45 protein-coding genes and 5 pseudogenes (1 of these 50 only partly in view) are annotated in these 49,807 nt (G+C 33.1%); 9 read left to right on the forward strand and 41 right to left on the reverse strand.

Features of this window, described 5'->3' with window-relative positions:
- On the reverse strand, positions 1-178 hold the 5' portion of the coding sequence (locus AC22L0_RS11990) for a YflT domain-containing protein (RefSeq protein ID WP_000549439.1). It extends 209 nt beyond the left edge of the window; only the first 178 of its 387 coding nucleotides appear in the window; its start codon is at positions 176-178; its stop codon lies off the left edge, out of view.
- Between the two features lie 335 nt (positions 179-513).
- Positions 514-2,052, reverse strand: a complete 1,539-nt coding sequence (locus tag AC22L0_RS11995; RefSeq protein ID WP_140160691.1) for an alpha/beta hydrolase — start codon at positions 2,050-2,052, stop codon at positions 514-516.
- A 573-nt stretch (positions 2,053-2,625) separates the two neighbouring features.
- On the opposite strand from AC22L0_RS11995, the gene AC22L0_RS12000 reads away from it, so the two are divergent.
- Positions 2,626-2,991 (forward strand): YxeA family protein, encoded by a 366-nt coding sequence (locus AC22L0_RS12000; protein ID WP_087965135.1) that lies wholly within the window; start codon positions 2,626-2,628, stop codon positions 2,989-2,991.
- Positions 2,992-3,078: 87 nt separating this feature from the next.
- On the opposite strand, the gene AC22L0_RS12005 is transcribed toward AC22L0_RS12000, so the two are convergent.
- The 5 genes from AC22L0_RS12005 to AC22L0_RS12025 form a co-directional block, all read right to left on the reverse strand.
- Positions 3,079-3,789: an alpha/beta hydrolase gene (locus AC22L0_RS12005; RefSeq protein WP_087965133.1), complete on the reverse strand. Its 711-nt coding sequence runs from the start codon at positions 3,787-3,789 to the stop codon at positions 3,079-3,081.
- Positions 3,790-3,892: 103 nt separating this feature from the next.
- The gene (locus AC22L0_RS12010) at positions 3,893-4,348 is read right to left on the reverse strand and encodes a TspO/MBR family protein (protein ID WP_065703722.1); all 456 of its coding nucleotides are present in this window, start codon (positions 4,346-4,348) and stop codon (positions 3,893-3,895) included.
- 97 nt (positions 4,349-4,445) lie between these two features.
- The gene (locus AC22L0_RS12015; protein ID WP_087965131.1) at positions 4,446-5,876 is read right to left on the reverse strand and encodes a cryptochrome/photolyase family protein; all 1,431 of its coding nucleotides are present in this window, start codon (positions 5,874-5,876) and stop codon (positions 4,446-4,448) included.
- Positions 5,877-5,948: 72 nt separating this feature from the next.
- On the reverse strand, positions 5,949-6,770 hold the full coding sequence (locus tag AC22L0_RS12020) for an SDR family oxidoreductase (protein WP_044793057.1): 822 nt from the start codon (positions 6,768-6,770) through the stop codon (positions 5,949-5,951).
- 5 nt (positions 6,771-6,775) lie between these two features.
- A complete protein-coding gene (locus tag AC22L0_RS12025) occupies positions 6,776-7,201 on the reverse strand; it encodes a MarR family winged helix-turn-helix transcriptional regulator (RefSeq protein ID WP_001061041.1) in 426 nt (141 codons plus the stop codon).
- A gap of 309 nt (positions 7,202-7,510) precedes the next feature.
- On the opposite strand from AC22L0_RS12025, the pseudogene AC22L0_RS12030 reads away from it, so the two are divergent.
- Positions 7,511-7,771, forward strand: a pseudogene (locus AC22L0_RS12030) (DUF3841 domain-containing protein); the annotation flags it as partial.
- Between the two features lie 65 nt (positions 7,772-7,836).
- Here the strand turns inward: AC22L0_RS12030 and AC22L0_RS12035 are convergent.
- The 11 genes from AC22L0_RS12035 to AC22L0_RS12085 form a co-directional block, all read right to left on the reverse strand.
- Positions 7,837-9,177, reverse strand: coding sequence for a sensor histidine kinase (locus AC22L0_RS12035; RefSeq protein ID WP_487272275.1), 1,341 nt, complete (start codon positions 9,175-9,177; stop codon positions 7,837-7,839).
- A gap of 116 nt (positions 9,178-9,293) precedes the next feature.
- Positions 9,294-9,980: a response regulator transcription factor gene (locus AC22L0_RS12040; RefSeq protein ID WP_001168370.1), complete on the reverse strand. Its 687-nt coding sequence runs from the start codon at positions 9,978-9,980 to the stop codon at positions 9,294-9,296.
- 533 nt (positions 9,981-10,513) lie between these two features.
- Entirely contained in the window at positions 10,514-11,095 is a 582-nt protein-coding gene (locus tag AC22L0_RS12045; protein ID WP_087965127.1) for a PadR family transcriptional regulator, read from the reverse strand.
- 76 nt (positions 11,096-11,171) lie between these two features.
- On the reverse strand, positions 11,172-12,695 hold the full coding sequence (locus tag AC22L0_RS12050; RefSeq protein WP_000225814.1) for an MDR family MFS transporter: 1,524 nt from the start codon (positions 12,693-12,695) through the stop codon (positions 11,172-11,174).
- A gap of 224 nt (positions 12,696-12,919) precedes the next feature.
- Entirely contained in the window at positions 12,920-14,137 is a 1,218-nt protein-coding gene (locus AC22L0_RS12055) for an NAD(P)/FAD-dependent oxidoreductase (RefSeq protein ID WP_000365648.1), read from the reverse strand.
- A gap of 174 nt (positions 14,138-14,311) precedes the next feature.
- Complete coding sequence (locus AC22L0_RS12060; RefSeq protein WP_048568434.1) at positions 14,312-15,337, reverse strand: alpha/beta hydrolase; 1,026 nt, start codon at positions 15,335-15,337, stop codon at positions 14,312-14,314.
- 257 nt (positions 15,338-15,594) lie between these two features.
- The gene (locus tag AC22L0_RS12065; RefSeq protein WP_001086248.1) at positions 15,595-16,116 is read right to left on the reverse strand and encodes a carbonic anhydrase; all 522 of its coding nucleotides are present in this window, start codon (positions 16,114-16,116) and stop codon (positions 15,595-15,597) included.
- A 63-nt stretch (positions 16,117-16,179) separates the two neighbouring features.
- Positions 16,180-18,786, reverse strand: coding sequence for a DUF2309 domain-containing protein (locus AC22L0_RS12070; protein ID WP_087965125.1), 2,607 nt, complete (start codon positions 18,784-18,786; stop codon positions 16,180-16,182).
- Positions 18,786-20,318, reverse strand: a complete 1,533-nt coding sequence (locus tag AC22L0_RS12075) for an NADH dehydrogenase subunit 5 (protein ID WP_087965123.1) — start codon at positions 20,316-20,318, stop codon at positions 18,786-18,788. Before AC22L0_RS12075 ends, AC22L0_RS12070 begins: the two co-directional genes overlap by 1 nt.
- 607 nt (positions 20,319-20,925) lie before the next feature.
- Positions 20,926-21,288: a Na-translocating system protein MpsC family protein gene (locus tag AC22L0_RS12080; protein WP_000842548.1), complete on the reverse strand. Its 363-nt coding sequence runs from the start codon at positions 21,286-21,288 to the stop codon at positions 20,926-20,928.
- A 425-nt stretch (positions 21,289-21,713) separates the two neighbouring features.
- Entirely contained in the window at positions 21,714-23,168 is a 1,455-nt protein-coding gene (locus AC22L0_RS12085; RefSeq protein WP_487272277.1) for a DHA2 family efflux MFS transporter permease subunit, read from the reverse strand.
- A gap of 173 nt (positions 23,169-23,341) precedes the next feature.
- On the opposite strand from AC22L0_RS12085, the gene AC22L0_RS12090 reads away from it, so the two are divergent.
- Positions 23,342-23,890, forward strand: a complete 549-nt coding sequence (locus AC22L0_RS12090; RefSeq protein WP_087965119.1) for a TetR/AcrR family transcriptional regulator — start codon at positions 23,342-23,344, stop codon at positions 23,888-23,890.
- A gap of 167 nt (positions 23,891-24,057) precedes the next feature.
- Here the strand turns inward: AC22L0_RS12090 and AC22L0_RS12095 are convergent, their stop codons facing one another.
- The 3 genes from AC22L0_RS12095 to AC22L0_RS12105 form a co-directional block, all read right to left on the reverse strand.
- Positions 24,058-25,296 (reverse strand): YhgE/Pip domain-containing protein, encoded by a 1,239-nt coding sequence (locus AC22L0_RS12095; RefSeq protein WP_249268304.1) that lies wholly within the window; start codon positions 25,294-25,296, stop codon positions 24,058-24,060.
- 17 nt (positions 25,297-25,313) lie between these two features.
- Positions 25,314-25,898: a TetR/AcrR family transcriptional regulator gene (locus AC22L0_RS12100; protein ID WP_001004645.1), complete on the reverse strand. Its 585-nt coding sequence runs from the start codon at positions 25,896-25,898 to the stop codon at positions 25,314-25,316.
- Between the two features lie 194 nt (positions 25,899-26,092).
- The gene (locus AC22L0_RS12105; RefSeq protein WP_087965117.1) at positions 26,093-26,935 is read right to left on the reverse strand and encodes a polysaccharide deacetylase family protein; all 843 of its coding nucleotides are present in this window, start codon (positions 26,933-26,935) and stop codon (positions 26,093-26,095) included.
- A gap of 395 nt (positions 26,936-27,330) precedes the next feature.
- On the opposite strand from AC22L0_RS12105, the gene satA reads away from it, so the two are divergent.
- A complete protein-coding gene (gene satA, locus AC22L0_RS12110; protein WP_001054993.1) occupies positions 27,331-27,888 on the forward strand; it encodes a streptothricin N-acetyltransferase SatA in 558 nt (185 codons plus the stop codon).
- Between the two features lie 79 nt (positions 27,889-27,967).
- On the opposite strand, the gene menA is transcribed toward satA, so the two are convergent.
- From menA to AC22L0_RS12160, 10 genes and pseudogenes are all read right to left on the reverse strand, one after another.
- A complete protein-coding gene (gene menA, locus AC22L0_RS12115) occupies positions 27,968-28,879 on the reverse strand; it encodes a 1,4-dihydroxy-2-naphthoate polyprenyltransferase (RefSeq protein ID WP_000536384.1) in 912 nt (303 codons plus the stop codon).
- 258 nt (positions 28,880-29,137) lie between these two features.
- Positions 29,138-29,737 (reverse strand): DJ-1/PfpI family protein, encoded by a 600-nt coding sequence (locus AC22L0_RS12120; protein ID WP_061654895.1) that lies wholly within the window; start codon positions 29,735-29,737, stop codon positions 29,138-29,140.
- Between the two features lie 56 nt (positions 29,738-29,793).
- On the reverse strand, positions 29,794-30,777 hold the full coding sequence (locus AC22L0_RS12125) for a phosphotransferase (protein ID WP_140160690.1): 984 nt from the start codon (positions 30,775-30,777) through the stop codon (positions 29,794-29,796).
- A 193-nt stretch (positions 30,778-30,970) separates the two neighbouring features.
- The gene (locus AC22L0_RS12130) at positions 30,971-31,627 is read right to left on the reverse strand and encodes a uridine kinase family protein (RefSeq protein WP_087965115.1); all 657 of its coding nucleotides are present in this window, start codon (positions 31,625-31,627) and stop codon (positions 30,971-30,973) included.
- 312 nt (positions 31,628-31,939) lie between these two features.
- Positions 31,940-32,344 carry an arsenate reductase (thioredoxin) gene (arsC, locus tag AC22L0_RS12135; RefSeq protein WP_000428354.1) on the reverse strand — a complete coding sequence of 135 codons (405 nt, stop codon included), beginning with the start codon at positions 32,342-32,344 and terminating at the stop codon, positions 31,940-31,942.
- A gap of 25 nt (positions 32,345-32,369) precedes the next feature.
- Entirely contained in the window at positions 32,370-33,410 is a 1,041-nt protein-coding gene (gene arsB / locus AC22L0_RS12140; RefSeq protein ID WP_087965113.1) for an ACR3 family arsenite efflux transporter, read from the reverse strand.
- 18 nt (positions 33,411-33,428) lie between these two features.
- Complete coding sequence (locus AC22L0_RS12145; RefSeq protein ID WP_050821974.1) at positions 33,429-33,866, reverse strand: ArsI/CadI family heavy metal resistance metalloenzyme; 438 nt, start codon at positions 33,864-33,866, stop codon at positions 33,429-33,431.
- Between the two features lie 60 nt (positions 33,867-33,926).
- On the reverse strand, positions 33,927-34,232 hold the full coding sequence (arsR, locus tag AC22L0_RS12150) for an arsenical resistance operon transcriptional regulator ArsR (RefSeq protein WP_048568424.1): 306 nt from the start codon (positions 34,230-34,232) through the stop codon (positions 33,927-33,929).
- A 696-nt stretch (positions 34,233-34,928) separates the two neighbouring features.
- Positions 34,929-35,339, reverse strand: a pseudogene (locus tag AC22L0_RS12155) (Nif3-like dinuclear metal center hexameric protein); the annotation flags it as partial.
- Between the two features lie 84 nt (positions 35,340-35,423).
- Positions 35,424-36,080, reverse strand: a complete 657-nt coding sequence (locus AC22L0_RS12160; RefSeq protein ID WP_087965111.1) for a CPBP family intramembrane glutamic endopeptidase — start codon at positions 36,078-36,080, stop codon at positions 35,424-35,426.
- A gap of 401 nt (positions 36,081-36,481) precedes the next feature.
- Here AC22L0_RS12160 and AC22L0_RS12165 point away from each other — a divergent pair, with 401 nt between their 5' ends.
- The gene (locus AC22L0_RS12165) at positions 36,482-37,912 is read left to right on the forward strand and encodes an IS4 family transposase (protein ID WP_087965109.1); all 1,431 of its coding nucleotides are present in this window, start codon (positions 36,482-36,484) and stop codon (positions 37,910-37,912) included.
- 204 nt (positions 37,913-38,116) lie between these two features.
- Here the strand turns inward: AC22L0_RS12165 and AC22L0_RS12170 are convergent, their stop codons facing one another.
- On the reverse strand, positions 38,117-38,626 hold the full coding sequence (locus AC22L0_RS12170) for a DinB family protein (protein WP_048568422.1): 510 nt from the start codon (positions 38,624-38,626) through the stop codon (positions 38,117-38,119).
- A gap of 585 nt (positions 38,627-39,211) precedes the next feature.
- Here AC22L0_RS12170 and AC22L0_RS12175 point away from each other — a divergent pair.
- The gene (locus AC22L0_RS12175) at positions 39,212-39,829 is read left to right on the forward strand and encodes a nucleotidyltransferase domain-containing protein (RefSeq protein WP_070756716.1); all 618 of its coding nucleotides are present in this window, start codon (positions 39,212-39,214) and stop codon (positions 39,827-39,829) included.
- A gap of 346 nt (positions 39,830-40,175) precedes the next feature.
- Here the strand turns inward: AC22L0_RS12175 and AC22L0_RS12180 are convergent, their stop codons facing one another.
- Entirely contained in the window at positions 40,176-41,267 is a 1,092-nt protein-coding gene (locus AC22L0_RS12180; protein ID WP_087965107.1) for a low temperature requirement protein A, read from the reverse strand.
- 73 nt (positions 41,268-41,340) lie between these two features.
- Here AC22L0_RS12180 and AC22L0_RS12185 point away from each other — a divergent pair.
- A pseudogene (locus AC22L0_RS12185) lies at positions 41,341-41,682 on the forward strand (isochorismatase family protein); the annotation flags it as partial.
- A 105-nt stretch (positions 41,683-41,787) separates the two neighbouring features.
- On the opposite strand, the gene AC22L0_RS12190 reads toward AC22L0_RS12185, so the two are convergent.
- The 5 genes and pseudogenes from AC22L0_RS12190 to AC22L0_RS12210 all read right to left on the reverse strand — a co-directional run bounded on the left by AC22L0_RS12190 (position 41,788) and on the right by AC22L0_RS12210 (position 47,274).
- Entirely contained in the window at positions 41,788-41,988 is a 201-nt protein-coding gene (locus AC22L0_RS12190; protein ID WP_065703698.1) for a hypothetical protein, read from the reverse strand.
- Between the two features lie 161 nt (positions 41,989-42,149).
- A pseudogene (locus AC22L0_RS12195) lies at positions 42,150-43,311 on the reverse strand (MFS transporter).
- 318 nt (positions 43,312-43,629) lie between these two features.
- On the reverse strand, positions 43,630-45,486 hold the full coding sequence (locus AC22L0_RS12200; RefSeq protein ID WP_087965105.1) for an alpha/beta fold hydrolase: 1,857 nt from the start codon (positions 45,484-45,486) through the stop codon (positions 43,630-43,632).
- Between the two features lie 59 nt (positions 45,487-45,545).
- Positions 45,546-46,112: a TetR/AcrR family transcriptional regulator gene (locus AC22L0_RS12205; protein WP_061654899.1), complete on the reverse strand. Its 567-nt coding sequence runs from the start codon at positions 46,110-46,112 to the stop codon at positions 45,546-45,548.
- 574 nt (positions 46,113-46,686) lie between these two features.
- Entirely contained in the window at positions 46,687-47,274 is a 588-nt protein-coding gene (locus AC22L0_RS12210) for a TetR/AcrR family transcriptional regulator (RefSeq protein WP_002062846.1), read from the reverse strand.
- A 220-nt stretch (positions 47,275-47,494) separates the two neighbouring features.
- Here AC22L0_RS12210 and AC22L0_RS12215 point away from each other — a divergent pair, with 220 nt between their 5' ends.
- Positions 47,495-48,685, forward strand: coding sequence for an MFS transporter (locus AC22L0_RS12215; RefSeq protein WP_087948652.1), 1,191 nt, complete (start codon positions 47,495-47,497; stop codon positions 48,683-48,685).
- A gap of 33 nt (positions 48,686-48,718) precedes the next feature.
- Positions 48,719-48,865, forward strand: a pseudogene (locus tag AC22L0_RS12220) (VOC family protein); the annotation flags it as partial.
- A 58-nt stretch (positions 48,866-48,923) separates the two neighbouring features.
- Here AC22L0_RS12220 and AC22L0_RS12225 read toward each other — a convergent pair.
- The 3 genes from AC22L0_RS12225 to AC22L0_RS12235 all read right to left on the reverse strand — a co-directional run.
- Complete coding sequence (locus AC22L0_RS12225; protein ID WP_103652772.1) at positions 48,924-49,151, reverse strand: GNAT family protein; 228 nt, start codon at positions 49,149-49,151, stop codon at positions 48,924-48,926.
- A 100-nt stretch (positions 49,152-49,251) separates the two neighbouring features.
- The gene (locus AC22L0_RS12230; RefSeq protein ID WP_087948651.1) at positions 49,252-49,458 is read right to left on the reverse strand and encodes a hypothetical protein; all 207 of its coding nucleotides are present in this window, start codon (positions 49,456-49,458) and stop codon (positions 49,252-49,254) included.
- A gap of 164 nt (positions 49,459-49,622) precedes the next feature.
- On the reverse strand, positions 49,623-49,807 hold a 185-nt coding region (locus AC22L0_RS12235; RefSeq protein WP_487272278.1), incomplete at its 5' end, for a hypothetical protein.

Below are 49,807 nucleotides of genomic sequence, written 5' to 3' on the forward strand. Positions count from 1 at the left end.
CTCCAATCGTATTTGTGTTTGTATCATCCGCAATCTTTTTTGTTATATGTTTTTCATGTGTTAAGACGTAAATGTCATCTTGGTGAATCCCTTTCAATTCTAGCTCTTTTACTTTCATAACTACTTCCTGTTCATTTTGATATTCATAAACCACCGGTTTTCTTTCATTCTTATGCATCGTATTTTTCCTCCCTTAGATTTTTTATTTTCTTATTTAGTTGTTATGTAATATGTAATACACCTATTTTAAAGATGTTAAACCTAAATTTTCAAAAAACTTCACATGATAGGTTATTAATGTTTTTGAATATCAAGGAAATGTCACGAGCACTTTGCTTTGATAACAGCGTTACAAATAACGCTTTATTTGGAAGACAAGTCCATTATTTTATAGAAATCATAGAAAAATAAAAAAGCACTCCTTTTCAAAGAGTGCTAAAAAAAACATATAACCTAATAAAAATATTTCTATTTTGATTACAGAAAGAAAGTCTTTATTAAAACATATGGTTGCTAATTTAATTGCGATCTGCCTTGCACCCAAGCAGCAATATCATTTATAACATACTCAGGAATATTAGCAGGACTATAATATTCATCCGGTTTACTTATTTCCCCATCGCCCTCTGTAAAGAAATGATTTAACTTTGGATATAGTCGATAATCAACGTTATTTCGTTCTTTTAATTGTTCTTTCCAAAGAGGAATTTCGATTTTTGATTGAACTTGATAGTCTCTTTCTCCTTGAATAATAAGAAGTGGTGTCTTTTGTTCTTTTGATATTTCTGCTGCTTTAATTTTCCGAATAGAATCCCAAAATACTGCTGATCCTAAGTAAAAATCTTTTGGAGGATTCTGACCAGAGAAATTTGGATCATTTAATAATTCAAATTGCGATTTGTAAAATTTATATTGCTCCTGGTTCATTGCTCCAATAGAAAAAAGATACTCAAATTGATCTAAAACAACGTCTTGAATCGTACGAGCTGGTCCACCCATTACAATTGCCCCAGCAATATTTTGATTTTGGTCTTTTTCAATCATTTTCGGAAGCATCATTCCACCTTGACTATGACCAAGAATATATATTTGACTCTTATTTATTAGAGGCTCATTTTTAAGAAATTGAGTTACAAGAAGAGCATCATCTGTTGTCTCTTTATCAACTGTATAGAAGGGACTGAATTGTGTTTTCAGCCCATGTTCATACGTTCGTTTATTATAGCGAAGGACAGCAATTCCCTTCGATGCAAGACCTTCAGCTAAATCGCGAAATGGTTTTAAAGCAAACGCTGTTTCATCCTGATCAGTTGCTCCTGATCCTTGAACAAGAATAACCGCTGGAAAAGGACCATTTCCTTTTGGAACCGACAATGTTCCTGGTAATGGAAATGCACCACTTCCAACTACTACTTCTTTATCAACAAATGATTCAGGCTTACTATATGATGGACGCTCAGCAACAGGACTAAACGACATGCTTAGTTGAAAATCGTCTATTTTTCCAGATGGATCTAGTTTAATTAGTAAAGGTACAGTCATTTTTTCAAAAACTAATTGAATCTCCACATTTGTATGAACAGGATTTGTCTCTTTTTGTGTAACCTCTCCAATTTCTATAAAAGAACCTGCTTGTAATTGAACTGGCAGTCCCTCCCAATAGCTCTTCAACCATTCTTCGGATATTATTTTCTGTAATGACCTTGAGGTTAAATCAAATGCAGATTTATAATCTTCACTATTCATATGGCGAATAAATGAAAGAGTAGTAGATATAACAGGATTTTCATCATCACTATTGTCTATTTTTTTTATATTTGTGTTTACTTCCTTTAATTTTGAAATAAATTGGTAGTTAAATGGATTATTATATGTATTAGGATATAAATTTGTTTTCAAAATTTCCGTATTCCGTGCCTTATACAAATTTGAAGAACTCTTAAAATTTTCAGGTGAAATTACTTCCTCCGCATATGAGACTGAGGGAATTGCTATTGTAAAAATTGCACTGATAAGTAATAACTTATTACTTATTCTTCTTTTCTTACCCATACCTATTGATTCTCCCTTCAAAATTTAAAATTTCTAATACAATATGCCAACTATAAGGAAAATAAAAATTACCAAAGAGATTAATAATCTATTTTACGATCCCCCTCTCAAGTTAAAAATCTATCATTAACAAACTTCAATAAAAAACGCCTTCCCCCTCTTTTTTTATTGTTGGATTTTCCAATGACCTAGAAGCACAGCACGAAATTACATGTAACCGACCCATGAGATTCTCTGTTTCAAAAGAAAAAAGCACCCCACTAGATGCTTTCTTTAATTGTTCTCACTATCATTTATTCAGGTAATTCTCTTATTACTATAAGATAAATTCATTCTATTTCCTAAACCTCACTTATTTCTTAATTCACTCATACCAATATAAAACCTAATAACCTACCATCAAAAAATAAAGAAAATAGGTTATTTGGCTATTCATTTCGTAAACTTAATGCTCAAATTAGTTTTTTTCACAAAGTTAAACTTTATTAAGAAAAACTTAAAGAATTTCCCTCTATATTCATAAGAACTTTTTTCTATACTCAAAAATGTAAATAGACAAAAGGAGAAACGATCATGAAGAAATTTGTAATTTGCATACTAGGAATAGGCCTCCCTATATACTTACTACCTTTCATATTACGCGGAGATTTAGACAGATTTAATCCGATTGCTGAAGAAAAAAATGTATATGCCGTTGCGAAAGGATATGGTGTTCCAGATTATCATCATAAAGGAAAAGCTATGTACTCACTAAAAGCTGTTGACGAATTAAGTAATGAAAAAGAATATACAGTTGGAACGAACACGCCTAATGATTTTATAAGAAAAACTTACTTAAAAATTCATGTGAAAGGAAAATATGTGTATTCTTACGATATTATTTCTAAAAAGGATATTCCTGAGAAAATAAGGGGACAATTGGAGATAGCAAATAAATAAAAGAGCCAATTCATACGATTTGGCTCTTTATTCTCTCTCCCATCTACCGTTTGGATAATTCTTTCGGTAGATTTATTAAATTCGTTATCATTGTTCCAATAACCATTGTTCAATTACTTTTACTGTTTCATCTCGTTGTGCTTTTGCCGTAATTAAACTCGCATTATCACCTTTTTGCTCACCATACATGCCAAAATGAGCATGGTTTCCCCCTTTTATCATGTGCATAGTTGTATTTTTCGACATTAACTTTTTATTGTTCTCTATTTTTTCTAGAGTTGCTAAAGCATCTACTTCTCCATAAATTGATAACATCGGAATCGATTTTGTAGAAAAGTCATCTGCAGGATACGAACCTAAGAAAATGATTCCGTGTACCTTGTCTTCATGCTGAGAGGCATACTTAGAAATCATAGCTCCGCCCATTGAATGCCCCGCAACATACCATTTTTGAACTTCAGGATACTTTTCAATTACACTATCTACCTCATTTATTCCAAATATCGCTAAGTTTAATGGTAACTTAGGCATTACTACAAAGTGCCCATCTTTTGCAAGAGCTTCTCCTAAGTAACTATAAGCCTCAGCTTCTACTTTAGCTCCTTGATAAAAAATAACCCCTACTTTCGCATCTTTCGCTCCAAAAACGATATTATCTTCATCTTTTTTATCATCTACTAACGACAAAGCCTCTTTCGTCGGTTTATAAGTAAACTGAGACCAAGTCAAAAAAGTAATACTTCCTATAATTAAAATAGCTAGTAAAGAGTACAGCATAATTTTTATCCATTTCTTCACAAAGATGACCTCCCTAAGATGTATATATTCCATATTTCGGATTATCATTAACACACATAAAAACTCGAGCATTTTTATTATGCTCAAGTTTTTAGTTCCGTCTTTAATTTATACTATAAATTGTCCAAGATAAATATGTAGCAAATGCAGACCATAAAAAATACGGAATTAGCAACCATGTCGATACCTTAGATAATTTGGAAGAAACCACTATGAGAAGTAACGTAGTAATAGCGACAAGTAAACAATCTACTGTTGCTAAAAACAAATTCTTTTGGCTAAATTGAAAATAGCTGAACGCTTGATTGAATATATAATTTAAAAGGAATAAAAACCAAAATGTTTTTGGCTTGAATCCATAGTTGTTGTAAATAATTGCAACTGATAATGCAATAAGTCCAAATAATACAGCCCATATCATTCCGATTGTCATACCAGGAGGTGTCCAAGACGGCTTTTCTAACGCATCATACCAAGTACGATCAATAGGGAATAAAACACTAGAAACATAAAACAAACCATATGTTAGTAAAAATACTATAATACTAGATTTTTTCATAAACATTCTCCTTTTTACTAGAAGATTATAGAAACTTTATATGATTAGTATGTCCTTATAATGGATAAAATTCTAAATACATATTGTTTAACCTATTTCATACAAATTCTTTCATATTTTTATATGCACAAAGGGCTCTCTCTCGTGCTGCCTTATGATCAACAATCGGATAAGGATATGTATTCCCAAGTTTTATATTGGATTTTTGTAAAATATGCTCAGGTGCTTCCCAAGGTTTATGTATATATTTGTTTGGGATATCTCTTAATTCTGGTACCCATCTTCTTATATACTCTCCATTTTTATCAAACTTTTCTCCTTGTGTGATAGGATTAAAAATACGAAAGTACGGTGATGCATCTGCTCCACTTCCAGCAACCCATTGCCATCCCATTGTATTATTTGCAATATCAGCATCTAGTAGTGTATCCATAAACCATTTTGCACCTTCTTGCCACGGAATTAACAAATGCTTTACAAGAAAAGAGGCTACAGCCATTCTTGCCCGATTATGCATAAAACCGGTTTGCCATAGTTCTCGCATTCCCGCATCAATAAACGGATAACCAGTTTCACCCTTCTGCCATACTCTTAATAACTCCTCTTCCTTATTCCACGGAAAATGTTCAAAGTTTTTATTAAGAGGTTTATATGCTGTAAACGGATAGTGATATAGCAAATAATAAGAAAACTCTCTCCAAATTAATTGGCGTATAAAACTAATCACTTGTTTTTCAAAAAAACTACATTGTCTTTCGGTACTTTTATTTATTAAGTAGTGATACATTAACTTCACTGATATTTGGCCAAATGAAAGATATGGCGCCAACATTGAATGAGCATTTTGATTTGGAAAATCTCTTCCTTCACTATAAGAGGCTAATTTACTAGAGAAAAATTTCTTAAATGTTTTGTATGCCCCTTCCTCTGTAGGCTCCCATATTGCTTCCATATGAGATGTCCACGGTATAGTCGGCAACAAGTGTAATTCTGAGACAGATAAGCTTGCTGGTAAAGAGCTTCCCCACTTTATACTCTGTACTCTGCTAATAGGTTTAGGTATTACCTGCTTTTGAAATGCATTGTAAAAAGGCGTAAACACCTTATATTCAGTGTTATCCTTCTTTTTTATAATCCACGGTTCTAATAATAAATGCGAATTAAATTCCTTACAAATAATACCTTTATCTTCTAATATCATTTTCATTTTTTGATTAGATTTTAACCTGTCTGGATCATAACAACTATTCCAATATACAGCCGTTATATCTAATTGTTTTATGAGAGAAAGTATTTCTTCCTGTATATTTCCTTTGCGGATTATTAAAGTAGAGCCCAATGCCTTAAGTTGCTTTTGGACATCTATTATAGCATGGTGTAACCACCACTTTGCCGCACTTCCTATTGAAAAAGTTTCATCTTGTACATATACCGGAAGAACCTCCCCGGACTGAACAGCCTCAAATAGAGCTGGGTTATCATATAAACGAAAATCTTTTTGAAACATAACGATAATTTTGTTTTGCATGGCTATCCCCTCTTACTCTTAAAACATAATAGATTCTTTATGTGAATAATCCTCTTTTTTACTTTTGCATTATTATATTAATAATTCTTTGTAATCGTAAACAAACGTTTCCATAGTTATTGGACTTCTATCTAGTAAATTCGATAAATCTGATGTGACTTTTTTAGCTAACCCTAATTTTGCAGTTGTATATATTCCAATCATAACCCAAATAAAGTCACTGTTAAGTCCCTTTTGAATCATTCTTTTTCTAAATTTAAATATACTTGGATTTGTATAAGTAATATCTTTATTTATTATTTTTGAAATAATAGCAGCAACTTCATAATATGTTAATGCCTCATTTCCCGTTAAAGAATAAGCTTTAAATTCATGTCCCTCTTCGGTTAATATTTTAGCTGCAACTTCTCCAATATCCCGTACATCTATAAAACTTGTTTCCCCTTTACCAGCAGGTACTTCAATTATTTTTTCATTTCTTAATTCATCACCATGTTGTGATAATAAATTTTGCATAAAAAAACTCGGTCTTAGGAATGTGTAAGGGATCCCAGAAGCCTTTATCATAGCTTCAATTTTAGCATGAGGTACTATCGGATTTTTTTCTACACCTAATAAAGATAAAAATACAATGTGTTTTATACCTATTTCTTTTGCGGCATCTACAACAGGCTGGAAATACTTTTTTGCATCAGCTAGATGTGGTGGTCTTATTAGAAAGATTTTAGTAACACCTGTTAAAGCCGCCTTTACAGATGAAGGATTTTCAAAATCAAAATACACTCCTTCAGTTTCTCTACTGCGCGTTGTGACTTTGAAAGTAGCATTTCTTTTTATTAGGCATTTTACAACCTCTTTTCCTACATTCCCTGTAGCACCTGTTACTAAAATCATTTTAATCACCCTTTATTTTTTTGTAAATTTTGAATCATACTTTGCAAAACTCGAACTGTATTTTCTACTTCCTCTTTAGGAATACTAGCTGTAGCATTTTTTATAACTTCATCGCTTACATTTTCTATCTCCTGTATTAATGTCTTAGTTTCATCTGTTAAAAATATTAAATGTGACCGTTTATCTTTAGGATTATGTTTTATAAGAATCCATTCTTTTTGCAATAATCTTTGTATAATCCCGGTTACTGTTGGACGGTCTGCTAAGAGCCTTTCAGCAATCATAGCTGGGGTGGTTCCATTTGGATAAAGAGATATATCCTTTAACACAGACCATTGCTGAGCTGTTATTTTATATTCTTTTAATTGATTTGATAATTCTGTTTTCGTCATTATACTTACCTTGTGTAATAAATAGCCTAAATTATTCATATAACCCCCAATATAGTTAGCACACTAATTATATAGTTAGTATACTAACTATAATGTGTAATTACAAACTTCAATTAATAGTTTATATATAAAAGATATATCAAATTCTTATTTTGTACTATTTCATATTATATTTAAAATCTTCTTTAATCCTGTTTTGCATGTATTGTACACTCTATATACAAAGGTTATTCCTTGCTGTTACTTTAAATAAGCATTTACAATTGTATCTAGCATAGGTATTTCTTATTGTCCGATTAGTCATATTTATTCTTAATTCTGCAAAATAAAAAGAAACTGGAGAAAAATATAGGAAAACAATTTGATAAACAGTCAAACTTAAATACATTTATTGATTCAACAATCCTATGGACTTTTCAAAACAAAAATGCTATAAATACACTTTTGAATGAAGGTAAGCTTATAGCCAATCCTATTTTTGTTAGTAAAGAAGATTGCACAGCATATAAATACATTGTAAGACACATGAAACAGAAAGGTATTGACTTTACTATAGATTTCCCCATTTGGGCATGGCATTCATGCAATGGTTACAAAAAGAAGCCTACTATTGTTTATAAATGCTTTATTTAAGCATTTATATTAGTTACATAATGAAAATTCTTAAATAGTTTTTAAACATTTTTTAAAAGTTGTAATTCTACATGTATCGTAAGACTATTTCCATGACTTTCAGCCCATACTTTGCCCTCATGCAATTCAATTGTGCGCTTTACAATTGCTAAACCAATTCCGGATCCGTGTATTTGACTCGACCGTGATTTATCAACTCGATAAAACTTCTCAAACATCTTGCTTAATTCTTGCGCTTCAAGATGATCTGTTTTATTTGTAATACAAATAAATGCCTTATCTTCTTCTTTTTTTAGTTCCACTATTACTGTTGAATTTGAAAAACTATATTTTTCAGTATTAGATAGTAAATTATCAAATACACGCACCAGTTTTTCTATATCTGCCCATACCCAAATATCCTTATTAATGATATGTAGTTTAACAATTAATTGCTGTTTTTCAAAAATCGGGATATACTCTCCTACTAGCTGACCTAACAAATTGCCCAATTCTACTTTTTCTTTTCTCAACTTAACATCAGGTAAAGATAATTTTGTGTATTCAAACAATTCATTAATGAGAGTTTTTAATTTTAATGTTAAATTATACGTATTTTGAATATACATTTCTAATTCTTCTTTATTTCGATATTGTTTTTCATTTACTAATGCTAAATATCCAATAATAGACGTTAAAGGGGTACGCAAATCATGAGAAATATTGGTAATAAATTCACTTTTACCTTTCTCAATTGCTCTCTCTTTCTCAAAACGCTCCCTTAATTGACTAGCCATCCAATTAATATTATAAGCTAAAGAAGATAATTCATCTTTTCCTTTAACACGTATGGAATGTTTCCAATCTTTTTTTACAATCTTTTGAATACCTCGTTCAATTTCTTTAATGTATCTTGTAATAGGGATCATAAACAGCAAAAATAAAAGGATGAAAATTAATATACTGCTCACCAAAGCAAGTAATAAATTTTGATTATATTGAGTTGGTGAGATTGTTTTATTCGAATTTGGAGATTGTACCATTACATATCCAATTCCATCTTGAAATGAAACTGGTGAAACAAACAATATGAACTTCTCAAACAAAGGATTTCTGACGTTTGGTGTAACATTTAATTTCTCCTGTAATAATTCCTGTGGGAGATTATCCTGCAATTGAAAATTATGTGAACGATAGATAATATGGCCTTTATAATCTAATACTAAAAACCTTAAATTTTCATTCTTCTTTTGGATAGATTGAATCATCGGTATAACTTGTTCTATATGCCCAGATTCCAAATTACGCTTTTGTATATCATTAGTTATCCCTATCGCTATTTCCCTTATTTCGGCTTCTTTTTCAATCTGTTGATTATAAGAAAGTAGATTTGCACTTTTCATTGCTATGAGAAAAAAAGTAACAACCGCAACGATGAAACAGAGCAAAAAAATTAAAATAAGCTTTATATTTAAGCGTGTAGAAAAGAATATATTATCCCTTAATTTCGTACGATCGATCATACTCTATAGCCAACTCCCCATACTGTTTTTAAATAAACAGGCTGACGAGGGTTTTCTTCAATTTTTTCCCGTATTTTAGTAATATGAACCATGACTGTATTATCTGATTTATAAAATGAATCTTCCCAGACCATCTCGTATATTTTTTCTACACTAAAAACCTTTCCTTTATTTCTCACTAATAAAGAAAGTATGTCAAATTCCTTTGGAGTTAACCTTACTTCTTCATTTCTAATGAAAACTTGTCTTGTCTCCTCGTCTACCTTAAGATGGCCTATTTCATGAATAAATTGTTTTACTTCTTCTGTTTGATAAACACGATATCTTCGTAATTGAGATTTAATTCTTGCCATTAATTCAAGTGGATTAAACGGTTTGGTAATGTAGTCTTCTGCCCCACTCATTAATCCCTGGATCTTATCTATATCCTCATCTTTAGCTGACAAAAAAATTATAGGCATTTGATACTGTTCTCTTATTTTTAAACAAGCCTCTATGCCATCCATTTTCGGTAACATAATATCTAAAATGATTAAATCAATTGTTGTATTTCTTAAAGTTTCTAAAGCTTCTATAGCATCCGATGCATCTATAATTTCATACCCTTCATTTTTTAAATAAATGGATACGATTTTTCTTATCTCTATATCATCATCTACAATCAAAATTTTTTCTTTCTGCATCATATTTTCTTCCTCTCTGACATCTCGTTCTATGCTGTAGTATTATACATTTAGTTTTACCTTACACGTATAAAGTGAAACTTTAATCAGCCCTCACCAATCGGTCTTTTACGGGAATCCCGCCCCCCACCTAACTTCTTTGCTTCCACTTAATTTTGAGATGTGGGTCTTACTACCCGTTAATGCGTGATAATACACTTTGCTTTTTAAACATATTGAAGAAACCATCTGTTTTGCAAGTTGATTTGAACTGGGTAAAATAGCCCCCTACGATCCGAGGCCGCTTCACATACTCTTACATAAAACAAATAACATTCATAAATTCCTCTCCAATGTTAATTTAGAACATACAATCAATCTACTGAAAAAATCTTAATTTTCACCCTACAAAAATATTAAGATTTCTTAACATTGAATGGAGAATTTACATATTAAAAATGGACAGTTCCCTATACTATTAGACCTGTCCAAATTAACGTTTTTAATTTATGAATTAAAATATTATACTTTTCTTTATTTTATAATATCTGTCACTATAAACATTGATTTTCTATCTCTCTAAGTACATCATTTCCAATATTATCTATCTTTTCATTTTTTATAGTGTTATATAAACCCTGTAAAACTTTTAACTCTGTTCTTAAATGTAAAATGACACTAGATAATATATATAACTTAGCTACACTCTCTTTTCCACACTTCTCTTCATATACTTTTTGAAGGGTAGTAAGATATATCGTCAGTTGAGAAATTTTAGTTTTTAGCTGTTCTAGAATTAATTCTTCTTCCCCATATTGTGCAAAAAGTAGCGCTTCATATATAGGACGATGCATATCCTCTTTCTTTATCATTTGCTCTAATAATAAATGTTCAAATTCTTGTTTACCACTTTTAGTAATACCGTAAATAGTCCGTTCAGGACGTTGTTCATTACGAATAATATCAACAACCTCTATAAAACCCTTCTTTTCAAGTTGCTCAAATGTATAATATAAAGAGCCTTTAGTAATTTTTATATAATATTTCATTTCACTATTTTTTAAAAGTTGCTGGACTTCATACGGATGCCTATTTTTCTCCATAAGAAGACCCAGCATAAAAAGCTTTGTATTCATAACTCTCCACTCCTTAATAACCTATACCAATAGTATAAGCTAAAAATAAGTAAAGAATCTTTTTGTTTTATAAAATTTATAACTTCAAATTCACTTTATTATCCTTTGTACCAGCTTTGACATTCCCCATAAATAATATTGCCATAAACGAAACGATAATTGGAATTAAAGCTAATAGAAAAACAGTAGTAATGGAAGATGACATAGCAGCTATAACCTTTTCAAGAATAAAAGTAGGTATACTGGACCTTACATCTGAGCGAAATATTGCACTCGGATCACCTAGATTATTTAACATGCTGGAACCATGTTCTATTCCCTTAAAAGCATCCTTTAAGTTAGCTGTAAAGGTACTATTTTGAATGGAGCCAAAAATCGTTACTCCAATTGTCATACCTAGTGAACGAAAGAATGAATTTGTTGAAGTAGCTGAACCACGGAATCTCGGTTCCATATTATGAATAGAAACTGTGGGAAGCAAAGAGAACGAAAATCCAACTCCAAACCCCGTTATAATCATGTATATCGTTAAAAGTACACGGCTTGTTTGTGGATCCATCGTTCCTAACAAATACATACCTATCCCAAAGGATATTATAGATAATAACATCAAGTTGCGGTAACTAATTTTCGTTTGAAATATTCCACCAATTGCACTACCTACTACAGAACCTAACATCATTGGGGTTAAAATTAATCCAGCATTAGTTGCTGTTCCACCATATACAGCCTGAACAAAAATAGGAATAAATACTGTTAAAATAACAAATGTTGCTCCATAGAAAAACGTAATAATTTGTGATATTGCAAACTCCTTACGCTTAAACATCCAAAATGATATTATCGGATCTTTCACTTTTCTTTCTACCAATAGGAAGCCAACGAAAAATACAATAAACGATGCAAATAACCCAATAATTTGTATCGAATCCCACTTAAATTCCTTTCCTCCCAACTCTAAAGCGAACATTAAGCTAATTACTGCTATGACGAGTGTTATCGCCCCCCACCAATCAATATTTTGCTTAGTAGGTGGATTATTTTCTTTATAAGCTTTTAAAATAAAAATTAATGACATTAGACCAATTGGAATATTGACGTAAAAAATCCAATGCCAACTTATATTTTCTGTTATATACGCACCTAATAAAGGTCCTAATACACTTGAAGAACCAAATACGGCCCCTAATAATCCAGTCATTTTCCCTCTTTTTTCAATAGGAAAAATATCAAATACAATGGTAAAGGCGATTGGCATCAGTGCCCCCCCACCTATACCTTGAATTGCACGATAAATACTTAGCTGAACAATACTTTGCGCAGTACCACATAATGCAGAACCAATTAAGAAGATTAATAAACCAAAAATATAAAACCTCTTTCTACCATACATATCAGATAATTTCCCGAAAATAGGCATACCCGCCATAACTGCAACCATATAAGCAGAAGTAACCCAGATGAATTTATCCAATCCACCCAAATCTGAGACAATTGTACCAATTGAAGTGGCAACAATTGTATTATCCATTGCAGCCATTAAAATGCCTAGCATTAACCCAGCTATCACTAAGCGTAAGTTGCTCTCTTTTGCAACCATACCTCTTTCCTCCTTTTTTCACACTCAATAAAATATATAGTCTAATTAAACTATATACTCATTATAGTCTAATTAGACTATTTTTCAATAAATCATAAGAAAAAAATAAATCCCCCCAAATATATTGGAGAGATTATAATTGTAGAATTGCTTCCTATATAAAGTAATTAAAACCGTAAAAACTATTACTTTTTTATACTACCTTGATTTTGCATACATGTAGCTTACTCATTTAGTTTTGGTCTAGTTTGTAAATATAAATTCAAATCCGGACTTGAACCGCTAATAATTATATCTCGAACAATTTTAGAAAGCACCATACTATATACTAATCCATTATCTCCATACGCATAGATAAAGTGACAATTTGGAAACTCTTCATACATTCCAATTATAGGTAAACCATCATGAGTACCACCATAAAAAGCACTTAAATAAAATTCAGGTTCAACTGTTATATTGGGAAAGAGCTTATTAAATTCATTTACTAATTTCTCTTTTTTATGGATTAATTTTGAATCTCTTTCTTGAGCAATGTTTGTATCTTCATCTAACCCACCTATAATAATCCTGTTATCTGCAGTAGTTCTCATATAAATATATGGTCTCGCAGTTTCCCAAATGAGAGTACGTTTATACCAAGAAGATAAATCTTCTACAGGATTAGTAACAACTGCATATGAGCTAATCAGTGTAGCGTTCTTTTCCTTTTTAAATTCCAACCCTTCATATCCTGCAGCCACAATTACTTTATTGGCAGTAATAGAATTGCCCCCCTTTGTATAAAAGATAGCACATTCTTTCTCTAACTTTTTGCCAACAATCTCTGTATCTTCATAAATTTGAACTCCTTTATTAGCAGCTTGTTCTAATAAACTATGTGTAAATTTATAAGGATTTATTTCACCATCATTATACGTATAAATAGCTGCACGTTTTTTAAATGGATATCTCTGTCCAATTTGTTCCTCTGATAGCCAAGTCGCTTTAAAATCATGCTTATGTAAATAATACAGTTCTTTTTCTAATTTCTTTATATCCTCTTCATAACTTGCATAATATAAACTGTCACGTCGTTTAAAGTCAGAGCAATAAGGCAAGTTTTGATCAGCATATTCAATATCATTAATAGCTTGTTCACATAATTTCATATGCTTAACTGCATACTCTTCTCCAAATGTATTTACAAGTTCAAAAAACATCTTGTCACCTAAATATTGAATCAGTGCTGTATTTGTAAGGTTACTTCCGTGTCCTACCTTTCTTTTATCAACGACAACAATATTTAAATCTGATTCACTCAAATAGTATGCTGATTGAGCACCTGAACTTCCTGCTCCTATTATTAGTACGTCACATTTTATATCTTCTTCCAAGCGAGGATAAGAAGATGTATTAGAAAAAGTTGTGTTCCAATATAATTTCCCTTTCTGTAAATCCATTTAAAGTGCACCGTCCTAAATAAAATAGTTATATCCCCATCTGTATCTCCAAATCATTCTTACTATATACTTCTTATCAAATTTATTTTTGCTACCATTAGATTATTAATGCAATATTTTGTTCACCCATATATGGTATTAAACTAGGCTTATAAAAAGTTAATAGTATATATATTATTTATTTTCATTTAGAAATTTAAGAACTTGGTTAAAAGCTTCTTCACCTGCTGGAGTGTTCATTTTAAATTGAAATTCATGTGCTAACTCGCCAGAGATATTTTTATCAAAGAAAAGTGTATCTACAGGTACTCCTTTATTTTGTAAAGTAGAAGCTAATGCTTTACCTTGCTCTTCAAATGATGCAGTATTTCCATCTGTGATGAACGTTGGTGGGTAATCTTTTGTAACGTGTTTATAAATAGAGGCGATTTCCATTTCAGGTAATGTTTCAAATTTCTTTTTCCCAAAGTAAGCCCAGCCAGTAGTACGCATAAAGTCTTGCACTTCTTTGGATGTTTCCATTTTAGCTAATGCAGGCATATTATACGGGCCGCAAAATAGCAATATACCTTTAATTGTAGAAGGAGCAACAACAGCGTCAATCCCGGTTAATTTCGCATAATCTGGAGATGTTTGAATAGTAACAAATTGTCCAGATATTTGCGCTCCCGCAGAATCTCCTGCAAAATATAGGTCATCTAGTTTTACATTATATTTCTTTGCATTTGCTTTTATATATTCATAAGCCTCACCAAGTTGTAGTACTGGTGTAGGATACTTTCTTTTAGGAGCAAGAGCATAATTTATATTTATCACTGTATAACCACGAGCAGCTAATTCTACTGCATAACCAGTAATGTCTGATTTATCTCCACCTACAAATCCACCCCCGTGCACCCAAAAAATAACAGGTGTTTTCCCTATAAAATTTTTGGGATAAATAATGTCTAATGTACCATCAGGAAATTTAGAATTATAATTGATATCTTTAACAATTCGTGTCTCTTTTAGAGCGTTTTTATAATTATTAGATTGAACAAACATTCCACCTTCAAATGCTTTTTTTATGAGAAACGCTTTCGGAATAGGTGAAACATTCCAAAAAACAACCCCCGCAATAATCAATCCGAAAACAATAAAAAGAGTTAGCAACATTCTTTTTTTCCATATCACTTTAGGTTTTAACTTTTTTATTCTCATAATTAAAGAATCTCCATTCTTTTTAATAATAATCTTGAAATAAATCACAACATAATTTTTTATTTTCCGCCTGCTAATCCGTCCTTAAAATCTCATACAAAAGGTTATATATTTTTATTATGTACATATTAGATATCTCCTATAAAACACATGAAAAATTCAAACAAAAAGAGCAAAAGATCCCCATTTATAGAAGATTTCTTTTGCTCTTTGTAAAAGATATAAGTCCAAATAAAAGTTGCTTATCTATCGATAACTTACACATAAGAATGCATTTGTTTCAGTACTTTATTAGCAAAAACTTTAACAACCGTTTCTTTTTCACCCGTTCTATCAATTATGAAACCATGAACTTCAATATCAGAAGGTACTAATGGATGATGACGGATCATATCTATACTCTTTTCAATATTTTCACTAACATTTTTTTGTGCACTCAGCCATTGATTAAGGCTACCACTTGAAAATTCAGGCATGCAATTTTTAAAGAGATAGTCTAATTCTATATTATCTTTTATGAAATCACGTTGAGTTTGTAGATTAACTGAAGAAGTTTCTTTATCCTCTATTCCGACAACAAAAATTTCTTTAACATTTTCTTGATAAATAGCAATAATAATAGATCTCATTATATCTCCATAAGGATGTACAATTACAGAATCATAGCTGTGTATAGTCAACATGTTTTCTTGTTGAATGTTAGTTACTTGTTGGATACTAGGCTCTATTCCGTGTTCAATGTCTGTTAATAATAAAACTTTTTTATTCTTTGAATTCATATGGAGCACTCCTTCTTCATTATTGTATTTATGAAACTTTTAAGCTAGTAACAATAATAATTGTTACCAGTTTTTCCAGCTTCCCTCTGGATCAACACTTGCAAGTCTAACCCATCCATTTTGAACTTTTTCTCGAAATGTGAAATCATTATTTAACAAACGTTCTATATATTCAATAGGTGCTTGAATGACAATTAGTAAACGAAGTGGTGAATGATACGTCTCACTATCTGACTGCATAACGGATTGCCAAGGTAAGCCTGGCAACAGGTCACTAGCATTCCCTTGCATAACACCGAGACCCGCCGTTACGGTTTGGGTTGTTTTATTTCCACTACCATAATAGTGAGGAGCTACAGTTGATGCGTAATATTGTAGATTTATCCACTGCGCAACTGTTCCTGGTCCTGCAATAATATTAGCTAATATATCTCCACTTTCATCCTGTTTCCAATCATAATTATGAAGGAAAGCCCTACCTTCTAAGTCACAATCTTGAGTTAATTCACGCTTTCCGATAATAAAAGATGCATTACGCGCTAATCCCCATTCTGGACGTATTTCACTCCAATCTTCTGCAAATCGATGCGCCTCTTTACTCGGATTTTTTATTTTCTTTTTAAAATTAGGTAATTGCGTTAAACGTTCTCTATTTGCATGTTGGCTCACATTTGGCATAATCGTCTCGATACAATCAAACGCTTCTTGCGCAGTTTTCGAAAGTTCTGGGACGTAAATCCATTCCAATTCGTCCACTGTTGTTTTATGTTCAGCTGCTGCAAAAATGGTATCCTCAGGAATGTTAATGCCTTCAGCAGACAACGCCTCTCTTACTTCTGGAAGATTACATAAAGTAGCGAAAACTCTTGCATTGAATCCCCCTGCTGCGCCTCCACAAGCACCACACTCAAGTGCTGCCGCATAAGGATTGTTCGTACTTTGACTACTATGTCCACACATTACAACTAAAGGAGCAAATTTTTCTGTCAGTCCCACCATTTTTAAAGTTTGACGCACATAGTTCACTTTTTCTTCTTTCGTAAAACCGATAGGTATCTCACCTTTTGTGTCATGAACATAATTAAGCGAGAATGTTGTATCAGGTTTTTGTAACATAGTTTTACGAAGTTTACGAATGAAACCACCAACTCCTCTTGGGACAAAGCTTCTTGTCACCATCTGTAGACCAAGTAAAGGACCACTTAACTCAGGTAGCGCCATACTTGTCAGTACGTTCTGTTTCATCGTTTTAAATGTATAACGCACCGAACTGCCTACCCTCTTACGTTGCTCATAAGATTTAAATTCATTTTCATCTGTAAGCTCTTTTATTTGATGCTTCGGTTTCAGTATAACTGGCAAAGAAGGATGGCTGTCATTACTACCTAGTTCACTAGTCGCAATTGGTAACCCAAAGAAACCAGCTATTCCAAACGTTTCAAACGGACCTAGTTTTTCTAAGTGGCGACGAAACGGTTCTGAACGTACATCAATACAAAATGCTAATTGAGCTAATACACGCTTTTTATCATTGGTTGCACATTGTTTAGAAGCAATCTTCTCTCTTAATTGCTCTGCATGCGTTTGTTCCCAAGCTTCCAGCCAAAGTTTCCTGCGAATATTTTCATCAAAACGATATGCAAATGCTAACAATTCGCTTTGTTCAGCTGCAGACATTTGTGACCATTCCCGTGTTGAAATATTCCCCCAATAGATCCAAGAAGCTATAAGTGGGACGATCGAAACTTTTTTCTCAACCTTTTGATTTTTTAAAGGTAAATAAGGTTTTGCAATAGCCAGCTCCATAGAAATTCGAACTGCTAAATATTCTATTAAAAGCCCCTGTTCCTGAATTGATTGTTGTGAGCGCCATCGTATCATTCCTGCCCACCCAGGTAAAGAAAGTAAGTGCCCTTCAAGATAAGCTTGTATGTTAGATTCAGAAATTCCTAGTTCAAATAACGCTCTCGCTAAAGCTACTTCGGCATCTTGTGGCCAATCTTTTAAAACTTTACGCTCATTTTTACTGAGCGCTGGATCAAATGTAATAAGGTGTTGCCATGCACGATAAAAACCTTTCTCTCGATTTGGCATCGTCCAACTTGATCCGGAGTCATCAAGATATAATTTACACCATTTAATGATATGATAATTAAGAATATCAGATAGGTTTTCACTATTTTGATTCTCTATAAGCGAACTTATTGGCTGCATAACAGAGGCTTTCATACTCCCTGTATTTATATAACTCATTTCGTCTGCCAGTTTATTTAATTCTGGCGATGATAATAGACTAGAAGGTAATTTTTCTAACTTTAAAGCCGCTTGGCAAAATCCCTCTACTTTCTCTCGCGGAATATGAAAAGATTGTGAATCCAGCCAACGAGACAAACTACTTTGTAAAAATGATTCCTCAATCTCACCTTTCGCTTTTGCCGAATGAATCATGGAAGTACTAGGATACATATCCACATTACGAGCTTCTTTTAGCCAATTTGCGACTTGTTCAAATGATTGCTTTTCAAGTCCCATCCAAGGGTGGTGAGCTGCAAACGTAGAGATAGGCCAAAGTGGTGCAATAACTCGGCTAGCAGATGCAACTAAATCATTTATATTATTTTCTTGCATATCAATGTTTGTATCTTTCTTTAATATTGACGATATGCTCATCACGAATTACCTCCCTTTGATACATAATGTTTCAGATAGCTTGGGTGACTTTCTACTGATTTTCTTCTCGCCTCACCTACTCGAACTAACCAAAGATAAAGTACAGCGAATAAAGTAGAAGATTGATGACGAGTAACGAAAGTACTAGTAACACTACTAAATAGTAAAATACATATAACAAAGATAACGGCTGGAGCTGAAGGTTGAACACTTTGATAAATATCAGTATGCAACCATTTATAAAGAGAATTATGAACGGTAAAGTAAATGAGAGAAAATCCAATCAAAACAATTACGCCAGCAATTCGTCCCATTCTTCCCTCTCCAAAAACAACAAGCTGTTTCCATGAAAAGTATAGTGACCAGCCTAAGATTAACGCACTAACTAGTTGATACCCCTCTCCAGAAGTCATAAACCAGAAAGTAATTGCTATAAATAATCCTAAAACACGCCCGACTATAATCCATAAATTGGACATCTTTTCATTAGACTGATTCACTACCCCAAAACGTTGCACTGAAGAACCAGCTTGTAAAAACAGTGTAGCTTTAAACAAACCATGTAAAATTAAATGAATAACAGCCGCTAAATAGGCGCCTAATGCACATTGAATAAGCATAAATCCCATTTGTGCAATAGTTGAACCTACTAGCTGACGTTTATAATCAACTTGGACTAAACTAATTCCTGTACCTATCAAGACAGAAATACTAGAGAAAATAAGTAAAATGATTTGTGCAATATCATCATGAAAAAGAGGTGAAAATCTAGTTAACATGATACCGCCAGCATTTACTAAACCCGCATGCATAATAGCAGAAACAGGAGTTGGAGCAACAGCGGACTCAATTAACCATCTTTGAAAAGGCCATTGTGCTGCTGGAATCATCACCGCTAATATAATTAATAAGTTAATTCCTGTTCTCTCCAATGTTCCATGTAGCGCTACATTTTCATTCGTTAAAACTGATGTTAATTGCCACTGTCCAGTTACTTGAAAAAGCCAAATGATAGCTGATAGCAACGCAATCCAACTTATTGTAAATAAATAGCCAGAGATTTTAGTTGCTTCACTAACTACTTTCCACCCTTTATTTAGCCCTATGAGTAGAACCAATCCTATAAGCGTTGCTCCCCAACAAATGATCATGAAACGAAGATCGTCACTTAACCATGCAACCGAAGATACACCTGTAGTAAATGTAAAAATTGCAAAGTATTTTCGATATGAGTGGTCTCCCATTAAGTAACGTACAGAAAAACGCTGAATGATTAAACCAATTGTAAGAACAAAGAAAGCCATTAACCAAGCTAAAGTATCTAGATGCCAAGGCCCCACAACTCTATCTCCATTGTTATTAACAAGTGCGAGTAAAGAAATCAATGAAGGCAAAGCAGCGATACCAATATGGATATGAACAAAACGTAAAGGCATCCTTGCATGTAAAAACAATAATCCACTTAGCCAAGAAGCACTAAGCGCCATAAAAAATAATGTTAACAGTGTTGATGAACTCAGCGAAATTAACATGTTAAATACTCCCTTCTAAGCGAAAATAACCTATAAAAATTCCTTTTAATTAAGATAATTTTTTAAATTTCAATTTTCATTCACTCTTTTTAGTGCATCGTTTTTTCCCATAAAAAAAACCGACAACTTCCATAATTCAATGATTTTATATCATCATTGAATTATGGAGATTGTCGGTTTCCCTTCAACTAACTTCAATAAAGTTTTTTGAAGAGCTCCCATTTTATAGAGGATAATAATGTATGTATTACTCCTGTTAAAAAGAAATGTATATTTCTGATCTCCTAGATTATGCAATCAATATATCAATTTATGTTATACGCTATCTTTTAATTAAGAAACTTTTTCATTTAGTCAATATTACATATTAAAAAAATGCTAAAGCCTTAATTATAGCAAGCTGTTAAAATGAGCATCTATCAATTTTTTAAAACAATTATAAGATAAACCATATTAAGCAGTTTGTCAATTTATTTATCCGTTTTTTAAGAGTTATTAGAATTAAGATTTATTATACCTAAATAACTTCAAGTTTTTAATTATTAGCCTGTTAATAAAGTGCAAAACTTGTAGGTTTCTTAATCCTTCCACTAACCTTAAGGTATTTTTAAAATTTCTCCTCAAGATTATGAAGCAATTTAAAAATCATTACTCGTTCGCCTGTACGGGAGCTTATATCCGTATGAAAGCTCTTCACTTTCTCTCCAGTTAATTCTAGTATAATCTCTTTCAGATCATCAATTCCAGATTCAACTAGCTCCGAACGATTTTTCTTTATCGTTAACATACCGTCTTTTGTTTCGCAAACACTATATTCAGCCGGCGTTAAAACACCTTGTAAATTTACGATAATCATATCCCGTAATATATCTGTCTTAACGGATATAGACCCGCGTCCTAGGTAGTCCTTTTCCCAGTGAGTAATTGCTTTGCTTATCTCTGATTCAATAGAGCCTTTTGAGCTTTTCATCTATGTATCCTCCTTCAATAAAATAAATTTACAATAACAATATAATAATCCGGATTAATTTTATTTTCAATTCCTAAGTAGAAATTATAGCAATTACAAAAAAGAACTCTTATAAAGTGAAACTTTAATCAGCCCTCACCAATCGGACTTTTATGGGCAGTTGATCCCCTACCTAACTTCTTTGCTTTCTCTGAATTTTGAGGTAGGGGTCTTACTACCCATTAAAGTGGGATAAATTTACGAGTCCTTTTTATATTGTTTCAATCAATCTTTTAATTGTTGTAGGTGGATTTTTTCATGTCTCCTTTAATATCTTTACAAAATACAGTTAAGTGCATAAACAAAAAGAAAAGCAAATGACCTTAATTATTAGATCACTTGCTTTTCTTCCATCATATACTTTCTAAACAACTCTATAAACCATTCTAATTACTTGCCTTACTTTCAAGTTTTTGAGTTGCCACTTTTTTAGGCATGAAACATGCAAAGATTAATGCTACGAAAGATAAAAATAACATGAATAGATACGCATCGCTTGAGCCGAAAATAGAGGATAATTTCGCTAGTTGAATAGCTGTAATGTTTCCATTTTCTAAAGATAACTCTGAAGCGTGTGAAGTTGCTTGAGTTGTATATATAGTAATAACAACAGCTGTTCCAATAGCACCAGCTAATTGACGAACCGTATTATTTACGGCTGAACCATGTGAACCTAATTCTCTAGGTAAAGCATTTAGTCCTGCTGTATTTAAAGGCATTGAAATGAAACTTAACCCAATCCGTAAAAGAATAGTACGCACCATTACATACATATACGTTGTGGATTCAGTTAAATCAATTACCCCCCACATCGAAATAATGATAAATACTAACCCTGTAATAAAGAGTGGTTTTGCTCCGTATTTATCATACATTTTACCTGTAATTGGTGATAAGAATGCATTAATGACCGCTCCAGGTAATAGAAGTAAACCTGATTCAAATGCAGTAAATCCTCTTCCGTTTTGTAAGTAAATCGGTAAAAGAATTAAATCAGCATACATAATCATCGTGATAAGTACATTGATCACTGATGTAAGAGTAAAAATTTTATACTTAAATACGGATAAATTTAATAATGGATCGTTAGACTTTATTTGACGTAAGCAAAATAGCGTTGTAACAAGTACCCCGGTAATAATTGTCGTAATAACAATCGGGTGATCCCATCCCTTACTTCCTGCACTACTGAATCCAAATAAAACACAACCAAAGCCAATCGTTGATAAAATGACACTTACAATATCCAATCTTGCTTTTGTCGTATCTGCAACGTTCATTAAATATTTTAGCGCAAGAATAATGACGATGAATACAAATGGAGCTAATCCAATAAATAACCATCTCCATGATACATATTCAATGATAAAACCAGATAACGTTGGAGCAATGGCTGGCGCAAAAATCATAGCAAAGCCGATAGTTCCCATAACACTCCCGCGCTTTTCACTAGGATATAAATATAAAATAACTGTCATCATGAGCGGCATAATAATTCCTGCCCCAATTGCTTGAATCATTCTTCCTGTTAATAACATGCCAAAATTGATGGCACCGGCACATAGTAATGTTCCGATCAATAAAAAAATCATTGAGCTATTAAATAATTGCCTCGTTGTAAAACGTTTCATTAAAAATGCCGTAATTGGCACTAAAACACCGTTTACGAGCATAAAACCTGTTGCTAACCATTGTACAGTTGTAGCTGTAACATCAAATACTTCCATTAATTTACTCATTGCCACATTAAGTAACGTCTGGTTTAATGTTGATAAAAAACATCCAGCAATTAGTACAAGTAATAAAATTTTCTTATTTTTTTCTGTTATTCCCTTCTCCATTTGTAAACTCCCTTTTTCTATAGTTGCATTATCGACACAGTGTCGATAAAATTCATAGTAACAAAGATACATATTCCTGACCATGAACAATTTTGTTAAAAATGTTCATTAATCGACATTGAAAATATGCTATGTCGAGAAAGTCAAAGAAAAATCTATAAAGGAGTTTCAAAATGTCTACATCTAAAAAAGAGGATCCTCGTACACTTCGTTCAAGAGAAATGTTTAAAAATGCCGTCTATTCCCTTTTACAAGAGGAATCCACTATTTCAAATTTAACAGTCCAGAAAATTGCAAACGAAGCTGGATTAAATCGGACAACATTTTACTTACACTATCAAGATATTCAGGATTTACTCATGCAACTCACTGATGAAATTTTAAACGAACTTTCTAATAAAATTACCGCTTTAATACACGTAAGCAATTTATCAGAAAAACAACAGCTAACACAATTGCTTGATTATTTATATATTCATCGAAATTATATATCTGTTTTATTTAATATGAATCATTTTGAGGAACAATTATTTCTATTAATAAAGAAATTAGTAGAAACGCGCAGAAATAATAGTGAGACAGAGCTACCCGAAGATTATGTTGCCATTGAGATTAAAACCGCTTCATTGGTAGGAATCATTATGTGGTGGATAAAAAACGGACTTCATTTTAGTTCAGATTATATTACAAACCAAATTTATTTCATGTACAGAGGACAATGATTGCAGGCTATTTACTAATAGAATGAGGTTAGAGCATATGAGCCCTATTTCGCTACGGAGAAAAACGCGAATTTCGTACGCTAAGAGAATTTGACTAAAAAAAGTGCCCCTCGATTGTTAGACTTTGTTTAGCAATCAGGGTGCACTTCACATGTAATATAAGCTTTTTATCTGTTGGCAGTTTGTTTGATCAATTCACTTTTACTATCTCTTTGCAGCATAATTCTCCCCACCGCTATAAGAATGGTAATAATTGAAGTGCAAAGAAGAATATTCATATCGTGTGATAGATTTCCCCCACCAAAAATTATTGTTTGATATCCGTCAGCTACATAAGTTCCAGGGAAAAGAGAACCGACAATTTGGTAAAAATTAGATAGCAACACTTTTGGAACAATTACTCCACAAGTAACTAATTGTACTGACAGCGATATGATATTAAACATCATACCAGCAGGACCAAATAGAACGATAAACATTTGCGTTACGCTTAAAAAAGAGAAAAAGACAAGAGTTTGGAATATCCATGTTTCAAACAAGCTTGTATTCAATTTAACATTAAATAAGGTCATTAATAATAACGTGATAATAGCTAAAATAACAGATACGACAATGTTAATAACTTGTCTTGATAAAAATATAGACCATTTTCCGTGCGTGTTTTTTAATATTGTTGCAACAATATTAAGATTTAAACTCATAAGCATCGCTCCAACCCATGAAGCAAGAACAATTAAAAATGGAATCATGGTTGCTGCAAAGCCATCTGTATTGTTTGTTTTTTCGACAGATGATTGCACAGAATCAATGTTTAATGAACTCATAGCTTTCGTAATGTTTTCTGATAACTTTTGGACCAATTCTTCTGACGGCATCACTGTACTTAGTTCGTTAGATAGGTTAGATGAAATAAGCTTTTGTTTATACGCATATACATTTTTATTAACTGTTTGCGTAATATCCTTTGCCGCGCCTTCCATAATCTGTTTTGCCAAAGATGAGTTTGCTTGATTGATGAAATAGTTAATCTCTGTAGTATTATTTTCTTTCAATAGACTTGAGAAATTTGCAGGAATTTGAATAACCATATCTAAGTTCCTGTTATCCATATCTTTTTGGGCGTGCGTTACCGAGCTATAGCTTTTAACTTTAAAGGGTAGATTTTCCTTCAAGCTTTTTTCAATATCGGTTCCCATTTGATTATCTTCATTAACTAATCCGACTTTTAATTGGTTTACCCGATCCGTAACACCATCGTATGCAGTCATCCACACACAAAAGAAAATTAACAGAAAGGCAAATGCTGTTGCAATTCCAATGAATGTTGGAGGGAATTTAAAGAAATTTTTTAAAGTTTTCATTGTCGTACTCCTTGTTGTTTTATTATAGCAAGTGCTTACTTGCATTAGGTACAAAAAAAGACCTAGGGAGTTAGCCCCCTAGAAAATAGTTGGACACTATGTTTTAAAAAAATCTCTTTTGAATTGGAAAATAAATTGTCACCAAAGCGTGAGTTAGAAAGAAAGTAACCGAAATTCATCCAAATAAAGTTCATCGCCTGAGCTTCCATATCAGTTTCAATAAGCTTTCCCTTTTCTCTCATCTCAATGAAATATGAAACCAAATTATCTTTTAATTGTTTAGGAATTAATGCAATTTTTTCTTTGAGCTCTGGGAACATTTCAGCTTCCTGAAAACTAATCAAAATTAAATCCTTTAACTTTTCTATATATGCAAGATATCCTTCTGCAATAGATAGCAAGTCATCTTCAAGATTCCAAGTCATCTCTCCAGGCATTAATTTATTCAATTCCATATCACGCGATAAAGATTCGACAGCTTTTTCCATAATATTCTTTTTGCTTCCGAAATTCCGAAAGATCGTTACTTCGTTTACGCCCGCTAATTCCGAAATCGAGCGAGTCGTCGTTCCCTTATAGCCATGAGTGCGAAATAGTTCTAAAAAAGCCTCAATAATACGTTCTGATGTATTTGTCATTTCATTCACGTTTCATCCAACTTTCACATAATCTTTATCCAAACCCGAATGCAAGTCGTTACTTGCACAAGTAGAATAAACCTTTTTGATCAAAAAGTCAACTTTATAAAAAAAGCCGATTTCTTTATTGTATAGGAAATCGTCTTTTGGCTTAATTATTGATTTAGTAATAAAAACACCTTTTTAAAATAACTATGTTTATACTATAGACGTTGATCTTTTTGGAAGTTTAGACGAAAATGATCCTCGTCATTATATACCCCAAATTCATACCCTTGCTCTTTATAAAATTTAATAATTTCAGGAAGGGCTTGTAATGTTTGCGCCTTTTCATGCATTAAAACAACTTCTACTTCTTCTGTTGTCTGTTTCTTTACATTATCGATAATCTGAGTTGGATTATCTTTTAATTTCCAATCATTTGAGTCTATTGTCCAATCCCAAACTTTTATTGCTGCTTCTACAATTTGGTTACGAATTTCCTCACCCTTTAATCCTGGTGCAGATCCATATGGCGGACGAACTAATTTAGGAGTTGTACCCGTAATATTATGGATAAGAGCTAACGTTTCTTTCATCTCCGGTACAAATTGTCCTTTTTTGTATAGCTTATCACTATTATGTGTCATACTATGAGCACCAATATAATGTCCTTCTTTTACCGCTCGTTTTACGTTTTCCTGAAAACCTGTATTTTGTAAATTGCTACCTTGCATAAAAAATGTCGCAGCAACATGTTGCTCTTTTAGTACATCTAAAAATTTCCCAGTTAGTTCGCTAGGACCATCATCGAATGTTAAATAAACAACCTTTCCCACCGGTTTTCCATCAGGTCTTTTCTGTTTTGCTGGTGGTGTTTCTTTTTTCTTTTCTTGTTGTTGCGTGTTAACTTGATTACTACTTTCGTTAGCTATTCCCTTCGCTGGGATAGAGTTCCATTTTCCTATTAAAAAGAAGGTGAAAAAGGTCGTTGCTAAAACAACTCCTAGAGATATTATTACCTTAGTTAGTCGACTTGTTTTTTTCTTACTTTGTGATTCTTTCATTATTTTTCGATCCTTTCCCTATTAATTTTTATATTCATTATTTATACAGCTGAGCATTAACTCCAGCTGATGTTTACAATAAATAGATTAATAGAGGAAGGTGAAGATAAAATGCAGATAATGTCGAATTTAGTTAAAGAATAACGTATGGCATCCACTCTTTAGAAAAATATTTGTTTCTCTAATACAGTTAAATTTAAAAACTGGATATACATCCAAAATAAAAGATACTACTCTTTCTAAACAATATTTTTATATCAAGATAACAACATACTGGTATAAAGATAAAATACAAAAATAGCCGTACTATTGAAATTCTATTATAATTTTGTAATTGGAATTCATTTGAACCAAATGAAGAACTAGAAGAAATATTATTATGTGGAGGTGCCCCGATGAACCTTGTAATTAGAGAGTTAGAAACAAATGATTTAGATAATCTCCCGGAGATTGATGACAGTTTTATAGTGAATGCTCGGTTAATTCTTTCTCTTTCCAAAGGAAATAAACGTATAGAATATACAGTAGAAGACGTTCCAAGTTATGAAAAAAGTTATTTACAAAATCAAGATGATAATGAAGAACTGGCTTACAATGAATATATAAATAAACCTAATCAAGTCATTTACATAGCACTGTTACATAACCAAATCATTGGATTAATGGTATTGAAAAAGAATTGGAACCACTATGCTTACATAGAAGATATAACGGTAGATAAAAAATATCGTACACTCGGAGTTGGTAAAAGATTAGTTGATCAAGCAAAGCAGTGGGCAAAAAAAGGAAATATGCCAGGTATCATGCTTGAAACGCAAAATAATAATGTCGCAGCATGTAAATTTTATGAAAAATGTGGATTTGTAATTGGTGGGTTTGATTTTCTTGTTTATAAAGGTTTGGATAAGACAAGTGATGAAGTTGCAATTTATTGGTATATACATTTCAAATGATAATAGTTTATAACGTAAAAAACTCAAAATAAAACCCCAATTTCTCTATACTAAAATCGAGAAATTGGGGTTAAGTTATTTAAAACAAATAACTAATTAATAATCCTGCTGATAATAAGAAGCCAAAAATCGTATTTGTCATCGCTGTTGATTTCATTGCGATGCGCATATACCCAGGATCCTTTGCCCCTTTTTGGAAACTTTGAATCGCAGAAATTGGCTTTCTCAAACCTAGGAACATAACTAATGCCCAAGGGCTTATATAACCCATTAATACAATTACGGCAATCCATAAATACGCAATGAAAAAGGCTACCGCTAGTGTTACCACAGCTTTCTCTCTCCCAAGGAGGATTACTAATGTCTTTCTTCCACCTTTAATATCTTCTTCGATATCTCTGATGTTATTCGACATATTGATTGCACCGACTAAAATTCCAATTGGAATGGAAATCAATACACTTTCAATCGTTATCGTATTCGTTTGAATAAAGAAAGCAATGAGTACAAAACATGTCCCCATTAACAATCCAGAAACTAATTCTCCAAACGGGGTGTACGCAATTGGTAGTGGACCACCTGTATATAAATAGCCAACTGCCATCCCAATTAAACCAATAACCACTAACCACCAACTACTATTCATACAAATATAAATGCCAATAAAAGCTGCTACGACATACAATAAAAGCGCAACTGTTAAAACATTTTTTGGCTTCAATCCATGACGGACAATTCCGCCACCGATGCCAACGGATTCAGCAGTGTCTAATCCACGTTTAAAATCATAGTACTCATTAAATAAGTTCGTTGCTATTTGCAATGCTAAACATGCAACCATCATCGCAATAAATAACAGCCAATCAATTTTGGCAACATAAAGTGATGCCACTGTTCCTAAAATTACAGGAGAAAACGTCGCCGTTAATGTATGCGGGCGCGTCATCTTCCATATTAATTTAGCGGAACTAATTTCTTTTTCTGTCCCCATAACTCTGTTCAATCTCCCTACATTTTAAGTATAAATTACTAGCAGTATCTTTCTATCTATTTCCTGCCACGCATCCATTCATTATATCAATAAATGATTATCCTTTCTAACAAATCAACTTTTAATAAAGTAAAAATTATAAAATGAAACTTTAATCAGTAGGAGTTTTGGCATCCCGACTGATTATTAGTACATATGAATTGGGCTTTTATGGGCAGCCCCCCCTCCCATTTAAAATAGGATAAAAAAGAAAGCAAATTACTTCCAAACAACACCTCGCCTCTCATATTCCATTCTGTATTCAACGGCAGCCGCAATTTTAAGGCTTGCGAATCTTTCCGTGATCCAAAGCCCCAAATCAACTCCTGAAGTGACTCCTCTTGCAGTGATAACATCCCCTTGATCCGCAATTCTGTAATGAAGAAGCTCTGCCCCGTATTCACTCATTTCATCCTGTGCCAAATAGTGCATCGTTGCCTTTCGACCGTTCAATATACCAGAGGCAGCTAATAGCATACCTCCTGTACACACACCAGCAACGATTGTTCCTGCATTGTGCATCTCGCTAATCATTTTAGTCAAAGTTCCAAGCTCTGCTTGCTTTCGTGCCCCATGCTCTGCTTTATGATTCCAGCCACCACCAGGTACAATTAACAAATCTGGACGATTCTCCATTCGTAAAAAATCATGTAGTTTAACTGTAACTCCAAACGAGGTAATAACTTCCTGCTTTTGTTCACTCGAAACGAATTCAACTATAAATGGAGCCCCTTCTTCTATAGCTCTTTTCAGTACCTCAAACGGTGCGAAAGAGACAAGTTCTCCGAAACCATCAAACAATACTATTTGTATTTTCATTTTTTAGAACACATCCTATGGTTTCTTATTTGAGTCCCAGACTAGGAGAATACATGTTATGTACAAGTTAATAATGAAGATAGTCTTTCTCCCCTCACTCTATAAACTTCCAAATGTTCTTCTAATTCCCTCTCATCACTTATTACACCTAGCGTTTTCTTCACAAAATTCCAATTCAAACTACCGGATAACCATAACAAGGAAGAAAATCTCTTATAATCATTTGGTGTTAAAATATTATGGGCCTTATACCCTACTAAAAATGAACTAGCAACCTTCGAACACACCTCATGAGACTGTACTCCTTCTGTTCGAGAATACCATTTTATTAAAAAGGCTAGTCCTTCAATGCGGTCAACATAACTAATAGATTCAAAATCCACAATTCCTTTTACCTTTTGACTTGAGCCCCATAAAACATTCAAAGGATTTAAATCTGTTTGTACGATAAATTCTAGTTCACTCGTATATGCGCACTCTATATGATATTTAGCAAGATCTATATACTCCCGCAATTCCTTACATGCGCTTGCCCTACTTTCTAACATATTAATAAACTCAACATACCCATCCAAATGAGATATCTTTTGAAAAATCGAGCTTTGAAATGCGCAAGAAATATCATGAATCTTTCTTGCTTCCTTTCCGAAGGCTTCTACAATGTTTTCTGTGCAATGCGTAATATGTTCTCCCTCAATCCAATTAGACAATACAAATCGGTATTGTTCATCATTCCAAGCGACAAGTGTAAATGGCTCTCCTGCCCTATTCTTGTTTATCTGCATAAAAGGAATTTCATGTTCGCGTAAATAATAGGTAAACCGTACTTGCTCTATCAGTTGTTCGTTTGATAACGCCCCAAAGGCTGGATTGATTGTTCGCTTGCTATTTATAAATCTTGCGGAATATCGCTTTCCATTTACCATTATTTTATAATGCAGATCCGTATTCCAACTATCCTTATGCAATTCTTCTTCCACTGCTAGTGAATGAATTTCTTTAAAATAATTTATTAATATGTCTTTTATTATATGTTTCATTCTATTCTCCTTTCATGCAAAAATTACAATAGCCTTCTATCTATGTAGATGAAAGAAGGCTACTAAATCTTTTTTAAAATTTATATATTTCATAGTGAATGTATTATTGATTAAATAATACATTTGTTTAATACAAGTACCCCGTAAGAAAAATTAACCGTCATAATGTAATTAACAAAGTGAGGATTTTCATTTAAATTTTATAAAACTCAAATGTATTCTTTTCTAAACATATTGTTTCATCAGAAGTTTTGATAATGATATCAAAACGCTGACTATACGAATGCATAAATACTTCATATTGAATCCGTTGTTCTTCATGAGACTGCCTTAAATAACTTATATCCGATCCCCTTTCAGCTATATCCCGGCTTGATCTTCTCATTAGTTCCGTTTCGCCATCTGTATAAAAATAAATTTTCAAATCAAATAAATCAGGGTTAATAAATGCGGCACTCATTCCCTCCACAATCGTTACTTTATTTTTCGAAGAAATCAACTTACTTTTCATATAATGCGTATCTATCGTATAAAAATCCAGCCCAGCTCTAACCATCTGAATATCTCTTTCTAAAGCTGCCAAATGGTGTGCCGCTGGATGACAAGCTGTCATTTTATAACGATGATTTTCATTTTGATATGTATAGTGAATCACTGCATGCTTACGGATATCCGAACTGACAATGTAAGGATCTGTATTAATATAATTTACTTCATTTTGATTTAGTAGATTTACGAGTCTATTAGCAAACGTTGTTTTTCCAGCTGCACCATGTCCTGAAATACCAATAACAATTTTTTCATCGCTCATCCTTAACCAATTTATAATTTCTTGTAACAACTTATCCATCATTCTCCCCCTTGCGCTAATATACTACCCTTTATTTCAATATCCAAAAATCCCTTTATTAAATTATACATAAAACAAGGAAGATATTGTAATTATTCATCATACCATCTCTAATTCTAAACAACTATATTATCTTTTAAATGAATTTATTATTTGTGAACACCTACATGATTAAATAGATTTCTAATTTTATCAATTCAATAGAATACCCTCTATTTTCCGGTAATTTATGCGAACCAATACAGTCATGACTATGTACAATAAAAAAAGAGCCAATCCCCTATAAGATAGAAGATTGACTCTTTCCTTTATTTACTCCCCTGTTTCAGAAAATCGCTTTATACGTTCACCAATTTCATCACGAACACGTTGAAATTCGGACCACTCTTTTCCTGCTGGATCATCAAATCCCCAATGAACACGATTTACATGCGGCGGAGTAGATGGACAAACAGAATCCGCATGACTACACAGCGTAACGACTAAATCAGCACTATTTAAAATGTTTGCATCAATTATATCTGATGTTTGATTTGTTATGTCGATATTTACTTCGTTCATTGCTTTAATTGCATTTGGATTTACTCCATGTGCTTCAATTCCTGCAGAATATACATTCCATTTATCACCTAAATATTGTTTGCCCCATGCTTCTGCCATTTGGCTTCGGCATGAATTTCCTGTGCATAAGAAATAGATTGTCTTTTTGTTTTCCATGTTGTTTTCCGCCTTTGTTTTTAAATTATGCTGGTTGATCATTAAAATATTTACGCTTAAACCAAAAAGCGACGTTTACAAGCGCAATCATTACAGGTACTTCCACTAACGGCCCAATAACAGCTGCAAATGCTGCACCTGAATGAATACCAAACACACCAACTGCTACTGCAATCGCTAGCTCAAAGTTATTACTACCTGCTGTAAATGCTAACGTTGTAGTCACTGGATAGTTTGCACCAATTTTTTTTCCCATAAAGAAAGAAACAAAAAACATGACAATAAAATAGATTAATAACGGAATTGCTATTCTTACTACATCTAATGGTACGCTAACAATCATTTCCCCTTTTAAAGAGAACATAACGATGATTGTAAATAGTAATGCAAGTAATGTAAGTGGACTAATCTTCGGTATAAATACCTTTTCATACCATTGTCTTCCTTTTAACTTAACGAGTACAAATCGTGTCAACATACCTGCTATAAAAGGAATTCCCAAATAGATAAATACAGATTTCGCTACTTCTACCATTGTGATATCAACAATAGCTCCTTCAATTCCTAACCATTCTGGAATGACTGTTACAAACACGTATGCATAAACGGAGAAGAAAAGCATTTGGAATACGGAGTTAAAAGCTACTAAACCTGCTGCATACTCTTTATCCCCATCTGCAAGATCGTTCCAAACGATTACCATTGCAATACAACGTGCTAATCCAATCATAATGAGACCAACCATGTATTCTGGTTTATCAGGAAGAAAAATAATTGCTAACACAAACATAAGTACCGGACCGATAATCCAGTTTTGTACTAAAGATAGAACTAACACTTTTACATCTTTAAATACTCGGCCCATTTCCTCGTAACGAACTTTCGCTAACGGTGGATACATCATGACAATTAAACCAACAGCTAGCGGGATAGACGTTGTTCCAACTTGTAATGTATTCAATCCGTCTACTACACTAGGAAATACAAACCCTAAACCAATCCCAACAGCCATAGCTAGAAAAATCCATAGTGTTAAATATCGATCTAGAAAAGATAAACGTTTCATTTTATTTTCCATCTCCTATTAACAACAAGAATTTTGTTCTACTACGTTAGAAGTCGTGCAACAAGGTGCCTCTTCTATTTTATGAACATCACTCTGTGCTTTTGTATAAAAGAATTCCCACTCGTTCCCATCAGGATCCGTTACCCAAAACTTATCTTGAACCGCATAGCAACAAGTCGTATCCATCTCATCACGCGCAAAGAAACCTTCTTTTTCTAATCTTTCTTTATGTAACGTAATTTCTTCAGCTGTATCCACTTGGAAACCGAAATGATTTACCTGATTTCCCTTCACTTCATCTCGTACGTTTAGCGTGAAATTAAGTCCTGGCGTCTCTAATAAAAATTTTGCATAATCTACTTTCACCTTAACTGGTGACACACAAAATACCTTTTCGTAGAATTCAATAGACTTCTCTAAATCCGTAACATTTATACCGACATGAACATATCTCATAGCTTATTCCTCCTCTTTATATGTTATTAATCAATTTTTTTTGATTAATAACGCAAAATTTTAACAGCAGCTACCTTTTCCTGTTTTTCTAAAGATACAACACAATTCTTCTGATAATAAATTATTCACTTCCGCATCATTTAAATCATAATAACTCCACGTACCTTTTGTTTCTTTTACAATTAAACCTGCATCTAATAAGATCTTTAAATGATAGGACAACTTAGATTGCGTCATTTCAAAAACTTCTGTCAAATCACATACACACGTCTGGCCTCGCTGGCAAAGCTCATACATGATTTCTAAACGTTTTTGATCAGCCAACGCTTTAAACTTTTTCTCATATAACTGAAAATTTCGTGCCACTGTAGTTCACTTCCCTTCATCAACTTTTTTTGATGTTTATAGTATATACGCTAGTGAGTTTATTATGCAACTTATTAATCAAATTTTTTTGATTTAGAAAAACTTCCTCCCATTATATCTTTGCTACAACTAAAAAGGACCCCAGCCTTTTCAAAAATGAAAAACTACGGTTCTTTTTACAACTTAATAGTTACAATATTTCCGAGAAATGGAGTCTCTATAACTATTTTAAATTTTAATTTGATCATTATAGAGTAGTGCCCCATCACCATCAATCTAAGAAAAACAAATACCCCAAAATGAGAAAAATCGATATAACTCTTCGGTAAATAAAGATAACTCTTGTTTTTAGTGCATAATCATAAAAAGCACGTCACCCTTTCTCATTAACATAAGAGAATAGTAACGTGCTTTCAATTTCAAAAATAGTCTAAATCCTTAAGTTGATGGTTGTGGGGCGGGCCCCATGCCCATCAAGCTAAGATTTTAAGACACCCCCATAACGAGAATTTTACTTTTTTACAGTTATTTATGAAAATTCCGCTTGTTTTTTTCATTTTTGGGGTGCTAGACCTAAAACTTCAGCAATATGCATAGACTGAAACATCTAGTTTTCACGATATAATTCTCAGCTAAATTCGAAAAAAAGAGCTTGAATTCCAAAGCTCTTTTAAATATTACTTAATAACTTTATAATCACCATTTTTCCTGTGGAATTAAAACTGTTTCAATATCAAAGTTATTCTCAAACCATTCCTTCATCAATGTTTTATGGACCAGATATTCTGATGCAGAATGGGAAACGCCGATTAAAGACATCGAAGTATTAGAAACATAATCCATCATTTGCTTGTATCTTTGTTTACCATATTCGTTATCAATATGGCAATGGATTTCGCCAGTGATATAGGCTTGAACTCCTCTTTTTTCAGCTTCCTCCATCCAACTTACTTTGTCGCCACAACCTGCAACGATAGCTATTTTCTTTACGTTATTTATGTTCTTACCTTCAAAATTAACATATGGAATATCGAATATTTCTTTTAAGTGAGAAGTTAGTTCACTTGTACTCTTTTCTTCAATGTTACAAATAAGAACTAGGTCTTCATTATTTACATAAGAAAATAGTAACGTGTTTTTAACTTAAAAAATAGTCTAAAACCTTAAGGTGACAGAAAGCAATCTAGTTTCTTACAGAATTAAACTAAGGACATTGTTTAACACATGTATTGCTATGATATATGCAAGGGATCTTTTAGAAATAAGATAAGCCACAGTATATATCACCGAGCCTGGTAAATAAATAGCAAAATCCGAAAGGTTTTGTGAATGAAGAACTGTAAAAAGTAGAATTGAAACGATAGATGCAATAGCAGTACCAACATAACTAGAAAATTTATTTACTAATATATGGCGAAATACAATTTCCTCGACTATTGGACCCACAACACCAACTAAAAGCACTGCAAATATAAAAGGTACCTCTGAAGCAGCTTGATTAACAAGATCTTGATTCACTGACTGATCTGTATTCACTAGAAATTTCGTAACAAATGTTTCTAGAATTAACGTAAGTAAAACCACCATAGGAATACTTACTACTTTCAAAATTGTTTTCTCTTTAAAATAAGAAAAACTTTGAAGAATTTCTTTCCTATAGAAACTTATTCCTATAATAGCAGGTACAATAAAAGCGGCGACAGTAGTAGCAAATTCTGATTCAACTAAATTTACATTAGTTAAAAGTAATACTCCTACTAATATGAGGACGCCAATTTGGAATATTACAAACATTGTAAAAACTACTAACATAATAAGATCTTTTTTATTCGTTTTTATAAAGTTCACTTTATTATCCCCCTAATTAAATTGCCTAGAATCTTTAATTTTTCTTTCTGCATAAATTTCTCCTTTTAAATATATTCACACATGATTCCGGACCGTTCGGTCCGGAATCTAATGATACTATATGTCTCTAATTTTTTAAACCCCTTTTTAAATTATTAACGATTAGCCTTTTATAAATTGAAGTGAAATTAGGAGTAGTTTAAACCCTTTAGCTCAATGTATTTATAAAATTATATATATAAATAAAATAAATATACGTTAAAATTAACTTTATTTTTATATCTTCGACGATTATAGGGGTCCCACCCCATCGCTATCAAGCTAATAAAACAAAATTCCCCCTAAAATGAAAAAATACGCTATTCTTTCTATAGAATCATAGGAAAGGATGGCGTTTTAGTATGAATTTATCGATTTCTGATGAATTAGAATTGTTTTCTAAAGAATTGCAACGATATATGTCACCTGATGCTTTAGAGCAATTAGCTAAAAATGTAGGATTTGTTAAACGAAAAAGTAAATACCGCGCACAAGATTTAGTGGCTCTATGTATTTGGTTAAGTCAAAATATTGCCCATACTTCATTGGTACAATTAAGTAGTCGATTAGAAGCTAACACAGGCATTTCTATGAGTCCAGAAGGACTCAATCAACGTTTTAATTCTCAGGCTGTTCAGTTTTTACAACAACTCTTAGCACATTTACTTCACCAACAATTTTGTTCTTCTAACAAGATTCCAACTTTGTATACAAACTATTTTCGACGTATTCGTGTATTGGATTCTACACATTTTCAAATTCCGGATAAATTCACTTCTATATATCAAGGTTCAGGTGGTAGTGGTCAAAATGCTGGTGTGAAAATTCAACTAGAGTATGATTTACTAAGTGGTCAATTTCTTCATGTTCATGTAGGATCGGGAAAGCACAATGATAAAACGTATGGTTCTACTTGTTTAGAGTCCCTTCAACCGAACGATATATGTATACGTGATTTAGGATACTTCGACCTAAAAGACTTACATACTATAGAAGAGTGTAATGCTTATTTTATTTCAAGATTAAAGCTCAATACACGTATATATCAAAAGAATAATGAGCCTGAATACTTTCAAAATGGAACAATAAAAAAGCACTCTGAGTACATCCAATTAGATATGGAGCAATTCATTGACCAATTACAGTCAGGTGAAACATATGAAATTCCTGAAATTTATATTGGAATGTATCAAAAACTTCCTGCAAGACTCATTCTGTACAAATTAACTGAAACACAAATGAAACGTAGGCAAAAGGATTTAGCATCTAAAGAACATAAGAAGCAAATTACCTATAAAGAACGTAGTAAGAGGCTTAGTGCAATTAACTTTTACATTACAAATATTCCTTTAGAATATCTACCAAAGGAACAAGTATACGATTTTTACTCCTTACGCTGGCAAATTGAACTTATTTTTAAAACATGGAAATCATTTTTTCGTATTCATCACTGTAATTCTGTAAAATTAGAACGACTAGAATGTTACTTATACGGACAATTAATAAGTATCCTTCTTTGTTCCTCCACCATGTTTCAAATGCGCCAATTACTCCTCATCAAGAAGAAACGAGAATTAAGTGAATATAAAGCAATTTATATCATCAAAGATTATTTTCCACTTATTTATCAATCTTTACAAAAAGACACCCAAGAATTAACAAAGATTCTCTTTCGTCTGTTTAATCTCTTACAGAAAAACGGACGAAAATCCCATAGGTATGAGAAGAAAACAGTCTTTGATATCTTAGGCGTCGTATACAACTTTTCTATGTCTCATAGTCATGTAGCGTAATCCAAAAAACTGAAACCTGATAGGGTTTATTTGGCATGCAAATCTTTAAAGAACTTACATTTGTCTTTAGAAAAACGAAAAAATTTCACGTGAAATTAAACTTATATAAGCTTAGCTTGATGGCGATGGGGCGGGCCCCAATAAGAACGGTATCTAAGATTGTATGAAAGGTGTTAGTTCCATTCAAAAGGCCTCAGCCGACGATTAACTCAAGTACCGATTTCGGATGACTCCCATGTGATGAAGTTCGTGTCCTGCGATGCCGTACGCGAGGGCGCGCGCCGTAATGCTTAGGTTGTTGGCTGTACCCTTGCGGTTCCACGCCTCCGCCGGTAGCCCGCGCAGCAATGTGATCGTTGATTGCCGGACGGCCTGGTAGTCTTCGGCCAGTTGCGCGATTGTCCAGCTTCCGAAAGGAGGCATGAACAATTCCTGATCGAAACCGGTCAGCGGCGTCTGGTCCCCTCTTGCGAACCGGAGCAGGCGGTAGGTTATGACGCGTTCCGCGTCTGTAATGTGGCCCACAACTTCTTTCAGTGTCCATTTTCCTTCCGCATACCGATATGCGGCCTGGCTTTCGGTCAACGATGCCAGGAGCTCGGTCATTTGCTTTTCCTGGGCGAGCAGAATGTCGATGATGTTACCGTCTGGCACCAAACGGATATATTCGCCGGAGCTCCCAGCGTATTCTTCTTCTGAAGGTCTTTGATTCATGCGTAGTCACCTCTTTATGTATATATAGAAAATTATAGGACTCGTCTATGTCTAATCAATTCGCGAAATGATAGAACTTTCCTTCTAATAATTGAGGATAAGCAACTATTTAGTCAGTCAGTCGCCACACTATCCTGATTCGTTAGCACAATAAGCAACGCTAATCAATAATGCATAAAAATTATCTGTTATACAATATTTCAAAGTTATTAATATATAAAGGTAACACCTTCTTTTTTTAATTTAAAGATGAATTTTCAATTATATTTTGAAATAGACCGAAGTAAAACACACTAGTCTAACTACTTTTCTATACAAGATTTTATGCAAAAAAGAATAGCGAAGACCCTAGAATCCCCGCTATATCAATGATGTATAAAATCTTGTATAAGAGATAGATAGACATAGAGACAAAAAATTTAGTAAAAATAAGGATGCTATGAAAAACTTGCTAACGATAATGAGACGTTATGTTAACCTTATATGAATATCCTATACAATCAAAATCACACGATGTATCACCTCTCCCGAATGGTATAATAAGGAAAATGACAGGGGCTTCTTCAAAAACGTTAGGAGGATACTATGGAACTGGGATTAGAAGATAAAATTAGGAAATATTTAGTGAGCAAATATCAGTGCCACTCTGTTATTGTCTATGGTTCCTATGCGAACGGTGACTACTCTGAGGACAGTGACATTGACTTGTTATGCTTTACTGATGTACCCACCCATTCAAACGATATAAATATTTTGCAGGAGAAGCAGTTGGATGCTTGGATTTACCCGACTGAGAAAATAAGGGACATAACAGATTTCCTTCGCATCCAAAACGGGTATTCAATTTTGGATGAACGAGGTTTGTGTGCTAATTTTCTAAACCAGATTCAGGAACTATACCAGCAAGGTCCAGAACCATTACAAGATACCCAGAAAGAGTTTCTGAGAGAGTGGCTTAACAAGATGTTAAAGCGTTCGGAACGGGGAGATATAGAGGGGAACTTTAGGTTTCATTGGTTGTTGGTTGATAGTTTGGAGATTTACTGTAACCTGCACGATACATGGTACTTTGGACCAAAAAGGACATTGAAATGGATGTCTGCACACGATACTAACAGTTACAGATTATTTGAAAAAGCCATACACCCAAATGCAGACCCCTATGATGTAACCGCTTGGATTGCGTATATTACACAAGAATAACCCACTTCCAATAACGAGAATTATGTAAATAAGCTGGCCATGTGGACAGCTTATTTTTTTTGCTTAGCGTGCAAAATTCGCGTCTCGTTGGCGGTACCCCATACCCATCAAGCTAAGATTTTGAATTATTCCAAAATGAAAATTTCATTCTTTCATAGTTGTCCATAGAAGTTCAGTTCGTTTTTTTCATTTATGGGAAGAACGTATTTCTTAACTTGATAGCGATGTGGCGAGACCTCTACAATCAATTTATGGATAATCAGATTTAATATCAAATGTAAAAGTTACCAATATATACATATAAACCAGTATTATAGTTAGATACTGGTTTATTTGATGCTTTTATTTATGTACTTGTTAATTTAGCATAGATGATAAAAAATAAGGTTAATTGTCCTATTATCGCAATATTCGGCACTACTATAATTAAATTAATAATAAAAAAGACTGCTAAAATCCCTAAAAACAAGCATAAATGATAAATGTTCAAGCGGTGTTGTTCAAACCTGTATTGATGAAAAACAATTGTAGTTGACAGGAAATAGAGCAATACAGAACCAAAAACAAAATATAAGATAAAAGAATAATAGACCTCATGTAAAAATAATAATCTAATGGATGCTGCAACCATACTCAAAGACATTAAAATAAATAGATGACCGTAAATAATAATTTGACCAGAAGTTTGTCTAGACTTGTCGAGTTTCTTCTCCATGTTATCGAAATATTGCCACCACATCGAAATAATGAGGATAAATGAAATAATCGCAAAGCTTATTGAATCCCAATTTCCTTGTTTAGGTTGAATGACCACAAGAGTGCTTATAAGAGCTTCCCCAAAGAGAATAATAGAAAATAGACCAAATCTCTCTAACAAGTGGGCTGTATTTGTAGGAACCTTTTCTAAACACTTTCTTCCAAGCAGTGGTACAATAATATCGATAAGAATCCCAAAATATAACACAGCATATCGAATCCAAGAATCAAAAAAGACGGATAATAATGAAATAGCGATTCCAATCCAAAAATATCTTCCTAAAAAGAGGGCTGCTTTTTTTCGAGCCCCCTCTTCTATACGCTGGACCACAAGATATTGAATTGCAGTCACGACCCTTAAGCCAATATAGCCAATTAAAAAAGAAAGATAATAAGGATCAAAATCAGCTGATAAGCTTGATGTCATTATTAGGACAAAAAACATTTGCAAGATCAAAAAAATTCGTTGATGAAATAAATCTTTTCCAAACCGGTTAACAAAGATGGTTTGCCCTACCCAAGCCCACCAGATCGGAATAAAAATTAAGACAAACTTTACTAAATACTCTGCATGGATGTGACCATCTTCAACATGAAGTAAAACATGAGTCGCAGCCGTCACTGCCGCCACAAATAACAAATCATAAAAGAGTTCTAACCACGTCACTTTCTTTTCTTCCATTTCTGCACTCCCTCCTTATAGTAATAGTATGCTAAAAATATATAATAATTGGAAGAGAAAATAATATAGACATAAACCATTTCTCATCGCGGGCGTAGTTACGGATGTTTATGTTGCTTTCCCAGCACTTTCCGCTATAAAAGCTGGGTATGAAGTATTTGCTGTTACGGATGCTTCAGGAACTTTCAGTAAACAAGTTGCAGATGCCGCCAATACGCGTATGGCACATAGTGGTGTGTAACTTATGAACTGGTTTAGTGTAGCGTGCGAATTACAACGCGATTGGCGCAACGATGTCGAAGGTTTTGGCAATTTACTTGCTAGTAATCTTCCAGGTTATCAAAATATAATTGGAAGCTATAGGGAGGATTTATGGAAAGGTATTATACAATTTCAAGTTATGCACCATATATAAGAAGAATCCAACAAACTATGATTAATCACTACATTTTCTTTCATAGGATAGGATGTCAACGTAAAAAAAGACACTTTCTATAGTGTCTTTTTTGAAATAGTATACCTATGTTAGCTTTTTACACTCTAAAATAAAGTCGATATCCTCACAAGTAGTATCCTCATTGTAAATACGTTCAATAACTTCCGCTGCATACTCTTTATCTTCATATGTTTCTGCTAATCTCTTTATATAGTTTTTTACAATTTGTATTGCTTCTTCCAGGTCTAGATTACTTTTCATTAATTCAGGGTTGAAATATCCCAATTCGTACACTCCTTTTCATTAATGGGGTACCGCCACATCAACTTAAGGGATGTATTAAACAAAAACGTAAGCTTTCTGGTTTCGGTTTAAATAAAAACCTGTCAATAAGATCAGGATTGCATTGGAAATGTATCTCTGTTGTTTTTTGTTATATATTTGGATCAGTATACAGTTATGCCAAATCCAATAGTAAGAATTAATCCTGCAAAGATATATGGTAGATTAACATTTACATTAAGTAAAATGCCTCCCGTTGCTGGCCCTATTATATTCCCGAGACTTGTATAAGTAGAATTCATCCCTCCGATAAATCCTTGATTTTCTCCAGCTATTTTAGAAAGTAATGTTGTAATTGCTGGTCGAAGTAAATCAAATGCCAAAAAGATGATAAACGTTAAAATCGCGACCATCCAATAATTACCGACAAATGTAGATACAACTATAATTATAGCGGCTATGAATAAGCTATATTTAATGATCCCTTTCTCACCAAATTTTTTTACTAATTTTTCAAAGAACATGATTTGTGCTATTACTCCTAATATGGCGCTTACTTAAATAATTATTGATATATCTTTAGGTGTAAAACCAAACTTTTTATCAACAACAAAGCTAAACATATGTTCATAAGCTGATAAACCACATCCTAAAACAAAAACAAGTAATAGTGGGATAAAATATAAAGGGTGAAAAGATTGTTTAATTTCTTAAAAAAAACTAACTTGTATTTTGTTATCTTGCATTTTAATTCGTTGTTCTTTAGATACAGGATCTTTCAAAATGAATACTGAAAAACACGCAGCGATACCAGAAATTACTGCTGCAAAAAAGAACGGTGCACGTATGCCAAAATCAGATATAAAGCCACCAATACCAGGTCCAATTATGAATCCTGTACTAATAGCTGCTGATAAATACCCTAATGCTTTTGCTCTGTTTTCTAATGATGTTGTATCAGCTATAAAAGCAGTGACTGCCGGCATCATACATGCAGAACTAACACCTCCTAGTGCTCTAGAAAGAAATAATACCCATATTTGATTTCCAACTCCAAATAAAAATTCAGAAAAGGAAAATAGAATTAACCCTGCTATGATCATTTTTTTCGACCAAATATATCTACCCATCTTCCGGCAATAGGAGATGTTAATAGTTGAAAAATGCAAACATAGCAATTAAATATCCCATAGTGTCAGTGCCTAAATGTAATGCCCTCATATAAGATGGCATTACAGGAACTACAAGACCAATTCCTAAAAATACGATAAATACATTAAATAATGCTAAAACTAAAGCTAAATTTTTCCTATTGTATATACCCATATGACTTTCCTCACCTTATGATTAATTATATATAGACATAAAAAAGCTTTTTTATATAATTGTCTTTAGCATAAACCCTAAAGTAACTTTAAGGTCAATACAAAAATTAAAGACGTAAAAATATCTATAAGGCGTATCACCAGATCAGGTTGCCCCAAAACGATAAAATGAACTTCATTGTTATAAAAGACTCAAATTTTTCGTTTTGGAGCATTATAAAATTTTAACTTGATGGTGATGAGGCGGGACTCCAAACAGTACGATTTTATTTCAAAGACACAACGATCTTACTATACACTTTTTATTTATCCCACACTCTCATCTGCTAATATTACTATTTTCTATTACTAATGTTGCCGTTTCACTCGGATGGCTAAGAGGAAAATGATGGCCATATGGAACAAAATCAACTTTACCAAGATGCGATGGAGCAGAATAGGCTCTGTCATAATCCCCCCAAATAATGTGAAGATTATACTTTGTTACTTCATTGAAATCACCTTGATCGTTTTTCAGTAGTAAACTGTTAAGCTGAACCGTAGTATTTAAAATTCTAGGAGAAGTAAAACTGTTCCTTATTTTTTCAATATAATGTTCAGGGATGCTCTCCATACTTTCAAACAAACCATTACTTAATAAATATCGCTCTATGAAATTAGTAGTTGCCAATTTTAATGTCCATTTGTTCATAAATTGAGGAACATTTAGCGATTTAGCATTTTTTTTAACTACAGGTGGCTGAAGTAAAGTGATTGCATACTTCTTATCTATGTACTCTTGTACCAATGCTTCCAGAAGAATAAATGCACCGAATGAATGACCAATTAGATGTGCACCATTCGTAGCTTTCTCCAATAACTTTTTCACTACATTCAAATAGATATTTAGAAGATTTTTATCTCGTTTAAAAGGAGAACGCCCCAAACCTGGAAGATCCAAGATCCATACAGGTTGACCAGTTTTTTCATGAAGCTCTTGTGCTAAAGGAAATAAATCCTCTCCATCACTCAATAAACCATGTAATAAAATAAACGGTTTACCCTCTCCTTGTAATTGGTAAAGGGTATTGTTATCGCATAATGTTCGTTTAAATACATGATTATGCTGGCCATTTTGATACATCATTCGATAATCCAGATCAGCTACTACGGCAGGGAAAAATTTCATTACACTCGTCTTCCTAAACCAATCTCCTCCCATAATTTTTTTCGCTGAAACATTTGAAAATTTTCGTTTTGTAATAAAATTCAGTCCATCAGAAGGAATTTTTGTTATTTTACTTACTCCACTATTCATAATTGCTTTCATAAGTGGCATTGGGACAGAGATTTTTGGTGCCCTCATATTCATACTTTCCGACATAATACTTAATAACTCAGCAATGTTCTGGTCGTGCTGTTTGTCTTCAACAAGTGTATATGTTTGAATAGTCGGTTGCTCCAATCTGAAAACCTGCACAATAAACTTCGCAAGCTCATCGTTTGAAATAAGTGGTAACCTATATCTCTTACCTCCAGGAATCACTGGCATGAGCCCTCTTCGCATACTCTTCACAAGCAAACCTAATCCTGCTATCTGCTCTGTACTCCCTGTTTTACTACTACCGACTACAGTTGGCGGATTAATTACAGAAAGCGGATAACCTACTGCTGATGCCTGCTGACGGATATAAAGATCTGCTAAAAATTTTGTTCTCTCATATGGATTTTTTATTTTCAAATAATTATTCCCTTCTTGAAACACATCAATTGCAATCTTGCTATTTTTATCATCAAAGGGACTCATATAACCTACAACATGAATAAATTGTTGCAAGCCCTTCAATTGATGAATACTTTTAGCTAATTCACTAATATGTTTGGCGCCATTTAAAAATACGGAAGCTACCTCTTTACTTGTCGCTTGAATATCCATGGGGCCTCCTGCGTGAATAATCACATCCGTTTTCAATACCCTCTCCTTATCTTCAGCACTTAGACCTAAATCTATTTTCGTCAAATCACCTTCAATAAAGTGCATAACTTCCTTTTTTAAGATGCCTCTTTCTTGAAAAAGACGTATTGCTTTACTTTTCGACCTCACTAAAAGAAGAATTTTAACATCCTCTTTGGCTAATTCTTTCACTAATTGCTTTCCAATAAAGCCTGTTCCACCAGTTAAAAATACTGTTCTCATATAAAATCCCCCTTTTTAGTACTACTCAGTACTAATTTGATATAAAAAAAATGCTTCTTTTATCGAAGCAATTTTAAAAAATGATCTGCTGTTTTCGTGATTACAGTTGCATCCTTCAATGTTTCTGAAATAAATAACGCTCCTTCAAGATTTGTAATAAAAAGTGATGCAACCTCATCAATATGAATCGTATTTCTAAATTCTCCATTCTCTACCCCTTGTTTAAGTAATAGAGAAACTTTCTTTTGTAATCCTGTAAAAAAAAGACCTATTTTTTCTTTTATTTGCGTGGCCTGTTTAGGACTTTGAATATAAAGAGTAATAAATGGACAGCTCCCCTTATACTCTCTCGACTGAACTCCTTGTGATAATTGCTTTAAAAACAGTTGGATACGATCTTCAACTAAAAATTGCTTCTGAGAAAGTACGTCATCAATTGCAGATTGATACATTTCAATCCAATAATCAACGACCGCTTCTAATAATACTTCCTTATTAGAAAAGTGATAATACACATTAGACTTTGAAACTTTGCTTACACGTACTAATTCATCCATACTTGTATAAGCAAACCCTTTTTCTAAAAATAATGTTGCAGCTACTTCAATCACACGTCTTTGATTCATTAATTTTACCTTTGTCATAACTAGAACTATATAGTACTAATTTAAATATTACAAGTATTTATGTTCATTTAGAAAAAAGTTTGTTTAAAAAAGTTCCACTAACATTGATTTTACTGCAAAAAAAATCTTATTTTGAATAAAGTTGAACTGAACCCCGAAATCGTTAATTTACTATCGTCTAATAGGGGTCACCATACATACCCATCAACTTAAGAAAAAGAAATGCTCCCAAAATGAAAAAATGAGCAGCTTCTCAGAATAACTATCTGTAGAGAAAGAAAATTTTAATTTAGGGAGATATGAAAATATTAGTTTGATGGTGATGGGGTGCTCCCCTATGTCTATCAAGTTAAGATATTATATTATCCCCATAATGAAAATTGTTTGCATGACGTTATATTTAGAGTAATTATCTTGATTATTTTTAACATCCCCTTAATTCTTAAACTGATGTATTGGGAGACCACTCCATATACATCAGTTTTTAAAAATTAAATACTTTATTTACCAAGTTAATATAAATTGCCTTCGCATAAGAGACAGTAGAATTTCTAAATCTTCATTTTAATATTAATCAATTCAAGCGTATTCCTTCGAATGCATTTATTACCAAGTCATGCACATAGGAATCATCCAACTTTTCACCGGTTACTAGCAACCGATAGAAAATTGGTCCGTAAATGAGATCGATACTTAAGTCAACATCGAGATTTTCTTTTAATTCGCCCCTTTTAATTCCCTTCTCCAGGAGTTGTTTTGCTTGCAGGCGACGTGGCTGGAAATATCGAGTACGATATTCCTCTGCCAGCTTTGAATCAAATTGTCCTTCACCAACTAACTCAGTAATAATAGTCCCTTCACGACTTATCAAAAATTTGGTTAAACTTGTAGCATGAATTAAAATATCATTCAATGCTGAACCTGTGTCAGGTATAGGCAATCTAGCTGCGGCAGCAAAAAGAAAACCATCCATTACTACAGCAGCCTTATTAGGCCACCATTTATAAATTGTAGCTTTACTAACTTTAGCACGGTCTGCAATTTTATCGACTGTGACTGCTTTAAAGCCACTTTCCAGTAATAACTCATAAGATGCAGAAAGGATAGCTTTTTGGGTTTCGACATTACGTGGTCTACCTCTTTTACCTTGCACATTAATCATTCCTTCCAAGAATCATAAACTATACGTTTAGTATACTTAATATGAACAAAAAATAAAATAGCCTATTTACAAAACTAAACGTTTAGTATATATTTTAGTTAATTAATAAACTGAACGTACAGTTTATTAATTGTTAAGGAATCTCGTAATAATCATGGCTTTATCTAAGTTCCAAAATACACCAAGGTAATTCTGAAATAAAAATATGGGGGAAATACTTATGTCTAATTTTAAAAATAAAGCAAGTGATAAGGAAATTTCATCGGGTTTAATCATTCTTCTGGCAACTGCATGTGGTATCATCGTGGCTAATCTTTATTATGCGCAGCCTTTAATTGGGGTAATTAGTAATGAAATTGGGCTTTCTAATAGTAGCGCTGGATTAATTGTAACGCTAACTCAAATTGGATATGTTGTTGGCTTATTATTTCTTGTGCCTTTGGGGGATATTGTTGAGAATAAAAAATTGATACTTATATTGTTATTTTCAAGTGCATTTGCACTCATTTCTATGGTTTTTGTAAAAAGCGCAACCTTGTTGTTAATTGCTTCATTCTTTATCGGACTGGGTTCGGTCGCAGCGCAAGTGCTCGTACCTCTTGTATCATATCTTTCATCTGAAAATGCACGCGGTCGCGTAGTTGGCAACGTCATGAGTGGTCTGTTATTAGGTATTATGCTTGCGCGACCGATATCTAGTTTAGTAGCCGGTATGTGGGGATGGAATGCAATATTTGCTTTATCTTCTACTGTAATTATTGTTTTGGCATTTGTATTATCGAAAGTACTCCCTACTAGGAAACCAAAGGCAAAAACAAATTATACCACCTTACTTAATTCAATGTGGCAACTACTACGAACTACTCCAATTTTACGCCGTCGTGCCATTTATCATGCTTGTGTATTTGGGGCTTTCAGCTTATTCTGGACCACTGTTCCATTATTATTATCTAGTCCTGCTTTTCATTTTTCTCAGACTGCCATAGCATTATATGCACTTGTCGGAATTACAGGTGCAATAGCCGCTCCAATAGGTGGTCGTCTAGCTGATCTTGGCTGGACACGACCCGCCACTGGGATAGCTCTCACTGTTGTTATTATTTCTTTATTACTACCACTTATTATTCAAAGTAGTTCGCCCATCGGAATAGCTGTTTTAGTAATTGCTGCAATTCTGTTGGATATGGGAGTATCTGCAAACCTTGTGCTTAGCCAACGTTTAATTTTCTCGTTGAGTCCAGAAATTCGTAGTCGATTAAATGGGCTATTTATGGCTATTTTCTTTTTAGGAGGTGCAGTTGGATCCTTTATTGGAGGATGGGCATATGCCTTAGGAGGATGGAATCTAACATTATGGATAGGAATCACTTTTCCGGCCATAGCCTTGCTTTATTTCGCCACAGAAAAATAGTTCTATAATCAAATTATTTACGAATTGTATTGAGCTTTTGGTGCAGATTTAAAGTTTTTAAAGACTTCCAAATTCTGGTTATAACAGTATGAAATAGAAGTGATGGGACGTCAGGAGACAGGAAATCAAGAGCCAATTATCCAAAGATGGATGCTGACTGCGAGTGTATACTTTTTGGATCATCATGTAACATAAAAAGCCCCTTTTTAGTCTATAAATATTTTATAATGAGTGTAGTTTATTTAGAAAATACTAAACTACACTTTTTAATTCGGTTGTCAAATCTTTCACACACTCTCTCTTTTAAATAATAGCTCATAATAATAAGTGCGCCTTTTTTTCCTATTTTTCGTACATCTTCATCAATAAAACCACATTTTTTATATAATAACTGTGCAGTAATGTTTTTCACATTTATCGCTAGCCAATACAATTTCACTAATATGTGGATATTCTTTGCGTACAAAATCAGGTAGTAACAATAATGATTGTTTGGTATGCCCCTTTCCTTGATAATAATAATCCGTTGAAAGAGCACGTAATAACATAGCTTTTGGATTTTTAGATTATGGATTTATGCCTGCATTTTCATGAAGCTCAAAAAATGTTACAAGCTCATTATTTGCAAGAAATAATATAGAATGTATGTCAGTATCGCCTTCTGATAATTCTACACATTTCTTTGGTTTACCTGTAAATTGTAACTGTTCCTCAGATAATTCATAGCATTCTACTTGTTTTTTAAATCGTTCTTCAAATTCAAATAACCCCATAATGTCCCTCCATTAATTCTCCCCGTTTGTTAAATAACTTTATATGGAAAAAGTTGATACCCTCGTATTTGAGAATATCAACTTTCATTTTTATGTAACTTTATAGTATAAAAAAGAACTTTATTTCCATTAAACAGCTTCGTTGCTATAAAAGGCAAAAAAGCTCATTTTTTCATTTGGGGGTAATTCTGAATTCTTAAGTTGATGGGCATGGGGTCGCGCCCCACATCCATCAACTTAAGGTATATTTTTAAACAAAATGCGGTCTTTCCATATAGTTTTTTATTATCTTTTGTAGATTTTATAAAAGCGGGCATATCAAATAAACCCTGACGGGTTTCAATTTTTT

This window comes from Bacillus sp. LQ01, from assembly GCF_057624735.1.

Coding starts and splice junctions, on each gene's coding strand:
- AC22L0_RS11995 (WP_140160691.1), bottom strand. CDS start 2,052: ATGGGTAAGAAAAGAAGAATAAGTAATAAGTTATTACTTATCAGTGCA.
- AC22L0_RS12000 (WP_087965135.1), top strand. CDS start 2,626: ATGAAGAAATTTGTAATTTGCATACTAGGAATAGGCCTCCCTATATAC.
- AC22L0_RS12010 (WP_065703722.1), bottom strand. CDS start 4,348: ATGAAAAAATCTAGTATTATAGTATTTTTACTAACATATGGTTTGTTT.
- AC22L0_RS12015 (WP_087965131.1), bottom strand. CDS start 5,876: ATGCAAAACAAAATTATCGTTATGTTTCAAAAAGATTTTCGTTTATAT.
- AC22L0_RS12020 (WP_044793057.1), bottom strand. CDS start 6,770: ATGATTTTAGTAACAGGTGCTACAGGGAATGTAGGAAAAGAGGTTGTA.
- AC22L0_RS12025 (WP_001061041.1), bottom strand. CDS start 7,201: ATGAATAATTTAGGCTATTTATTACACAAGGTAAGTATAATGACGAAA.
- AC22L0_RS12035 (WP_487272275.1), bottom strand. CDS start 9,177: ATGAAAAGTGCAAATCTACTTTCTTATAATCAACAGATTGAAAAAGAA.
- AC22L0_RS12040 (WP_001168370.1), bottom strand. CDS start 9,980: ATGCAGAAAGAAAAAATTTTGATTGTAGATGATGATATAGAGATAAGA.
- AC22L0_RS12045 (WP_087965127.1), bottom strand. CDS start 11,095: ATGAATACAAAGCTTTTTATGCTGGGTCTTCTTATGGAGAAAAATAGG.
- AC22L0_RS12050 (WP_000225814.1), bottom strand. CDS start 12,695: ATGGTTGCAAAAGAGAGCAACTTACGCTTAGTGATAGCTGGGTTAATG.
- AC22L0_RS12055 (WP_000365648.1), bottom strand. CDS start 14,137: ATGGATTTACAGAAAGGGAAATTATATTGGAACACAACTTTTTCTAAT.
- AC22L0_RS12060 (WP_048568434.1), bottom strand. CDS start 15,337: ATGAGAATAAAAAAGTTAAAACCTAAAGTGATATGGAAAAAAAGAATG.
- AC22L0_RS12065 (WP_001086248.1), bottom strand. CDS start 16,116: ATGAATTCAAAGAATAAAAAAGTTTTATTATTAACAGACATTGAACAC.
- AC22L0_RS12070 (WP_087965125.1), bottom strand. CDS start 18,786: ATGAGCATATCGTCAATATTAAAGAAAGATACAAACATTGATATGCAA.
- AC22L0_RS12075 (WP_087965123.1), bottom strand. CDS start 20,318: ATGTTAATTTCGCTGAGTTCATCAACACTGTTAACATTATTTTTTATG.
- AC22L0_RS12080 (WP_000842548.1), bottom strand. CDS start 21,288: ATGAAAAGCTCAAAAGGCTCTATTGAATCAGAGATAAGCAAAGCAATT.
- AC22L0_RS12085 (WP_487272277.1), bottom strand. CDS start 23,168: ATGGAGAAGGGAATAACAGAAAAAAATAAGAAAATTTTATTACTTGTA.
- AC22L0_RS12090 (WP_087965119.1), top strand. CDS start 23,342: ATGTCTACATCTAAAAAAGAGGATCCTCGTACACTTCGTTCAAGAGAA.
- AC22L0_RS12095 (WP_249268304.1), bottom strand. CDS start 25,296: ATGCAAGTAAGCACTTGCTATAATAAAACAACAAGGAGTACGACAATG.
- AC22L0_RS12105 (WP_087965117.1), bottom strand. CDS start 26,935: ATGAAAGAATCACAAAGTAAGAAAAAAACAAGTCGACTAACTAAGGTA.
- satA (WP_001054993.1), top strand. CDS start 27,331: ATGAACCTTGTAATTAGAGAGTTAGAAACAAATGATTTAGATAATCTC.
- menA (WP_000536384.1), bottom strand. CDS start 28,879: ATGGGGACAGAAAAAGAAATTAGTTCCGCTAAATTAATATGGAAGATG.
- AC22L0_RS12120 (WP_061654895.1), bottom strand. CDS start 29,737: ATGAAAATACAAATAGTATTGTTTGATGGTTTCGGAGAACTTGTCTCT.
- AC22L0_RS12125 (WP_140160690.1), bottom strand. CDS start 30,777: ATGAAACATATAATAAAAGACATATTAATAAATTATTTTAAAGAAATT.
- AC22L0_RS12130 (WP_087965115.1), bottom strand. CDS start 31,627: ATGGATAAGTTGTTACAAGAAATTATAAATTGGTTAAGGATGAGCGAT.
- arsC (WP_000428354.1), bottom strand. CDS start 32,344: ATGGAAAACAAAAAGACAATCTATTTCTTATGCACAGGAAATTCATGC.
- arsB (WP_087965113.1), bottom strand. CDS start 33,410: ATGAAACGTTTATCTTTTCTAGATCGATATTTAACACTATGGATTTTT.
- AC22L0_RS12145 (WP_050821974.1), bottom strand. CDS start 33,866: ATGAGATATGTTCATGTCGGTATAAATGTTACGGATTTAGAGAAGTCT.
- AC22L0_RS12165 (WP_087965109.1), top strand. CDS start 36,482: ATGAATTTATCGATTTCTGATGAATTAGAATTGTTTTCTAAAGAATTG.
- AC22L0_RS12170 (WP_048568422.1), bottom strand. CDS start 38,626: ATGAATCAAAGACCTTCAGAAGAAGAATACGCTGGGAGCTCCGGCGAA.
- AC22L0_RS12175 (WP_070756716.1), top strand. CDS start 39,212: ATGGAACTGGGATTAGAAGATAAAATTAGGAAATATTTAGTGAGCAAA.
- AC22L0_RS12180 (WP_087965107.1), bottom strand. CDS start 41,267: ATGGAAGAAAAGAAAGTGACGTGGTTAGAACTCTTTTATGATTTGTTA.
- AC22L0_RS12200 (WP_087965105.1), bottom strand. CDS start 45,486: ATGAGAACAGTATTTTTAACTGGTGGAACAGGCTTTATTGGAAAGCAA.
- AC22L0_RS12205 (WP_061654899.1), bottom strand. CDS start 46,112: ATGAATCAAAGACGTGTGATTGAAGTAGCTGCAACATTATTTTTAGAA.
- AC22L0_RS12210 (WP_002062846.1), bottom strand. CDS start 47,274: ATGATTAATGTGCAAGGTAAAAGAGGTAGACCACGTAATGTCGAAACC.
- AC22L0_RS12215 (WP_087948652.1), top strand. CDS start 47,495: ATGTCTAATTTTAAAAATAAAGCAAGTGATAAGGAAATTTCATCGGGT.
- AC22L0_RS12230 (WP_087948651.1), bottom strand. CDS start 49,458: ATGGGGTTATTTGAATTTGAAGAACGATTTAAAAAACAAGTAGAATGC.